Genomic DNA, 57,671 nt, shown 5'->3' with positions numbered 1-57,671 from the left:
CCAGATGGCTACAACACAGTTCACGACATTAAATTCAGCTGGGATCTGTAAGACCATTCGCACAAATTAAACACAGATAGAGTACAAAGAACGGTCTGATTTATCCAGACCGTTCTTTTGCCGGGTAAATCAGTATGTTAGAAAATTACAAAGTCTTGCAAGCGAGACATAGAGTTAGTGGAAATAAATGAACCGTTAAAAGGAGAGTAAGCAGGGTGAAAAAGCAATATACAAAAGTGGTGGCATTGCTTCTTGCATTAGTGTTAATGCTGCAAGTAGCAAGCATAGGTCCAATTGCTCAAGCGGCAGCTACAACGGTGCCAGATGGAGAGTATCCGATCAACTTTCGTTATTTGAAAGACAACACAAATGAAACCTCGATTTTAGAATCGATGGTCGTCGTACCTAATACAGGCAAACTGATAGTGAAAGATGGCAAGGCTCAATTTGAAAATGAATTTTTTAAATATACAGCATTTCAACATTTTTCTGCACGTATGGAAGGCCAAGCGAAGGCAACTATAAATGGTCAAACCGTCACAGGTATGGATGGCTACAAAACAGTAACGCCGACCTTGCTTGGTGATGGAACGAACCCGGATGCTGTTAAAGCGCGGATCGATATAGCTGACTTGAGCCAGCGTCAGGATATTCTGGTGCATATCGTTCTACCGGCTGCAAATTATGATAGTTGGTACAACCTGCAGCTCGATTTGGATACAACAACGCTTCCTACTGGTCCAGTAGATGGTGGTGTTGACAATGGCAGCGGTAGTGAAACAGTAACACTTGAAAAGTTGAATGAGCTTTTCACAGTTACCAGATCCGTCTATGAAAGCACTTATGAAGGCACAGGAGATGGGTTTTATCCTGTTGGCTCCAAAACAAAGCTTTATAATGCAATTCAAATGGCAGATGGTATCGCTGCATCAGCAGGCGGCAATATTGAACTGATTAAAGCGGCCTACGCCATTCTAAATGAGGCTAAAAAAGAGTATGAGGCTGGACGAATTAGCGTCAGCAAAATTGCTTTGTTCCAAGGCATTACAGAGGCTGGTACATTCGCTGCTACTGTGAAAAATACGGGAACAGCAGATAACGGCAGCGGGACGAATATTGTAAGCGATGGAGAATATCCTTATAATTCCGAGCTGAGTATGCAAAATGCTATTAATACGGCTAACAACATGGCTTATAATCGGGATGCTACCCAAAAACAAGTCGATGATGCCCTGCTTGCTTTGCAAAATGTAGAGAAAAACGTAAAAAACAGCCGCTACAATGCGCAGGTAATAGATCTCATTGTTTTGAACTCTCTTGGCAGCGATGCTGAAATTTCTGAATTCGCAGGAGATTTTGCTTCGCAAATTACATTGCTGCAAGGTAAATTAAAACATACAGTTGCTAATATTCCGTTTAAAACAGCGGTAGACGAGTCTGCTTTGAAAGCTTCTTTCCCATCGAGCGGAGGCGGATATTCTACTGCTATCTCTCCACCTTTTTATAAAGTAAACAGCCTTTCTGATGCAGACAAAACGATCTATCAGGTGGCTGTGAGAAACGATAATGCAACCGATAGTACATTCCAAGGGCTGTCATACTTGGTTTACAAAACAGATTCAGTTACAAAATCCGTATATTTGAGCTATAACTCGGAACAGTTTAAGACGCTAAGCGCTACTATTGAAGCAGCCCAATTGGTACATGATCAAGCGATTGTAGGCACAGAAGCTGGTCAATACGATAACAACACCATAGCAGCGCTTCAAACTGCTATTGAAACAGCTACAGCGAAAGCCGAGCAATTATCGGCTACAAGATTGCAATTAAACAGTGCCAACACAGTGCTGGAGCAAGCGGTGACAGCATTTAAAGCATCAGCAAACCGTCAAATTTATTTTGCGGCTTTACATGCAACTAATCAGGCATTTTCCAGCATGGACAGCTACTTCCTGAAACCAGCAAACGTAACTTCAGTTGACGGTTCCACATTTGTAAGCTTTACGATCAAAGACAGCAGCATCGTTACAGCATTCAAAGTGAAGGAAAACGGCATTCTAGTTGATTCTACCATTGTAAGTACGGATACAACGGCTAATACAAGAGTAGTTAAGTTCAAAGTAAGTGATTTGACGGCGCTGTTGGACGCTCAGGTCCATATTTCCATGCCTACGGTCATTGACCCGAGATCAGGACTGCCTTATGAAGCGGATCACAACATTCGTTTGAGCTTTGGTACGGCGGATGCTACAGCTTTGAAAGCTAGCATAGCTGCAGCTCAAAAATTACATGATGAAGCAGCTGAGGGAACAGAAATTGATAAGTATCCAGCGCAGGCAAAAGCTAAATTATTAGCTGTAATTACTGCGGCGAAAGCTATCACAACTAACCCGATGGCATCAGAAGCACAAGTAAAAGACGGTAGTTCTGCTCTGGAACAGGCGGTTATTGCGTTTAAAGCTGCAAAAGTTCTAGGCAATGGCACCTACAGCCTCGTGTTTAAATCTTCTGATGAAGGCATTTCTGATCATTTGGAAGCATCAGGAGTTTTGACGTATAGTAACGGAAGCAACATTATTAGCTTCACTCCTAAAGCGGGAGTAATTATTAAGAAGCTGAAAAATAATGCTACAGGCGCTGAAATTCTTCCAATAGGCTCAACAAGTGGCGCAAACAATGCCGCTTCGCTGGCAAACGCTGTATTCTTGGCAGCAGTTATAACAGGTACGCCTGTTAAATTCGCTGTTCCAAATCTTACAGATACGTATTCGCTTGTTGTTGAAGTTAGCGGGGCAGCAACGGATGTGCAATATGCTGTTCAATTTGCCGACATTACCAAAACAGCTGATGCTCCTGTTACTGAACTGCCAGGAACGACTGTTCCAGGACAACTGGCAGACGGCAACTACTTCTTGCAGTTTGAAATCAAAAAATACGGAACAGATAATAAGTCCGTTATGCAGGATTATGTCATTTCCCCAGGACTGCTGAAAGTTTCGGGCGGCACAAAAACATTTTATATGACGCTTAAGCAGGACAAGGAAATTACAGGACTCAAATTTAACAATAACAGTGTTAGTGTTGAAAGCAGAGACACGGTAAATAACACGCGGGTTGTCTACTTCAATGTCCCAAATATCAATAATCGCATCGATGGCTGGGTCAAAATTGATTGGGCTGCTATGAATTATTTCCATGAGTATGATATTCAAATCGAGTTCTATCCTAACACTCTAGTAGCGACCGCTGGTTCTGTAGCACCTGGTGTAGGCGATGTGGAAGTCGTTGAGGAGAAAGATCCGAATGCAGGCAAAGATGATTTGAACGAGCCTGTTGTAACGGACTTCAAGGATATTCAAGGCCACTGGGCACAAGCATCTATTGAAAAAGCGCTGGAGCTTGGTATCGTCAAAGGTTATTCCGATGGCAAATTCCGTCCGAATGGCGTCATTACTCGCGCTGAGTTCGCCGTTCTGATCAGCCGGGCTTTGAAGCTCACGGATGGATCGACAAGTGCGACATTCAATGACAGCAAGCAAATCCCTGCATGGGCGAAGCCGCACATTGACCGTGCTGCGAAAGCAGGCTTGATTTCTGGCTATGCGAACGGAACATTCCTTCCAAGCAGAGAAATTAACCGTTCGGAGCTGGCCTCCATTATCGTTCGAGCAGCTAAGCTCGACATTGATGAGACGAACGAGCTAAGCTTCGCAGATGCTGCCTCGATTCCCGATTGGGCGAAAAATGACATTGCTGCTGCTGCAAAAGCTGGCTATGTACAAGGCAAAGGCGGTAATAAATTTGAACCGCTTGCTAACGCAACAAGAGCGGAAGCTTTGACGCTGATCATGAAGCTTCTGGAAACGAAATAAGCAGGAAACATGAGCACGCAGGGAGATAAAGATAAAGGTACTTCCTGTATGTGAATCCTGCGGTTCATACACAAATGAAGCAAAGCTGACAAGGATGCCGGGAGACCGGTATCCTTGTCATGTTCTCATGAAGGGAGTTAGATAAACGGATGAATAACGCTTTTGGCAAAATGCTTGGAGTGCTCGGATTGATGGCGCTGCTTCTTCTAGCTGCCTGCGCGGCAACAGGTGCTGATCCCGCTGCCAAGGAGCAGCAGGGAGCGGGCCAGTCCGCACAGGCTGAGCAAGCCGAGCAAGCCGAGCAGGCCGAGCAGGAGAAGAATACGGCCGAGCCGGCTTCTTCTCCTGCAGCAGAGCAGCGGGTCGTATCAACAACCGTCGCGATTACGCAAATGCTGGATGCGCTTGAAGTGGAGCTTGTAGGCGTGCCGACCAGCTCCAAGACGCTGCCTGACCGCTATGACCAAGTGACAAGGGTAGGCAATCCGATGAGCCCAGATATGGAGCTCGTCAAATCGCTCAAGCCGACGGAAATATTGTCGGTGACGACGCTGGAGTATGACCTGAAGCCGGTTTTTGAAGCGGCGGGGATGCAGGCTGATTTTCTCAACCTTACGAGTGTGGAAAGCATGAATAATGCTCTTAAAAAGCTGGGCGAGACGTACAATAAGCAAGCACAAGCGCAAGCTATCGTCGATAAGTTCGAACAGAAGGTGGCGGAGATTCATACGGCTACGGCTGAGAAGAAAAAGCCAAGCGTATTGATTTTGCTAGGCGTGCCCGGCAGTTATCTTGTTGCGACTGAGCATTCGTACATTGGCGATCTGGTTCGGCTTGCTGGCGGCGTCAACATTGTACAGGGTGAAAGTGTAGAGTATTTAGCATCCAACACGGAATATTTGCAGCAGTCGAATCCGGATGTGATTTTGCGTGCCGCCCATGGCATGCCGGAGGAAGTTGTGAAGATGTTCGATAAGGAGTTCCAGAAAAACGATATTTGGAAGCACTTCAGCGCCGTACAAAACGGCCGAGTATATGATTTGGAAGAAGCTTTATTCGGAACGACGGGTAATTTATACGCTGTAGATGCTATCGATGCTTTGATGGGAATGCTCTACCCATAAGCGAATACGGCGTGATGTGGCCCGGCAAGGTTCGGCTCGGGAACTTTTCATAAAGGACGTTGGTCATGATTAAGAAGGTTGGCAGTTTTATTGTCGTTATCGCTTTGCTGGTAGCCGCTATCATTTATTCCGCTATGACCGGGAGTATTAAGGTAGGCATTTTGGATTTGGTGCAGGGTTTATTTTCAGGAACGAATGATCAGGTAGAGGTTATAAAAGATTTGCGGTTTCCGCGTATTATCGTCTCTCTGCTGACAGGAGCTTCGCTTGCGGTGTCCGGCGTATTGCTTCAGGCCGTAATGAAAAATCCGCTTGCGGATGCAGGCGTGATTGGCATTTCATCGGGGGCAGGGCTAGTATCGCTGACTGTTGTAACGGTTTTTCCAGGGCTGTTTTTCTGGATGCCGCTGTTTTCCTTTTTCGGCGGTGCGCTGGCCTGCTACCTCGTTTATGCGCTGTCGTGGAAGTCGGGACTTAGCCCGCTGCGGCTTATTCTCGTCGGGATTGCCATTAATGCGACATTTACGGGACTCGGCCAGTCGTTTAATTATCGCGGCAGCTACGCGGTTACGAGCGTCAATCAGGCAATTTCATCGATTTTCACCATGAAGACGTGGACGGATGTGCAAATTATCGGGCTGTATGGCCTGATTGGCCTGCTGCTGTCCTTGCTGCTCAGTTCATGGTGCAATATGCTCAGCTTACAGGACAAAACGGCGAAAAATCTCGGGCTGCGGGTAACGCGGGCACGGCTGCTGATCTCGGTCGTAGCGGTGCTGCTCGCATCCGTAGCAACGGCCATTGGCGGCTTGATTGCTTTCGTCGGCCTGCTCGTTCCGCATATTGCGCGTACCTTGGTTGGCTCCGATCATAAGGTGCTTATTCCGTTTTCTGCGCTGGGCGGCGCCTTGCTGATTTTAGCAGCGGATACGCTCGGACGGACGGTGCTCGCGCCGACGGAAATTCCGGCTTCGATCATAATGACGATTATCGGAGGGCCATTCCTCATCTTTATGCTTAGAAGGAGTGAGCGCGTTTATGGAAATTAAACAGGTGACGTTCTCCTATGACAAAAAGACAGACCAGCTTAAAAACATCAGCGATAAAATTGAAACGGGAAAAATAACGACGATTATCGGCCCAAATGGCTGCGGCAAATCGACGCTGCTCGGTATTTTATCGCAAAACTATGCGCCCGCTCACGGTGAGGTGCTGCTCGATGGCAAGTCGCTGGACCAAATCAAGCCAAAGGAGCTGGCTAAAAAGCTTGCGGTCGTGCATCAGCAAAATGAGGCGCCTTACGATTTAACGGTGGAGCGGCTCGTCTGCTATGGCCGGCTGCCGCATCGCAGCTTCCTCGGACAGCCGAATGAGGAGGACGAGCGGGCGATTGAAGAGGCGCTCGACTCGACCAACCTGCAGCAAAAGCGCAGCCAGCGGCTTAATCAGCTTTCGGGCGGCGAGAAGCAGCGGGTATGGATTGCGATGGCGCTGGCGCAAAAAACGCCGATCTTGTTTCTGGATGAGCCGACGACCTTCCTCGATATGTATTACCAGATCGAAATATTGGAGCTGGTAAAGGCATTAAATCGGGAGCATGGCATGACTATCGTCATGGTACTTCATGACATTAATCAAGCAATCCGTTACAGCGACCGCATTGTCGTGATGAAGGCGGGCGAAATTGTAGCGAGCGGTACGCCGGAGGCCGTTATTACGAAGGAGATTGTAAAAGAAACGTATCAGGTTGATGTGCTGCTAAAGCAAGAAAGCGATACGGGGCTGTATGTCGTACCGGTCGGCATTTGAGCTCGTGATGGATTAAAACTCAGAGCCGAGGTGCAGGCGGGATGCCACACGCTAGAAAGTCGACAGTTCGTGCAGATGGATGCGCGGGCAGTCGGCTTTTATTTTTTTTCGCCGGCTGTAGTGGTAGAATAAGAGGAACAAATCAAGATGAGATAGTGAGGAATAAGCTTATGATACGTTTTGGCCTAATTGGCACCAATAAAATTACAGATTCCTTTATTGAAGCGGCACGCGGGCTGGAGGATTTTGATTTAGCGGCCGTATATTCGCGAACGTCAGAGCGGGCGGCTGAATTTGCTAGCAAATATAAGGTCCCGCATACGTTCACAGATTTGGAGGAGATGGCAAAGAGCGATCAGGTGGACGCTGTATATATCGCAAGCCCTACCTCGCATCATGCTCAGCATGCCATCACCTGCATGAAGCATGGCAAGCATGTGCTTGTCGAGAAGCCCATTGCTTCAAACTCCCGGGAAATGCGGGAAATGATCGCAGCGGCCAAAGAAAATAATGTGCTGCTAATGGAGGCGATGAAATCGACGTTCGTGCCGAACTTCGCAGTTATTCGCGAGCACCTGCCTAAGCTGGGAGCCATTCGGGGTTATTTTGCAGCCTACTGTCAATATTCTTCGCGTTATGATGCGTACAAGGAAGGCAATGTCATGAACGCATTCAAGCCGGAGTTTTCGAATGGCTCGCTGATGGACATTGGCATTTACAGCGTTTACCCGCTGGTCTCATTGTTCGGCAAGCCGAATAAAGTAAAAGCAAGTGCCGTTATGCTGGAGTCCGGTGTGGACGGCAAGGGCAGTCTGCTGCTGCAATATGATGGAATGGATGCGGCCGTGCTGCACTCCAAAATTTCCAATTCCCAGCTTCCAGCGGAAATCCAAGGCGAAGCGGGCAATATGATCATTGAAAATATTAGCTACCCGACTCAGGTGCGCATCGAATACCGCGATGGCAAAGTGGAGGAGCTGACGGTGCCGCAAGCGGAAAATGTGATGGTGTATGAGGCTGAGGCATTTATTCGGCTCATTCAGAGCGGCCAGCATGAATCGGATATTAATTCGCTTGCGAACTCGCTTGCTGTACTTGAGGTGCTGGATGAGGCGCGCAGCCAGATCGGGCTTGTTTTCCCTGCAGATCGGCTATAATATGGATGTAAGGAAGTAACTGGAATGTGGATGGACCTATTTTATAGAGATAAAGGAGACTTGGAATGAGCGATGCATTTGTAGTTCAATTGGAGAAATATGCTGAGATTATTGTGAAAATAGGTGTAAATGTCCAGCAGGGACAGGCGGTATTCGTGACGGGAGCGATTGAGGCGGCGCCTCTAGTGCGTCTCGTCGCAGAGAAGGCTTATGCAGCTGGAGCAAGCAATGTACATATTGATTGGACGGATGACCAGTTATCCAGATTAAAATATGAAAAAGCGGGCGCTGAAATTTTCGAGCATTTCCCGCAATGGGAAACAGCGAAGCGCCAGGAGTTTGTTGATAAGGGCGCCGCATTTATTTCAATCGTTTCCTCTAGCCCGGATTTGCTGAAAGGGATCGACACGCAGCGTATTTCCAACTACCAGAAGGCGGCGGGAGCAGGGCTGAAGGAGTTCCGCAGAGCGATTCAAGCGGACAAGGTGAGCTGGACAGTGGTTGCGGCAGCGGCCAAGGACTGGGCGAAGAAGGTGTTCCCGCAGGCGGAGGGCGAGCAAGCTGTCGAGCTGCTGTGGGAAGCGATTTTCAAGGCGGTGCGTCTGCATGCAGATGATCCGGTTGCGGCTTGGCAGGAGCATAACAGAGCGCTTGGAAGCAAGGGCGAGGCGCTGAACAACTACCATTTTAAAAAGCTGCATTACACCGCTCCGGGCACGGATTTGACAATTGAGCTGCATGACAAGCATCTATGGGTTGCGGCTGGCAGCGAAAACGAGCAAAATGTTCCGTTTATGGCGAATATGCCGACGGAGGAAGTGTTCACCGTGCCGCTGAAAACCGGCGTTAATGGTTATGTATCGAGCACAAAACCGCTCAGCTATGGCGGCAACATCATTGACCGCTTTAAGCTGACCTTTGAGAACGGCCGCATTGTAAAGGCCGAGGCGGAGGAAGGCGAAGCGATTTTGCAAAAGCTCATTGATACGGATGAGGGTGCGCGTTATTTGGGCGAGGTTGCACTGGTGCCGCATCATTCCCCGATTTCGGAGTCGAATATTTTGTTCTACAATACGCTGTTTGATGAAAATGCTTCGAACCATTTGGCGATCGGCAGCGGTTATGCCTTCAATATTGAAGGCGGCAAAAAAATGTCGCCAGAAGAGCTGGAAGCAAACGGCGTTAATGCGAGCTTGACACATAATGATTTCATGATTGGCTCTGCCGACATGGATATTGATGGCATTCAAGCCGACGGTACAGTCGTTCCTGTATTCCGCAAAGGCAACTGGGCGTTTTAAGACGTGAAAAATAAGCATGAAACAAAGATAGGCTCGGAGCTGCATGTTGCAGCTTCGGGCCTGTTTTTTCGTTTTGTTACCTGATCCGTGCATGATAGCGGTTAGGTTACCTCAGCTAAGCCTAGTATAGCTTGCCTTGGCGGTACAGAACCGTCGACAGCTTCATCACCGAATGATTATAGCAATTTTGCCGCAGCGTGAAGTTGGCGCTAAAGAAAGAGGGCAATATGGAGCCGAGTGTGCTTTGCATTTTCTCAAACAGCATGCGATGCACCTGCTCTTCGGTCAAATATTGCGTTTCACGGCCTTGCAGCCATTCGAAATAAGAGACGATAACGCCGCCAGCATTGGCCAAAATGTCGGGAATAATAATAACGCCATTGTCGGACAGCTTCTGGTCAGCTTCGCCCGTTATCGGCGCATTTGCCCCTTCGACGATGACCTTGGCTTTCACTTTATCTACATTATCCTCGCGAACCTGCTCCTCCAGCGCGGCCAGCACGAGCACATCGACATCCAGATACAGCACTTCCTCACGTTCCAAAATGTCTGCTTTGAGCTCAAGCTCAGCAAGCTCTTCCTTCGTCTTAGGCAAATCGCCTTGATGGTGATTAGCGAAGTCAATAAGTGCCGGAATCGATAGGCCATCGGCATTGTAAAGCGTTACATTGCGGTCGCTGACTGCCACAACCTTGTTGTTGAGATAGGTGCATTTATGCGCTTCCAACGCGGCGATGGAGCCGACATTGCCGAAGCCTTGAACGGCGATGGAAAGCGATTTTTCCGCTTGGGCGAGTACATTGGCAGCAAACGGATTAGAGCTGTTGGTCAAATAGCCGCGGTGCACTTTAAGAAAATCATGCAGCATATAGCGGAACGTGAAATAAACGCCTTTGCCTGTCGCTTCCCGGCGTCCTAATGAGCCGCCGTTAATGACGCTTTTGCCAGTGAAGCTGCCGAGATACGGTTTGCCGGGATGGATATTTTTATATTCGGCCATCATCCAGTCCATCTCGCGTTCGCCGGTTCCCATATCGGGCGCGGGAATATCCTTTTCCGGGCCGAGAATATCGGTAAAATATTGGACGTATTTTTTGCATATAATGTATAGCTCTTTCGCTGAATAATGGCGCGGATTAATGCCAACGCCGCCTTTGCCGCCGCCGAACGGAACGTCGTGCAGCGCATTTTTGAGCGTCATCAAGGCTGCCAGATTGGTAACCTCTTCTTCATTTACGGACTCGTGGAAACGAATGCCGCCTTTGTATGGGCCAAGTGTATCGTTATGCTGGATGCGGTAGGCCGGTATGCGAACGACGTCGCCATCATCCATCGTAATGCGTAAAAAAGCTTTATTCACCTTATTTGGCGTGGATAAAATAGCAGCTAAAGACAGGAAAGCCTGATCCCGGTGCTTTCCTTGTAAATCGGACAAAAAGGAGGAGTCTCCCGATAATGCATGCAACGATTGCTGAACGATTGTGCCAGTTTGGTTTGCCATGTTTATTCGACCTCCAGTGTGGGTAACGAAGATTGTAGTACATGGAGCCGGGTGGGGCACCTACATCATTTTAACATAGCAAGGAGAGTAATCCAAAATGTAATATAGGTATTACGTAATAAAAATTATATTTTTTAGTGCTTAAAGCCTATTTCACAAATGGAAAATAATCCAAAAGTATGTTGAAATATGTCGCTTTCCTCGTTAACATGTACAGAGCAAGAGAAAATAACATTAGATAAATAGAGGGAGAAGTGAAAAGGTCATGGAACAACAATATCAAAATCAGAATGGCTATCAGCAGCAAAATCATTTGGCGGAGCCGGTAAGCTTTAAAGAGTGGATGATTACTATTCTGCTCTGCGCTATTCCGCTCGTGAACATTATTATGCTGTTCGTCTGGGCTTTTGGAGGCAATACAAAAATCAGCAAGTCGAACTATGCCAAGGCTTCATTGTTGTGGGCTGCAATCGGTATCGTTTTATACATTTTCTTTTTCTTAGTATTCGGTGCTGCTATTATAGCAGGCATTTCCGAAGGCAACTACTCTTAATAATATTTAAAGCAGCCTGCGTCAAGCAGGTAAACAAATGGCGCTCCAACCCGCTGCCATGCGGCGAGGGGCGTCTTTCATTTTGCCCAAATCATGCTATAATAAACGACAATGAAAGGCTATGAGACTGCATGGAAATAGAGGTGTTAACGATGGCGAAAAAAAATCGGCAGGCAGCTCCGCATGCGAGCAAGCCGAAAGCGGACGCGGCGGATAGCCAGCAGGCTACCTTGAAGGATTTGCTGAGTGCTGATGTCCTGAGCAAGCTCAAGGAGCAGTCGAATGCGCTGAAGGCAGCGGAGGAGCAGAAGAAGCAGGATGCCGCCCAGAAGGCGAATGAAGCGCGGAAGCAGGAGCAGAAGCGGCTGGAAAATGATATGGAATATTTGCTGAACAACAGCAAGCCGGGCGACTGGAAAAAATACAAATAAAGAAGTATCGCGCTGTTGCCTGTCAGGCGCAATAAATACAAAAGGAATCATCGCTTCTGCCTGCGTGATTCCTTTTGTGTTTCGTATGCAGTTTATTTACTCGCTCTTGCAGAGTAGGCGTTTTTCGTTCACCAGGCTTCACGCCATTCCAGCTTCCCCGCAGCTGTTCGGGATTCATTAGTCCTCTTTGGGCCAGCTTTTGTCTTGCTTTCTTCGCTTTGCTCATTGCCATCATCGTTTTCCTCCTGTTTTGCCTGCGTATGTGGTGCCCGATGCTTCAAAGCACCTGCTTCTATTATATGCTGAAAATGGTGCTTAGGAAAGGATCGGCTGCTTCCAATTGACAGACTTTGTGGCCTGCGTTACAGTCAATAGACGAGCCGAAAAAGTAAGCGTCATCATAACTGACTGGCTAGACGTCAAAAATCAGGTGAAAATGTTCAATTAACCGTTATATTAGGCTGTTTAGCGCCTGCACAGCGGTTAACTTCGTTATACTGAATAGAGGCGCAAGCACATCATCTTGTATCTTGCTGTTGCGAAAAAAGAAAGGGTGAAGGAAATGTCCGTAGGCGTATTGGCACATTTATTTGGGAGCTTGTCTTACCGGGAGCTGGCTGAGAAGGTGGGCGCTGCCGGATTTAGCCATATCCAGCTGGCAATGTGGAAGGCTATTAATGATGTTGATTTAAATAAACCGGGCAAGCTGACTCCGGGGCTCGCGATGTCGATAGCGGAGGAGCTTCGCAAAAATGGCGTATCGATCTCCGTGCTTGGCTGCTATTTGCATTTTTTTGAGCGCGATGAGCAGAAGCTTCGCGAAAATATAGAGCGCTTCAAGGAGCTGATCCGCTACGCACGTCTGCTCGGCGCGCCTATGGTTGCTTTTGAGACGGGAACCCATCCAGACGGCGTTTATACGGAGCAGGACTGGAAGACGCTTAAATCGACGGTTCAAGAGCTTATAGAGGAAGCGGAAAAATGGGGCGTATTCATTGGCATTGAGGCAGCCAGCAGCCATTTAATTGGCACGGCGGCAGAGCTGCACGCTTTTCTGCAACAGATCCCGTCCTCGCATGTTGGCGTCGTGATCGATCCGGGCAATTTGCTGACGACGGAAAACTTCGCCCGTCAGGACGAAGTGATTGAAGAAGCATTCGCCCTGCTTGGCGACCGGATTATTGGCGCTCATGCGAAGGACCGCAAACCCGATGCGAATGGAGAGCTGCAGACGGTTCCGGCGGGCTATGGCGAAATGAATTACAGCCTGTATATGCGCCTGCTTAATAAGTACAAGCCGGGCGTTCATATTATTATGGAGACGGCGAGCGAGGAGCAAATGGCGTTTTCTAAAAGCTATATTGAGCGCATTCGTTCAGAATACGCTTAGCTTTCAGGCATCCTTTTCATTCTCAATGGAAAATAGGTCTAATTAATTAAAAAGGTTGAATTGGACAAATGCCCAATTCAACCTTTTTTTTCGTGCGCTTATTAATTGCGATACTGTTACATCTTTAAACTTTTAACCTTTAGATCTCTAAAGCTTAACATCCTTAACGAATTGCAGCAGCTCTTCGGACATTTTAGCGAGCGCTTGGGATGAGGAGGTGATTTCCTCCATCGTCGCCAGCTGCTGCTCGGTTGCGGCCGATACGCTTATTGCGCCGGAGGACGTTTCTTCTGCTACCTCGGCTACGCCTTGCAGGGAAGCCGCCAGCTTATTCGTATCCTCGGACATTTGCTGCGAGGCTTCGGATACCGAGTGGATTTGCAAGGTCACGGAATTGACGGCTTGCTTAATGTTGTTAAAGGACTCACCTGCCGCAGATACCGCTGCAATTCCTGCTTGTACGACTTCCTTGCCGTCATGAACGGATTGGACGGTACGCTCTGTATCCGACTGAATGGAACGGACGAGCACCGCAATTTGCTGGCTGGACTCAGTCGATTGCTCAGCCAGCTTGCGAACCTCTGCGGAGACGACAGCGAAGCCGCGTCCTGCTTCTCCCGCGCGTGCAGCTTCAATCGCGGCGTTAAGCGCCAGCAGATTCGTTTGCTGGGCAATGCCCGCGATTACCTCGACGATTTTGCCGATTTCATCGGAGCGTGAGCCTAAAATGCTAACGTCCTCCGCAATATTTTGCACCGTAGACTGAATATGGCCCATTTGCTCGACAGCGGATTGTACCGCCACTGTTCCATCTACGGCAGTCTGAGCAGCTGCCCGCGATTTCTCCGATACCTGAAGGGCGCTCGCCGCAATGCCGCTCGCCTCCACTGACATATTGTTCACAAAAGCTACGCTTTCCTGAACAGCTTTAATTTGCTCCTCGGAGCCTCCTGCTACCTGCTCAATAATTTCAACGACCTGCTCGGTTGCTTTCGTCGTCTGTTCAGCCCCGGCAGTTAACTGCTCGGACGAAGCCGCGACTTGCAGTGCATTTTGTGACACTTGCTCAATCAAATGGCGTAAATTTTGCGACATCGAATTAAACGATGCGGCTAAAACGCCTAGTTCATCCCGATTTTTCACCTTAACGGCTTCGCTTGTCAAATCCCCATTCGCAATTCGCTCTGCGACGGCAGTAATTCGAACAATGGGCACCGTAATCATCCGGCTGATGAAATATGCAATAGCAAGGCCTACAACAATCGTGAGCAGCGAAATAATGAGAACCATCAGCTTCGTGCTTGCCACTTTGGACGAGGTGTCCTCCGAGCTTAGGCGAAGCACCTCTTCTTGTTCTAGAACGAAACGATCTGCCGTTTCCATAAATTTACTGATAATCGGTTCGTTTTTGGCGGCGAGGCGCATATAATCCTCTACTTTATTCTGTTTCTTGAATTCAATCATTTCCTCGGCATTGCTCGTATAGCTTTGCTGAAGCAAATCGAGTCCTTGCAGCAGCAGCCAGTCATTTGAATCGGTTGTCATGCCCTGCAGCTGCTGGCTGACTTCATTATAACGACGAACGGAATCACGGTAGGCATCGATTTCCGCTTCGTCATTCATCAGAAGATAGCCTGTAATGTTCAAGTTTTCATTTTTAATAGCGAGGCTTAAATCTTTGACGAGACTGACACTATGGGCGCGTTCCTGAAGCAGCTTCTGATAGGTGCTGTTAATCGAGCCAATCTCCACATAGTTGAGAGTAGCGATCACAATGAGCAGCAGCAGAATCGAGAAAAATCCGCCGTAAAGCTTTTTACTAATCGTTAGTTTCATCGGTTATTGTCCTTTCCCCTAAGAAGCGGCATCTGCGAAAATTTCATTCGCGCCGTCCCGGAATTGTTTTGCGGCTTCAACCGGCGTAATTTGCCCAAGCAGCGTTTGATTTCTAATTTTGGTGAACAATGTGTTGATGCTGCTGGATGTTAGGGGAACTGGCGGATCAAGCGGGCTTGAATTTTTCTCAACTTCACCCATGTACGTGTATTGCTCTTTATCGGTTTCCTTCATTGTGCTGAGCAGATGCTCGCGCACCTTGGCTGTGGCAGGAACACCGCGTTCGCCAAGCAAAATTTCATTCGCTTCAAAATTGTTGAAGAAAAAGTCAACGAATAAAGCTGCTTCATCCTGCAGCTTCGTATAGGCAGAGATCGAGAAATACATCGAAGGCTTGACATAGTTTCCTTCAGAGCCGCCTTTAAAGGCTGGAAGCGGCAGCAGCTTCAATGCTTTGCCTGACAAGTTAGTAAAGGAGACGACGTTGTTGCTCGTCAGCCTATGGAAAGCAGCGAGTTGATTTGCGATAAGCGCATCTTTATCCGCTGAGCGGTCTTTAAGTAGGGCTACGCTTGCCATCAGACCTTCATCGATAAGCATTTTCTCCATCGTGAAGAAGTCGGATAAATATTCATCCTTATCATAGCCGAGCGAGCTGCCGTCCTTGGAATAGTAGCTTGCTCCCCGCTGTCTGAGGTAATAAGCAAAGTCGAGCGAATCCGTTCCGATTGGGACAAAGTCCGGCTCATTTATTTTTTCTTTAAGATCACGGGCTGTTTGAATGAAATCTTCATACGTATAGCCTGCTTCCGGAACGGGAACGCCAGCCTTTTCGAATATTTCCGGGTTATACATCATGCTTAGTGCATTTATGCCCGTAACGACGCCGTAAAGCTTGTCGTCTATTGTGCCTGTCGTGCGCGAGCTTGCATCAAGATCAGAAAGATCAAGCTTGCCGTTTGCAGCCAAATCATCCAGGGGCAATATCAGCTTGCGCTTGGCAAACTCATCTATATATTTATAGTCCATTTGGATGACATCAGGGAAGTCTTGATCAGCTGCTTTCATGGCGAGCAGTGTCCAATAGTCGGCGTTAGTTGCATCTACTGGTTCAACTTTAATAGTTGGATATTGCTTTTCAAATAAATCAATAACTTTAAGCGTTCTTTCACGTCTTCCATCATTGCCCCACCAATAAACTTTAAGCGTTTTTTGCCCATTTTCTGTTGCTTCAGACTGTGTGGTAGCACCTTCATTCGTGCAGCCAGTAGCGATTAAAGCAACAATGACGACAGTAAGGATGATGAATCGGATTTTATGAGCTGTCTTCACTTATTTCCCCCTTGCGGCTTTTTTTGCCATTTATAAATTGTTTAATACTTACTATATCGGATTTACAATTTTTTTAATTAGAGCTGACATGTCCAACTTTATTGAACTGATGGCGAATACTATTTTGCTGCACTGTTCGCATAGGTATTAGAAGAAGACCTGGCATCGAAGCCGGGGGACGGCAACGAAGTGGAGCGCCTGCCAGCGGACGGCTTCGGCCGTTTCACCTTGTCACAAGGGGAGGAATTTTCGATCGTGTCCATAGCAGGAAGCAATCAGCAGCTGATTATACCAGAGGGATTATCGTTCCAAAATGTGACCGAAACCCGCTTAACCTTTCAGGATGTCAGTGAGCGGATTTGCAGCTTTATTTCTAGCGATGTGCGGGCATCGTATCATTTTGTAGTGGGGACGGACAGCCAAGTATTTCGCGGGTATACGAAGTTTGTTACGGGGGTTGTCATTCACAGAATTGGAAATGGGGCCTGGGCCTGCTACCGCCAAACGGTTGTTCCCCGGGAAATGATGAAGCTTAGAGAGAAGCTGACGCTGGAGACGGTTTTGTCGCAGGAGGTTGGCTATTATTTCAAGGATGGCGTGCTGAAGCGAATGGAGGATTTGCTGCTGCCTTATGTGTATCAAGGGGCCTCACTGGCGCATTTCATTGATATTGATGCTGGAACGGTGCCTTCTATTAATGAAACCTCGCTGTATGTACAGGAAATGGTAGAGCGGGTGCAGGGAATGGGAACCTATGCCCCGCGGGTCAAGCCGGACTCTTATGCGGCTTCTTCCTACGCCAACCGTTTTACGAAAAAAGCGGTGCCCCGCTATAAGCGCAGGAGCCTGCTCTGAAGCAGCTATATTTCAGGCAAGTTTTCTTGCATATACTGTGGCACTTAGCTGCCCAGCATGGTATATTTCTGTTAGATCATAGGAATAGAAAGCAGGGATTATCGTGCGTATTGGGGCAATTGAGGCAGGCGGTACAAAATTTGTATGTGGTGTAGGCAATGAGCATGGCGTTATTGAGGATCGGGTAAGCTTCCCGACGGAAAAACCAGAAATAACGATGGCGAATGTAATCGACTATTTCAAGGACAAGCAGGTTGAGGCGATTGGCGTCGGCACATTCGGTCCGATTAATATTGATAAATCCAGCCCGCAATACGGGTTTGTTACAACGACACCTAAACCGGGCTGGGGGAACTTTGATTTTCTTGGCGCGCTGAAAGCGCATTATAACGTGCCTTATGGCTGGGATACAGATGTGAATGCGGCGGCTTACGGGGAAGCGGTGTGGGGTGCTGCTAAAGGTTTGGACAGCTGCATTTATTATACGATTGGCACTGGCGTAGGTGTAGGCGTTTATTCGGAGGGCAAGCTGGTCCATGGGCTTGTGCACCCGGAGGGCGGTCATATATTGACTCGCCGTCATCCTGAGGATACCTATGATGGTTTTTGCCCTTATCATGGCGACTGTCTGGAAGGCGTAGCGGCAGGTCCTGCTATTGAGAAGCGCTGGGGCGTAAAGGCAGTAGAGCTTCCGCCAGAGCATAAGGCGTGGGAGATGGAAGCTTTTTATATCGCACAGGCTGTAGCGGGCAGCATTTTGCTGCTGTCGCCTCGTAAAATTATTTTGGGCGGCGGTGTTATGCACCAATCGCAGCTGTTCCCGCTTATTCACGCCGAAGTGAAACGCGCCTTGAACGGTTATGTGCAGGCGTCGGAAATTTTGAACAACATTGAAAATTATATCGTATCGCCAGGACTAGGCGACAATGCCGGACTATGCGGCTCGCTTGCGCTTGGGCTTGACGCTTTGAAGAATAGCGGGAAATAAGCAGTCCATTAAAAGGAGACGGTCATGCAGAAACCATATGAATTACCTCGTGCAACACCGGAAAGTCAGGGAATAAGCTCGCAAGCTATTCGTTCTTTTTTGGCAGGCATTGCAGATAATAAGTTGGAGCTGCATGGCCTGATGCTTGTCCGGCATGGGCATGTAGTAGCCGAAGGGTGGTGGACGCCCTATCAAGCAGACAGGCAGCATATTGCTTACTCGCTCACTAAAAGCCTGAGTTCAATGGCGATTGGCTTTGCGGTGGAAGAAGGGCTGCTTTCCGTGGAGGATGCGGTGCTGGACTATTTTCCCGAGGAAGCGACCGAGGAGGTCAAAGCCAATATGGGCGGGCTTAAAATTCGCCATTTGCTTACGATGTCCACCGGACATACAAACGACACGGCACGCTTTGATATGTTCCAATCCTGGTTGTCGGATCACGTCACTCCCAAAGTAGGAGACCGGGCCGACCGCAATTGGATAAAAGGATTTTTCGAGCAGCCGATCGATCGTGAGCCAGGCACTTTTTTCCTCTACAACAGCGGGGCCAGCCATATGCTGTCAGCGCTTGTACAGCGGGTGAGCGGTCTTGATCTGCCGGACTATTTAATGCCGCGGCTGTTTGAGCCGCTCGGTATTGAGCGTCCAGCATGGGATGCGGCGCCTGATGGCGAAGCTACTGGGGGCTGGGGAGCCAGGCTGAAAACGGGGGATTGGGCGCGTTTTGGCCAAATGCTGCTGGATAAAGGGATGTTTAACGGCAAGCGGATTATTTCCGCCGAATGGATTGAACAGGCGACTGCCAAGCAGGTGGACAACATCAATCACGGGGACGTCGTAACAGGCTCCGGCACGGATTGGCAGCAGGGCTATGGCTATCAATTTTGGCAATGCAGACATGGCGCCTATAGAGGCGATGGGGCTTTCGGCCAATATTGCGTCGTCCTGCCGGAGCAGGATGCGGTAATTGCCATCAACAGCTTTGTGCAGGATATGCAGCTAGTGATGGACATGATGTGGGAGCATTTGCTGCCGGCCATGCTGCCGCATGCGCTGCCAGAAAATAAAGCTGAGCTGGCGGACTTGCGGGAGAAGCTGGGCAGCCTTGTTCTTGTGGAGCGCGCTGCGCAGCCACGCCCTCTATTTGCCGAAGGCACGATTCGTTATGAGGTAGAGCCAAACGTGGATGGGGTCACAGAGCTTAGCCTGACATTTGGCGGAGAAGTGACAACTTTAATGTGGAGCGATGCGGCAGGTGCGCATCGTCTGGACTCTGGTCATCAAGAATGGTATTATGGCAATGAGCTGGCCTATGAAGCCACAGCATCCCGTGCGACATGGCTGAGCAGCGACATGCTGGTTTTCGATATTTGCCGCGTCTTTACGCCTTATCATGACGAGGTAATATGTACATTCAGCGGCAGTCGTATTACGATCGCCTACAAGCATTTTGATTTTATAACCCGGCATGGCGAGCTTGCTGGCGAGCGGCTTTCAATCTAGCATTTGACGACTATTCTATTAAACTTGAAGCTGCGGAGAAAGGAGGCCTTTGGTCATGAAGCGTTTGTGTCATAGCCGTATAATGTCCATGGGCCTCTACGGGCCGTTTTAAGCATAAGCATGAAGAGGAAGTGGCTTATTTATTATAGGCTTCTGCCGCAGGCAGCTTCTCTTCATATGCAGGAAGACCGTAGGCTGATGGCTTGCGGTCTTTTTTTGTCCAAATATAGGAAAGTATATGATTTCGCCATACTTTCTCTATATTTCTCGGACTGAAACGCGCCAAGCCGCCAGAGGACGGCGACAGCCGTTTCACCTTGTGCCTGACGGGAGGGGCGGACAAGCCCAATCGTAATTCCTATTTTAAAGGAGATAATGCCCCATTTATGATTACCAAAACGTATAAACCTTATATTTTCAAAGCAGAAGCAGGCCAGTCCACCGATGATTATTTCAATTATGCAACGGCCGTCCAAACGATTAAGAACATGCTGGAGGAAGCATTCGACTCATCTATGCAGCTGTACATGCAGGATGATGGGGACGATGTGTGGGACTGGGTGTCGGATGATCTCGCGAGCGGATACGAAGGGGTAAAGCGGGAGGCCGCTATATACGACTTGGTGGAGGATCGCTCATTCCGCTTTGAGGATTCGAAGTCTGAAGCCAATTACCGGATCAATCCTTCGCTGCGCAATAATGTCATTACTTATCCCGAATTTGAGGTAGCTTTCGCGCGCATCCCGTTTTTGCGCCAGTATGGCCTGAATACGGAAGATATTATTTTTGCGAAAAATGATGAGACGATGCGTGCTTTTCTCGAAGCGATGCAGGCGCGGCAGCTTAGCGAGCGGCGCGTGACGATTTTCACCGATACGAAGGAAGGGTTTGAGCGCAGCAAGGAGCAAATTACGCGTATGGTAGAACGCGACGAGGTGATGATGAGCGATTCCTTGAAGCAGCAAATTTATCGTTCCATTGATGAGTTTTTCTCTAGGGATCGCGAGTTTTTCCAAACCTATAACGTGCCGTACAAAAGAGGTATTTTACTGTATGGCAAGCCGGGGAACGGCAAGACGACGCTCGTAAAATCAATCGCGGGCAGCGTAGAGGCTCCAGTTGCCTACTGGCAAATTACCGAGTATACGACGAGTGATTCGATTCAACAGGTGTTTTCCGCCGCGATGAAAATGGCGCCCATGATTCTCGTCATTGAGGATATTGATTCGATGCCGGATTCGGCACGCTCCTTCTTCCTGAATACGCTTGACGGGGCAACGTCCCGTGAAGGGCTGTTCCTGATCGGAACGACGAATTATCCGGAAAAAATCGATCCGGCGCTCATGAACCGCGCGGGCCGTTTCGACCGGGCCTATGAGATGAAGCTGCCGGATAAAGAGCTGCGGCTCGCCTATTTGCAGCGCAAAGGGTTCGGGAGGCTGGCAGAGGAAGCAGATGGACTTATGGAGGACGCAGCGAAATTTACCGAGGGATTCTCGTTTGCCCAGCTCAATGAGCTGTATGTGTCCGCGGCGCTGCAGAAGCACTACGAGCAAAGTGTAGATTTGAAGCGGGTCATTGAAGAGCTGAAAACAGACTTTGACAAGGATCGCCGTGGAGTATGGATGGCTGACAAGGGACAGAAGCCGGTTGGCTTTCAACCGCTTTAAGGTTGACTGGCAGCTAATAAACGTAATCGGATGGCGGCAAAGGATGCTGCCATCCGATTACGTCTGAAATGAAAGGAGAGTCGAAACGGAAATGGATTATGGTTCAAATGCAATCTCGGTATCCCGGCATTCGCGTGGACGCCGTCGTTCGCCTTGGAAGCGAGTGCTGTTGTGGGCAGCCATCGTCGTCATTGTTCTCATCCTGGGAATTATTTTGTTTTTGCAGGCGAAGACGTATAGTCCGCTGGAAGAAGCGCTGGCCGCGCTGGATAGCGACAGCTCGGTTCAGGTAAGCGAGCTGAAGCATGGCTACCGTTTTGAGCCGGGGGAAGGCAAAGAGCTGCTCTCGCCTAATATTATTTTTTATCCAGGAGGGCTGGTGAAGCCGGAAAGTTATGCGCCGCTTGCAAGGCGCCTCGCAGAAGCTGGACATCGCGTTTATATTGCTTCCATGCCATTTAACTTGGCGCTCACTGCGCAGGACCGCGCAGATGAATACATAGCGGAGCATCCAGAAGAAAGCTACGTGATCGGCGGGCATTCGCTTGGCGGAGCCTTTGCTGCGAGATATGCAGCAGAGAATCCGAATAAGCTGGCCGGCATCTTTTTCATGGGCGCATATGCCGATGACGGCGCTGATTTGAGCGGCAGCAAGCTTGCAGCGTTGCAAATTACGGGAACGCTGGATGCTGTGCTGAACAAGGAAACGTGGGAGCAGTCCAAGAAAAACTTGCCTGCCGATCAGACCGAATATGTATCAATTGAGGGCGGAAATCACGGCGGCTTCGGTACCTATGGCAAGCAGTCCGGCGACAACGATGCAACGATAACGGCATCCGAGCAGGCGGACGAGGTAGCAGCGGCAATCGATGCTTGGCTTTCGAAGCTGCAAAAATAAAACGGTTGCAAAAGGATATTTTAGCCATTATAATGACGTTGAAAAGGTTTTCAAAAAAAGAAAATAAAGGATGGTTTGGCGATGAAGCCTACGATCCGCGACGTTGCTAGAATGGCTAACGTATCCATCAGCACCGTTTCCCGTGTGATGAATGCCCCGGAATCGGTCACGAAGGATAAGCGACAGCGTGTGCTAGAAGCGATTGAAAGCTTGAATTATCACCCGAATGCGCTGGCCCGAGGTCTTATTTTCAAAAAGTCGCAAATGCTTGGTGTTCTCATTCCCGACATCCGCAATGCTTATTTTGGCGAAATTATTCGCGGCATGGAGGATGCGGCTAAGCAGCTCGGCTACAATTTGATGATTTGCAATACGGACCGAGTGCCGGAGCGAACTATTTCTTATCTGGATACGTTGAACAAGCAGCAGGCCGACGGTTTATTGTTCGTCAGCGATTATGTCCAGAAGCAGTATTACGAGACGATGCAAGCTTGCGGTTATCCTGTCGTGCTTGTGTCTACCGTGTCTTTCGAATACGAGCTTCCATCCGTCAAGGTTGACGAGGAGGCAGCCGCTTTCGAAGCGGTCAGTTATTTAATTGAACAAGGGCATCAGCATATTGGCCTCATCTGCTTCACGCTGCCCGACCCCATCTCAGGTCAGACCCGCCATGACGGCTTCGTCCGGGCTCTCGAACGAAACAACCTCCATCATTGTGCAGACTACGTAGAGTTTGCAACACACTGGTTTGAAGAAGCATATGCAGCCACCTCCCGCTTATTCGACCGACACCCACACTTAACTGCTGTATTTGCTTGCTCCGATGAATTTGCAATGGGCGTCATTTCCTGCTTGCATGACCGCGGAATCCGTGTTCCCGATCAAGTATCCGTTGTAGGCTTTGACAACCTGCGCATGTCCTGGATGACGATACCGAAGCTGACGACGATTGCCCAGCCCATGTATGCGATCGGCTGGAGAGCTGTAGAAAAAATGCATGAGCAGCTTGAAGGAAGAGAAGCTGCTGTCCTAAGAGAATGGCTTCCTCACGAGTTAATCGTCAGAGAGTCTACTTTGCCTATGTCCCATACATTGTCTCATACGTCGCATCACAGCATTGGGAATAAAAAAGCATAGGCCGATGCCTATTCGCTGTTCTTGTCACCCGCGGTTCATTTGCTGAATACGTTTAATGTAAGCGTGTTCATTTTGGGCGGAGCATGGGGTTTCGTCTGCCCTCTCATTTCGTTTGAATCGTGAAGGGAGTGATGCAACGTTACACTTTGATGATAGTCTCCATATGAAGACAGCTTCCATGAACGACGTACAACTGGCATACGTACATCATGCGGCGAACGTTCATCAACGAGAATGACTTGCGATTCACTTGACTATGAACGATAAGGGGATGGTTCTTTTGAAAAAGCCATTTAAGTTTGGTTATACGCTCATGCTGAGCATGGTTCTCATTTTGGCGCTGCTTGTTTCTGCTTGCAGCAGTGGAAATGGCGGAAGCAATAGCGCTGCAAGCGAGGAACCAGCAGCGACAGCTACGCCTGAGGCTAGTGCGGAAGCTACGCAGGAGCCGGCAGGAAACGCAGATGGTTCGCCGCTAGAGCAGGCGCTTGCCGGCAGCTACAAAGGTACCAAAGTCACGATGTTTGGCCCATTCGTAGATGTGGACCAGGCGAAATTTGAGGAGAGCATCAAGGCGTTTGAGGAACAAACGGGTATCGATATTCAATATGAAGGCTCCAAGGAGTTTGAAGCAACCGTTGCTATTCGGATCGATGGCGGCAATGCCCCGGATATTTCCGACTTCCCGCAGCCGGGACTGCTGGCGAATTTCGTGAAATCGGGCAAGGTTATCGATGTGTCGCAATTTTTGGACGCCGATAAGCTGAAGGGCAACTACAATCAGAGCTGGCTGGATATGGCGACGATGGAAGGGCCAAGTGGACCGATGATGGCCGGAGTATGGAATCACAGCAGCGTGAAAAGCCTCGTCTGGTATCCGAAGAAAGAGTTTGATGATGCGGGCTATACCGTACCAAAAACATGGGATGAGCTGCTGGCGCTAACCGAGCAAATCGCCGCAGACGGCGATCCGGCATGGGCAATTGGCATCGAGAGCGGAGCAGCAACCGGCTGGCCTGCGACTGACTGGATCGAAGATATTATGCTGCGCACCACAACAGCTGAAAACTATGACAAATGGGTCAAAGGCGAGCTGCCATTTACAGATCCTGCTGTAAAAAATGCATTCGAGAAGCTGTCGCAAATTTGGCTGAACGACGATTATGTATACGGCGGACGCAAGTCGATTGTAACGACCTCATTCGGCGATTCGGTGACGCCAATGTTCGATCATCCGCCTAAAGCCTGGCTGCATCGCCAAGCCAGCTTTATTACAAGCTTCTTCCCTGAAGGCTTGAAATCCGGCGAGGATTATGACTGGTTCTATTTGCCGTCGATTGATGAGGCCTATGGCAATCCTGTACTCGTTGCCGGCGATTTGTATGCGATGCATAACGACCGTCCAGAAGTGCGTGCGGTTATGGAATTTTTCACGACAGGCGAATCGATTAAGACTTGGGTGCAGTCCGGCGGCGTGGTCGCGCCAATGAATGATGCAAGCCTTGATTGGTATCCAACAGATGTGGAGCGCAGAATGGGCGAGCTGGTGAAAAATGCTTCGACGCTTCGCTTCGATGGCTCTGACCTTATGCCTGGCTCGGTAGGAGCAGGCACGTTCTGGAAAGGCATGACGGACTATATTAGTGGCACCGTTGATTTGGATGGCGCGCTTAAAGAAATTCAGTCAGGCTTCAATAATTAAATTTTAATTGAAGGAGGGGCTGGGCCATGCTAGCTTCCACGCCAAAAACGAGCAAATCGCGAAACGTTGCCGTTACTCTGGCTGTCGTGCTCGTCAATGCGATTTTGCATTCAAGCATTTACCTGTTTCTGCGCGATACGAATTTGCCATCTGTATTATATGCTTTGCTTGCTATCATTTGGGGAGTGCTGGGCGTTTATTCGATTTATTGGTCGTTTAACTGGGCAGTGGAGCAATATCCAGACATCTGGAAGCGGCGCATCCAGCCCTTTATTTTCGTAGGACCGGCAGCTTTGCTGCTCGGATGGCTGCTGCTCATTCCGACGCTGCGCACCTTCTATATGAGCCTTATGGATGCGGGCACGGAGAAGTTTGTCGGCCTCTCCAATTATGCCGCAGTTTTTACGAATCGCTTGCTGTTAACGGCGCTGCGCAACAATTTGATGTGGGTCGTTTTTGGCGCTACCGCCTGTATCTGCTTAGGGCTGCTGATTGCCGTGCTTGCTGACCGCAGCAGCTTCGAGAAGCTGGCGAAAGGCATCATCTTTATGCCAATGGCGATTTCGTTCGTCGCTGCCGGCGTCATTTGGAAATTTATTTATTTCTACAAGCCGGGTGATGAGCAGATCGGTTTGCTCAATGCGATTGTGGTCGCCTTCGGAGGGGAAGCGCAGGCTTTCACCAGCATGCTTCAGCCCTGGAACAATCTTTTCCTCGTCGCCATTCTGATTTGGATGCAGACGGGGTTTGCGATGGTGCTGTTCTCGGCGGCGCTCAAGGGCGTGCCAGAGGATATGCTAGAGGCGGCGCGGATTGACGGCGCGGGGGAAATTCGTATTTTTCGCAGCATCATTATTCCGGCCATTTCAGGAACGATTTTGTCGGTATCGACGACGATTATTGTATTTACGCTGAAAATTTTCGATGTCGTCATGGTCATGACTGGCGGGCAATACGATACGGAAGTGGTGGCGACGCAGTTTTACCGCCAGTTTTTCATGTATCGCAATGCAGGCTACGGCTCAACGCTGGCGATTGTGCTGCTCATCGCGGTTATCCCCGTCATCATCATTAATTTGCGGCAGTTTCGGAAACAGGGGGGATTCTGATGAAGCGGACAAGGAAAAAGACGATGTCGAAAACGATCGTCAACGTCATACTCGCTTTTATTTGCTTCATCTGGCTTATTCCGACGGTAGGCCTCTTGGTCTCCTCGTTCCGGCCTGCGGTTGATATTTTGCAAACCGGCTGGTGGACGGTATTCCCGCACCGTGATTATGTCACGCAATCGACGATTACGCTGCCGAAGGAAACGGATTTGCGCCAGCCGATTGAGGTGAATGGCGAGCTGTTTAACGATGATCAGCTGCGCAGCGGCGTCACGGCGCAGGATGGCAGCAGACTGATCTGGGAAAACCGCCGGGCGCGGACGATCCAGGTGCAGCAGCCGGACTGGAAGGTGAATACGAACTTCACGCTGGAAAACTACAATGGCGTGCTGACGGGCAAAAACTTTGAAATTATGCAGGCAGATGGCACGCTTAGATCGCAAAAGGGAGAAGGGCTCTCCAAAGCCTTTCTCAATACGATGGTTGTGACGATTCCATCGACAATTATTCCGATCCTAATCGCGACATTTGCTGCTTATGCTTTTGCATGGCTGCGGTTTCCACTACGGCGATCGATGTTTGTCGCCGTTATTATGATGCTCGTTGTGCCGCTGCAGGTTGCGCTCATCCCGATTTTGAAGGATTACACGGCACTTGGCCTCAATGGCAGCTACCTGGGCATATGGATTGCGCATACGGGCTTCGGCTTGCCGCTGACGATATATTTTATGTATACATTCATTAGCCAGCTGCCCAAAGATCTGTTCGAATCGGCGTTTATGGACGGAGCTTCGAACTTCACGATTTTTACACGGCTCATTCTGCCATTGTCGGTTCCAGCGATTGCGTCCATTGGCATTTTCCAGTTTCTCTGGGTTTGGAACGATTATTTAGTGTCCTTGGTGTTCATCGGCAGTCAGCCGGATGTGCAGGTCATGTCTATGCGAATTGCCGCAATGGTAGGGTCAAAAGGAAGCGACTGGCATCTGCTGACGGCAGCTGCATTCGTCTCGATGCTAATGCCGCTAACCGTATTTTTCGCCCTGCAAAAATATTTCGTCCGCGGCTTATTGGGCGGCTCGGTGAAAGGTTAGGCAGCGAGTGGCGCCTCTCCTTCAAGAAACCCGTGCGTATGCCCGAAAGATTGGGTACAATAGCTGGGTAGGAGGAGATTGAGGATGTCAGATATTACATTTTTGCGCAACTTCCCCTTTTTTGAACATATGAATGATTTGGAGCTGGCGGCAATCGCTCCGCTGTTCGTGACGAGAACCTTTGCCAAAGGCGCCCAGCTGTTCTGGGAGCAGGATGAAGGCGATGAATTGTATATGATTAAAGCCGGAGCCGTACAAATTTACCGTCATGAGGAGGATCGCGAGGTTATCCTCGCCATTTTCCATGAGGGGGACTATTTTGGCGAGATGGCGCTGATCGACAGCACAAAGCTGCGTTCTGCCTCAGCGAAAGTATTGGAGAAAAGCACGCTTTATGTGCTGAAGCGCGAGCAGTTTTTTGGGCTGCTGAAGGAAAATCCGGGCATTGCGATTCATATTTTGAGCATTACGCTGGAGCGTCTGCGCAAAGCAAATGAGCTTATTACCGATTTGACGATTTCGAATGCGCGTACGCGCATATCGCGGCTGCTGCTGCGGCTGTCGGATAAATACGGAACGACGATTGGGCTGAAGCTGACGCATCAGCAAATTGCTGATATGACGGGGACGGTGCGGGAGACGGTAACGAAGGTGCTGCTTGAAATGCAAAATGAAGGTTATATTCGCATTGTGAGCAAAAAAATCAGCATTTTGGACAAAGAGCAGCTGCAAGTCATCGGCGCCATCCAGCAGGATGGCCGGCTGAACGATGAGGGCCCTATCGCTCAGGAAGGCTGAATGCAACTATTTTTTCGAAAATGTAATTTGGATTACATTTTTTTGCGGGAGAAGTTGTTATGATCTAAAAGAAGAAGATAATAATAATGACGTGATGTCATCCTCTCGTTTATTCATTACCTATTCATTATGCGCTTCTGAGCGAAGCGCCCTCTCTATTAAGCAAGCATGATGCCTTGCTAGAGGCCGCCCTGAAAGTAGTGTTTCACTACTGGGAGGGTGGCCTTCTTTTTTATTCCTGCTTAACGGATAGATGCTGGCTGCCATTGTTTACGGTAGGCAAGCGGCGTCACACCTTCCCTCGCCTTAAACAGGTTGATAAAATGGCTGACGTTGTCGATCCCTACGAGCGGGGCAATATCGGCTACAGGCTGATCCGAATACTTCAATAGCTCCTTTGCTTGTGAAATACGAATGCCAATGACGTATTCGTGGGGAGAGAAGCCTGTATAGCGCTTGAATTGCTTGGCAAGATGGTATTTGCTCACCGCATGCTGGCGTGCCAGCTGGTCGAGCGTCATTTTCTGGGCATAATGCTGTTCGAATTTTTCAATGATTGCCGCAATATAGGGCGGAGGCTCTGTGCTCAGCAGCTCCGGTTCATGCGCGGCAAGCAGTATCTCGGTTAGAAGCTCAGCAAGCAATAGCGAGCTGGCCAGCTCTGTGCGTATGCTTTTTTGCCGATTCATTTGCAGCAATTGCGTAAGGCAAGCCTGAATCCGGCACTCTGGCCGAAGCGTAACAACTGGAGAGCCGCTTGCAGCAAATTGCTCATAGTAGCCGCATGTGGTGCTGCCGTTGAGGTGTACCCATAAAAGCTCCCAATTGCCGCCCGCAGCGGAATCTGCGGCATAATGCTGGTAGCTCATGCAATCGATGAAAAACAACTGATGAGGCCGCAGCTCATAAGTAATGTCACGGTACGTCAGGCGGCCTGCACCCGCTAAAGTATAGACGAGCAGAAACGATTCAAGCTGCTCCCGCTCGGTATAGTAAGGGGCGAAGGCCTGAAAGTGTCCGATTTCCTGAATGTAAAAAAGAGCGGATTTCGCGAATGAGGATGGTGTAGCGGCTAAGCGGACGGATTCAGGCGTCCAGGCATGAATGGCTTTTTCACTATAAGCAGACATGGACGAAGGCCTCCCCAAGATTCTATTATTTTTGCACAACTTTGTTTGATGTTTATTATATTGTAAGCCTTTACAATAGTCATATAAAACATGATTGCAGCTGAGAGGATGATCCGTCATGTCACTGCTGACACCGATTAAGCCTGCCCGCAAACCGAGAATTGGCATGTATTCTGTTGGCCTGCGCGCGTATTGGGAACAGTTCCCCGGCCTGCGCGAGCGTCTTGAGCAATATGGGGCATTTATTGAGCAGAAAATCGCCCAGTGGGCCGATGTATTTAATTATGGTCTGGTGGATACGGAAAGCGAGGGGCGCAGCGCGGGAGAATGGCTCAATACGCAAAATGTAGATTTAGTGTTTTGTCATGCCGCTACGTATTCAACCAGCTCGACGGTATTGCCTATCCATCAAATCAATAAAGCGCCAGTCGTGTTTCTTAATTTGCAGCCGACCGAGCGAATGAATTATGAAGGTTCAACGACAGGAGAATGGCTGGCGCACTGCGGCGCTTGTCCGGTTCCGGAGTTTGCTAACGCGTTTAATCGTGCCGGTATACCATTTAAAGTTGTAAATGGCTTGCTGGGACTAGATTATACACCGGATATTTCACTGACGAATGAGGTAACGAGCGGGCGTAAGGAAGCTGTTCGCGCCTGGCGTGAGATTGAGGAATGGGTAAGGGCGGCGGGTGTTCCGCGCACGCTGCGCCATAGCCGCTTCGGTTTTCTTGGCAATACGTATAGCGGCATGCTGGACATGTATAGCGATTTTACGATGCTTCAGGCTCAGACCGGCCTTCATATAGAGGTGCTGGAAATATGCGATTTGGATCGCATGCTAAGGTCGGTTACGCCGCAGGAAACGAAGCGCAAGCGGGATGAAGTGCTGGCGATGTTCCAGCTCAGCGGCGATTCTCCTTCTGATCCGATTGCCAGAAAACCGACGGAGGAGCAGCTTGAATGGTCGTGCAAGGTGGCGGCAGCGCAGGAAAAACTCGTACGCGAATATGATTTGGATGCGCTAACCTATTATTATCATGGTGCGCCGGGCGGTGAATACGAGCAGCTGCAAGGCGGCTTTATTGTGGGGCATTCTTTGCTGACAGCCAGAGGTATTCCTTGCTCGGGAGAAGGAGATTTGAAGACGGCCGTCGCTATGAAAATATGCGATATTCTCGGCACAGGCGGCAGCTTCTCGGAAATTGTGGTCGTCGATTACGTTGATGAAACGATTTTGCTTGGGCATGATGGACCGTTTCATATTGCCATATCTGAGGGAAGACCTGTATTGCGCGGCATGGGGCTCTATCATGGCAAACAGGGAACAGGTGTATCCGTTGAAGCGAAGGTACGTACGGGACCGATTACGACGCTGAACTTGACCCAGACAGGAGATGGCAGGCTTAAGCTGATCAGCAGCGAGGCGGAGTCAACCAATGGACCGATTATGCGTATTGGCAATACGCAGACGCCAGTAAAATTCAAGCAGCATCCAGACGATTATATGACGGCATGGTTTGCCGAAGCTCCGACCCATCACTGCGCCATGTCGATTGGACATAATGCCTCGCTGTTCAGCAAGGTTGGGGAGCTGATGCAGATCAAGCATGTGGCGCTGGGTTAGACGTTAGCTAAAAAATATTCAGCTGCTATGACAGTTGCGCTGTTTCTTAGCAACAGCAGCTTTCTTGCTTATCCTTGCTTTTAAAGGCGTACAAAATAAAGGAGCCATCCCTGAGGAGGCTCCTTTATTTTGTACGCCTAATATTCGAACACCAAATTATTATATGCCTATGAATGAAGGAGCGTTAAGGTTAAGCAGCAGTGCGATTAAACTTTCGGCGCCTCTAGCTGCGCCTTAATGCCTTCCTTCGCCTCTTCAGCCTTCTCTGATACTGAACCAATGATATGCTCGGCGCTTTGCTTTGCATGGTCGGCTACGTCGGAGGCCTCATCGCGAACCGTAGTGGCGAGGCTTTGCGTTTTGTTGCCTATCGTAGAAACGAGATCGCTAGTTTTCTCGCTAATGTTGGAAGCTAAGCGGCCCGTTTTTTGGGTTAAATCTGAGCAGGTATTGGAAAGAGATTTTCGCAGCTCGGAGCCTGTTTTTGGAGCAAGCAGCAGGGCCGACAAAGCACCGAGCGCACCTCCAATAAGAATTCCCGCTAGCAGTCCGTTTGATTTTGCTTCATTTACAGGGTTTGACATATTAATCCTCTCCTCTTATCTGGTTATCGTCTCTCATGTCACTAAGTAACCTCCCTAGCCATTTTTGAAACAAGCTTTAATATGTGAAGTGGCGATCGAACAATGCGGAGGGATCATTTTATATAGGAATGGAATGGCATTATCGTTTATGATATAACTACTAGAGCGTTTCACTTTGAAAAAAAAGGTTGATTAAATTGTAGCAACGAAAGGAGCGCGAACATATGCGAATTGCAATTGTGGACGACAACGCTACGAATTTGCTCATAATAGAGAAAATACTGCAAAAAGCCGGATACACGAAATTAGCAACAGCCTCCTCAGCGATGGAGCTGTTTGATATTTTGGAGCTAGATGAGCCGAATGCGACGGAACCGCCGGTTTCTCTCATTCTAATGGATTTAATGATGCCGGGCATCGATGGCATTGAAGCGTGCAGGCGCATTCAGGAAAGTGAGCGCTACCGCGATATTCCGGTTATTTTTGTTACGGCGCTCGGGGATTCCAACAAGCTGGCGGAAGCGCTGGACGCGGGAGCGATCGATTATGTCATGAAGCCGATTAATAAGGTCGAGCTTCTGGCTCGCATTCGCTCGGCACTTCGTCTTAAATATGAAAAGGATTGGCATAAGGAGCGCGATCAGCGGATTTCCTTCGAGCTGAATTTGGCGAAGCAGGTGCAGCGCAGCATATTAAGCGATCCGATAGACAATGATCGGGTGAAAATCGATGCGATTTATCGGCCGTCCTCTGAGCTGGCAGGCGACTTTTATGCCTGGTATTGCTTAGGCGGCGGAAAATATGGCGTGATTTTGCTTGATATGATGGGCCATGGCATTTCTTCCTCGCTCGTGTGCATGTATATTTATTCGGCGCTGCAGGATACGATCAAAAGCATTTCCGATCCCGAGCTCGTCGTGCTTGAGCTGAACCGGAGAATGATGCAGCTGCAAGGCTCGAATCAACTGATGAACTATTATTTTACCGCTATCTATTATGTGCTGGACACGAAGGAGCAGACGATTGAATATGTCAATGCCGGGCATCCCGCTGGCATCGCCTTTGTTGATCAAAAACCGCAGCTGCTGACGGAAGGCTGCTGCGCCTTAGGATTTTTTGATAACATTGAAGTGAAGAAAGGCAGCATTTCTTATCGCAACCAAGTGAAAATCGTGCTTTATACCGATGGTCTGCTGGATCAGCTCGCCAAAGGACAAGAGGATGACGTTCAGCAGCTGCAAGCAAGGCTGGGTGAAGATGGGGAACAGCTTGAGGATCATGTGCTGAATTTGTTCGAAGGTTTAGGACAGGTGAGCCAGCAGGACGATATATGCCTCGTTACGGTCGAAACAAAAGTGAAGGCGTAATAGATAATACGAGCGAGATACTAATAGAAAGAAATGATAGGCCCAAAGCTGGCAGCACGCTTTTACGGAAAAATAATTTTGAAATCGTTGCTCGCCAGCTGTTTCAATCAATCCCAAACGGTTTAATATAAGGATATCTGACTATTTCAGCAGATGCTGGTTTTGTTATGAACAGCATGATCGGCTGCATATCCCTTCATTGTAAACGTAGGCATGATAAACGTAATAGTCGCTTTCATCCCGCAAGTGGCAAGCAGGCAGCTGATCTTCCAGGCCCTCAGTTCTCCGCTTGTGCAGTGACGGTGTTATTGATATGATCTACTTAAAATTTGCCTTGGGAGTGTGTTCAATGACGTTAAACAAATTTCAGGCAGTTATTCATGAAACGGATAGCGCGATAATTGTACAAGTAGGCGGTGAGCTTGATTTGGCCGCAGCGCCTGAGCTGCGCTCCCTGCTCGAAACGGTTGTCAATCGTACAGAGAAAACGCTGGTTCTTGATACGGAACGCCTTGCTTATATCGATAGTACAGGTATCGGCATCGTGGTGTCGGTCATTAAAGCGCGTGATGAGAAGAAAGCCGAATTTATCGTTAAAAATATTCCAAGAAGCATTAAGCGGCTATTTGATATTACAGGCATTTCAGGTTATATCAACGAAGGGACCGTAAGCTAAGCATGAAGCGTATTGTGATGCAAATACCGGCGGACGCACAATATTTGGATATCGTGAGGCTTGGCCTGTACGGTATTGCTTCTAAAATGGGTTTTTCGTACGAGGATATCGAAGATATGAAGGTTGCTGTGGGAGAAGCTTGCAATAACGCTGTTTTACACTATACGCCACAACAAGCGGGCGAGCGGGAGGCGGTCGATGCTGTTCAAGCAGCTGAGGACGAGCTCCAAATTATAGTTGAATTTGAAGTGCTGCCAGACAGCTTGACGATTAAAATTACGAATAGCGGAGCAGGCTTTGAAGCTGGCGCCTATATGGAAAAGGCAGGGCCGCTCGAAGGTGAAGATACGAGCGGTTTGGAGGTTGGCGGACTGGGCTTGTATTTAATGCAAGCGCTAATGGATGAGGTTAATATACATTCCGCCGAATGTACGCAGGTTGTCATGACCAAGCGCCTTCTGCCGCTGCAATAACACATAACCACGACTAAGGCATGGGACGCCCCGGCAAGTCGTGGTTTTCTTTTTTTATATCGCTGGCCAGCTGCTGTTTCATTCCTTGTGGAGCAGGGTAACTTAAACGTAACAAGAAGCACAAGGAAAGTAAGGGAGGCTATGATTATGCTATGGGAAATAGGGGTTTTGATAGCAGCAATTGCTTTTGCAATACTCGTTTATTATGTGATAGAGGCGCTTAGATCGCTCAAGTATTCTCTAGATGAGATGAGGGTAACTTTAGTCGAAGTGAAGCATGAGATATCGGCAATCGGTACAGAGGTGAAGGGCGTCGTTCAAACGACAAACTCTGTTGCAGATGATGTAAATATGAAGCTCAAATCGCTTGATTCGCTGTTTGGCTCGCTGGATGATGTGGGCCATGTCGTTCAGGAAGCGACCTCGGCGGTTAAGGAATCGGCTGTCGCACTCATTTCCTCTGTTAAAACAGGGCAGAAGCTGCGGAAAGAAAGAGCCGTCGTACAAGCCAAAGCGGAAGCAGCAAGGCCGAAAGTGGCAGTGAATAGCACGAAGACGGAATTAATTGCCCAAGGAGCAACGCTTGCGGCGAAGGTGCTGCAGATGCTTGTAGAGCGTAAAGCCAATACGGCAGCAGCAGATAACGTATCCAGGCCAGCTGCTATGCATAATACAGCTTCTAGCAGACAGTAAACAGATCTTTTGCAGCATGACGTACAGAACTTAACATTTCACTGTAGAAAGGAAAGAATGGCTGATATGAAAACATCGGTGCAGTTGACAATTCCAGCGGAGGCAGATTATCTCGATATCGTAAGATTGACCTTATATGGTCTTGCCGTTAAATTAGGTTTTGAATATGAGCAAATTGAAGATATGAAGGTAGCTGTGGGCGAGGCGTGCAATAACGCGATTATACATGGTTATGAGCATCGCGGCTCGGGCGAGCTTCATGTGAGTTTTGAACAGCAGCTTGACGGCTTGAAAATTTGCGTTCGTGACAATGGAACCAGCTTTAATTATGAACAGGCTGTTAACCGTACAGCGGGGGCGCTTCATGCGACGAGGCTTAGCGAGGCTCCAATTGGAGGACTTGGTTTGTATATGATGCAAGCGCTCATGGATCATGTGGAAGTGAATACGACTAGCGGTACGGAGGTCATTCTTACAAAACTGCTTGGCAGAAAAGAGGAGATGGCATGAGTACAAAACCCTCCTCCAAAGCTCCAAGCGAAATAGCCGCATTCATGCAAACCTACCGAAATGAAGGTTGTAATGAAGCGGCTACGGCGCTTCTGGTGCATTATGAGGATATCGTTCGGATGGCTGCTGGCAAAATGTCTCGCAGCCGCCCGGATTTATATGAGGACTTATATCAGGTAGGCCAAATGTCGCTGCTGCGGCTCTTTAAACAATACGACCCTTCAATCGGTATCCCGTTTGAAGGTTATGCGATGAAAAGCGTCATTGGCAACTTGAAGAATTATTTGCGTGACCGCTCTTGGTATATTCAAGTGCCTAGACGTGTAAAGGAAAAGGGCAGCATGCTTCAGCATGCGATTGATGAGCTGACGGTAAAGCTGGAACGCTCGCCGAAAGTGGAGGAAATCGCCGCCCATCTGGAGCTTACGCAGGAAGAGACGATTGAAATTTTGGCAGGACGTGATTATTATCATTACACATCGCTTGATACGCCGTTGACGAGCGAAGGGGATGGCGCTTCTATTGGCGATCTCATTGCGAATCCGTCCGATGAATTTAAAGCGCTTGATATGAAGCTGGATATAGGAGAAGCAATGAAAAGTCTCAAGGAAGAAGAACAGACCGTCATCCATTTAATCTATCAGGAAGGCCAGTCGCAGCGAATGATAGCCGATAAGCTGGGCGTTTCGCAAATGAGCGTTTCCCGTATTCAGAAGCGTGCGATTGAGAAGCTGCGGGCATGGCTGTAGGTTTCTCCGCGTGCCTCGTTTCCTTGCCATACTCTTAGCAATGATGATAGAGTTGTAGGGATGGTGGGAATGGAGGAATGACTTATTTGGCGTTCGATGCGCTTTACGATAAGAGCGAAAATCTTATTAGGCTACCTTAGCATTCTATTATGCTTAGCTGTTGCGATTGTCATTATTGTAACCCGGATAAACGCTTTGCAGAGCGAAATCAATTTTGTCGCTGATCATGATATTGCCGTTCATGAAATGGTCGATCAGCTTGAAATCAATATGCTGGATATGCAAAATGGGCAGCGCGGCTACGTCATTAGTGGTGACGAGAAGTATTTGGTTCCTTATAACGATGCCAATTTAGTATGGGGGAGCAATTATAATACGCTGCATGAGCTATTGAGTGATAATCCTGCCCAACAGGCCAATTTGGAGGAAATTAAAGGGAATATTGAGCAATGGGGCAAGTTTGCAGGTCAGCCCGTTGTTCAACTGCGTAAAGAAAACAAGATGGATGCGATCAGGACCTATTACGCGAGCGATTTGGGCAAGGAAATTGTGGAAAAGGTTCGTACCCAGCTGGATCAGCTTCGTACTTCGGAGAAGGAGCTTACGAAGCAAAGGGTGGAGACGCTCTCACAAAATAATGTCAATTTGCAATACGTATTATTTATTGCATTTGCGTTAGTGACGATAAGCGCGATCGCTGCTGCTATGTTCGTCTCAGGCGCCATCGTTCGTACGATTAGGGATGTCAAACATACGATTCGCAGCATCATTGCTTCAGAAGGCGATATTAATGAGCGTATTCGCGTGAATACGAAGGATGAAATTCGCGAGCTGGCCGAGGCGACCAATGAATTGCTGGACAACGTCAATGAAGAAAGCTGGGTACAGAAGCGTACCGTGGAGGTAGCGGATATGTATCAGGGCTTTAAGCATATTGCTGATCTGTCCGAAGCGTTTGTCTATCAAGTAACACCGATGCTGGATGCTACTTATAGCGCCATTTATTTGCGCCATGTCCAAAATGGTGTGACTACCTATGTGAAAACGGCTTCCTTTGCCGGACATGACCATGCAATAGAAGCAGCTGTAAGCTTCAAGCCTGGAGAAGGTATTGCAGGCCAATGTGTCGTTGACAAACGGCTGTATCATTTGACAGATTTGCCGATGGGATATGTTAAAGTCCGCTCTTCCTTAGGCGAGGCTTCTCCTCGCAGCTTGCTTGTGGCTCCTGTTTTCTTCGAGGGTAAAGTATTGGCGGTTGTAGAGTTTGCCTCTTTAGGAAGCTTCGAAGATAAGCATCTTACGCTTATTAAAGCGCTGCAGGAAAGCCTTGGCGTAGCTATAAACAGCGTCGTAGGTCGTATGGAAATCGAGCGTCTGCTCAATGAATCACAAATGCTGACCGAGGAGCTGCAGGCGCAGTCCGAGGAATTGCAGGCACAGTCTGAGGAAATGCAAATGCAGCAGGAGCAGCTGCGCCTGACGAATGACTATTTGCAGGAGCAGCGGGACTTGGCCGAGCAGCGCAATACCCAGCTGGAGCAGACGAAGCATGAGCTTGAGGATTATTCCGAGAAGCTTGTGCAGAGCTCGCAGTATAAGACGGATTTTCTGGCCAATATGTCGCATGAGCTGCGTACGCCGCTTAACAGCATTTTGATTTTGTCGCAGATGCTTTATGAGAATGAAAATAAGACGATGACGGAGGAAGAGCAGCATTATTCCCACGTTATCCATTCGGCGGGCAAAGATTTGCTTAGCCTGATCGACGATATTTTGGACTTATCGAAAATCGAAGCCGGCAAGCTGGAAGTGACGATCGATGATGTCAATATGACAGAAATTCCAATGCTGATGCGCCAGTTATTCGATCCCGTAGCGGAGAAAAAACAGCTTTCCTTCGTTACTGTCTTCGATGAGCAAGCACCGCCTATTATCTCGACGGACGGTCACCGCTTGCAGCATATTTTGAAAAATCTGCTGTCCAATGCGTTTAAGTTTACAGATAGCGGTTCCGTGCGCCTCAGTATTTCTTCTGTGGAACAAGCACGAATGCTGGAGCTGTATAATGGCGAGGCGCCATCCGATACGATGATTGCCATTTCGGTAACCGACAGCGGTATTGGCATTTCGCCAGACAAGCAAGCCATTATTTTCGAAGCGTTCCAGCAAGCCGATGGGACGACGAATCGCCAATATGGCGGTACGGGCCTAGGCTTATCCATCTGCCGTGAATTTACCCGCCTGCTTGGAGGCAGGCTGCAGCTTGAGAGCGTGGAGGGCGAGGGAAGTACGTTTACATTGTATTTGCCAAGCTTAAGTGAAGAATTTGCAGCATTCAGTCAGGAAATGCTGAATAGCCGTGATCAGTCGGCAGCTGGTGCCAATACCGTAATATGGCTTACATCTGATGATGCTGGAGGCGACTCTAAGAAACTGGAGGATGAAGTGCTTAGCGAGGAAGAGGCGGCGCAGCTAAAAGCTCATATAGAGGATACGCGGCTGTTTGAGGGGAAAAGGGTGCTGCTCGTTGATGACGACGACCGCAATGTATTTGCACTCAAGACGGCGCTTGCCAGTAAAGGGGTTATTGTAGAATCGGCCAGCAACGGCAAGCTCGGCCTGGAGCTTTTGAATAAACAACCTGATTTTGATATTATTCTTATGGATATTATGATGCCGGTTATGGATGGATTGGAAGCTATACGCAGCATTCGCAGCAATCCGGTGCTGAAAGAGCTGCCGATTATTGCGCTCACAGCGAAAGCAATGAGAAATGATCGGGAGCGCTGCATGCAGGCGGGCGCTTCGGATTATATTAGCAAGCCGCTCCAAATAGAACAGCTCTACTCGCTGCTGCGCGTATGGATGACGAAGCAGGAGGGCCGATGAATCAAGAAGTGGAGAACGTAGAGCTAGAATTATTTTTAGAAGGCATCTACCGTTATTATGGATTTGACTTTCGGCATTACATTCGTTCGTCTCTCTTGCGCCGGATTCAAAATCGGTTGCGGATTGAAGGCATTCCTACGATTACAAGATTGCTTGATCAGGTGCTTCGGGATAAAGATATGCTGGATAAGGTGCTGCATGATTTCTCCATTAGAGTAACCGAGATGTTTCGGGACCCTGGGTTTTTCCGCGCCTTGCGCCAAGAGGTGATTCCTTATTTGCGAGGGCTTCCGGAAATAAGAATATGGCATGCTGGCTGTGCGACAGGCGAAGAGGTTTATTCTATGGCGATTTTGCTCAAGGAGGAAGGCCTCACGCAGCGCAGCAAAATTTATGCGACCGATATGAGCGAGAGCGCGATTGAGAAGTGCCAGCGCGGCGCATATCCGCTAAAGCAAATGCAAATTTATACGAAAAACTATATGGAAGCGGGCGGAATGATCGCCTTTTCCGAATATTATCAAACGGATCATCAATTTGCTTATTTTTTGCCGGAGCTGCGGGATAATATTATGTTCGCCCAGCATAATTTGGTGACGGACGGCTCGTTCAATGAATTTCATCTAATCATTTGCCGCAATGTGATGATTTATTTCGACACAACCTTGCAGCAGCAGGTCCATAAGCTGTTTTACAGCAGTTTGGCGGCGGAGGGATTTCTTGGATTGGGAAATAAAGAGTCCATTGTCCAGCTCGATAAGCATTTGCAATATGTCGAATTTAATCCGAATGAGCGGATCTATCGCAAAGCAACATTAGGCGGAGAGGCCGCAAAATAGGCTTTATAATGAAAAGAGCGGCTTGTCTGCTCTTTTTTTGTGTTATATAATTTTTTTGCCAATAGGTAAAAAAGGCAGGGATGCTATCAAAGATTGTCGAATACTTTAGGAGAAATGGGCTAGTGATGAATTTTCGAAGCTTTGAGGTGCAGGAATGAGAGAAGTATTGAGATACGCAAGGTTCATCGTATTATTCTTCGTTTTATCCATCTGTTTAATGGTCCCTCGAGCTTTTGCGAGCCCTCCTCCTCCACCAATAACATATATTGATCAGTGGTATATTCAATGGCTAGATGAGGCAAGTCAGGAGCCGGTGCTCGCAGATGTGATGGATCAGGAGCACAATGATAGATGGATCTTGGCAACAGGCAATGATCGGCTAACCGCTAAGCCGGAAGGCTTTAACTCCGCCTGGATCAAGATTGAGGTTCCTGAGTTGAATTGGGAAAACCCAGGTATTATGCTGGACGTGAACTTTGCGCAGCAAATTCGTATATTTAATGATGGTTATCTTATTTATGAGGATGAGCGAAACTACGGTTATGAGACGAACAATATTTTGCTGAAGCTTTCTCCTCATTATTATAATAAGCCGATATACATCTATTTAAAAGGTAATGCAGATGCAAGCTCGCTCGGAATCGATGGGAGCGTGAAGCTTGGCGATTTCCAAAGCATGAATTCTAAATATTTGCAGAAAAATATTTTGGATATTATTTTGGGCGGCACGCTTGTATTTGTATCGATTTCATTGCTAATATGCATGCTGTTTGTGAACAAAATATATTGGCCAGGCTGGAATTCGTTATGTCTCCTCATGCTGTCGATTGGGGTAATGACATTGACGATTTCCCCGTATTTGTATGCATTTTTCGGCAAATCCAGCCGGGTGTATTATTATTTGTTTGATATATCCTCGACGTTTATTATGACCTGGATCTTTTTATTTTTTGAGCAAATTATTAGTAAAGGTACAAGCCGGATCTTAAAATATTGCTTGCGTGTCCAATTAGTCATCTCTATTGGAAGCTTCGCATGGCTGCTGCTGAGCGTCCTGCTGGGCGGAAGGATCTTGCATTATTATGAGAGCATCGTTCCACTCATCTTTGCTTCGTCCGTCATTATTGGCAATATCATTTTGATCTCGGTGCTTGCATTTTATTGTGTGAAGCGAAACCGGGAAAGCATTATTATTTCCGCAGGCTTTGCGCTGTTTGCGCTAACCGTGGTGTCCGAGCTGGTCATTTATTTTACGCAAAAAGATTATGAAATGTTTTATTGGAAATGGGGAACGCTGTTTTTCCTCTTTTCTTTAATTGTGGTGTTGATCCGGCGGATCATTAATAATTATGAGCAAATGCTGCTGTACTCCCGAAAGCTGGAAGTCTTCAATAATGAGCTGCAGCGTTCGGAGAAAATGGAAATTATTAGCCAGCTCGCCGCATCGGTTGCACATGAAGTGCGCAATCCGCTTCAGGTGACACGCGGCTTTCTCCAGCTAATTGGCCACCGTTCCGCTGATCAGAAGGATAAAAACTATATGCTGCTCGCTATCGACGAGTTGGATCGGGCTTCCAGCATCATTACGGATTTCTTGACCTTTGCCAAGCCTCAGGTTGAAATGACGACGATATTGAATATAGCCGAGGAATTGGGACAAATTGAAGCGATTTTATCTCCGCTAGCTACAATCCAAGGTGGAGAATTGCGGGTAGAGTCGAATTTTGAACTGTATGTGCGGGGGAATTCCTCTAAATTCAAGCAAGCGATTATTAATATTGTGAAAAATAGCATCGAAGCGCTGCCGACAAAGGGAAGCATCGACATTATTGCCTATCAGGAAGATTCTACCGTCATTATTCGCATTAGCGATAATGGAGTCGGGATGGAAGAGAGCGAGCTGGAAAGATTGGGCGAGCCGTATTTCTCCAATAAGTCCAAAGGTACGGGGCTTGGGCTGATGGTGACCTTCCGCATTATCGAAGTGATGAACGGCCGGATCTATTTTAACAGTATTAAAGGAGTAGGCACGGAAGCGTTCGTAAGTTTGCCTATAGCAGAAATTCAATAAAAGCGCCTTGCCGTCCCGGCAGGGCGCTTGATTTATGACTGTACGTAGAGGTTTACTTCCAAGGTGGTGATGCGACAGCCGCTTGGGAGCTATCAGCAGGGCTGACAGGAATAACGAGATAGTAGCTGTTAGTTTGTTCTTCTACTGCTTTTACTTCAACGCCTTCTGGAATTTCAACTTGAAACGCCTCTTTAATAGCGGCACGTGGATCAGCAAGGAGCTGCTTCTTGAAAGCCTCATCTTCCCATGCTTTCTGAATAATTTGCTGTCGTAAATTGTTTTCGCTGCTCATACTTTTCCACCTTTCTAGTATTATGTATAAGTTCCATTTACATATTGTAACATGAAATTTCGACAAAAACTACTATATATTTTCAGAAAATACTGTTGAAAATAAGCATATTTTGGCGAATTTCGTCATGCTAGTGTTTGAAAAAGTCCGCCTTCCATTTGTTTTTGTCGAGCTAGCTCTATATTATGGGCATCCTTTGCGAGGGAAGCGGTGATGGAGGCATGAAATGCCAGCAAATGACCAGCCTTAAGGCCTAATTGTTGATGGGCTTGCTCAAATTGGCAAGCGAGCTCCGCATAGTCCGTTAGTAGCCCCTGTACATATATTGCTTTCCTTAATTTACTGACTGTAATAGGCGACTGCTCCGGCCATTTATCCATGAAAAACGCTAGTAATCCGTTATAGCTTCCATCTGCCAGATCAGCTTCCCAATCCGTCCAATCATCGGCCATCTGAAGCGCTACGAGTACATAATCAACAGCTCGTTCCACTGCTGGTATGAAGGCTTGCTGGCCCGAGAGGAGCAGGGCTCCGGTGCTGGCTATTTTCACGAGGGACGACTTTAAAGCGGTGCGAAGCGGATCGGTATTAAAATAATCTTCAGCGGACTCCTGGGCCACGCCAATCGACCAATCGGCCATGTAGCGGCCGTAATACTCCCAAAACCTAGAGTCAGAGGTGTGAAGACAGTGCAGAACACCGTACATCTGCGTATAAAATAAATGGCTCAAAGCCAGCTTCTGTCTGCTCTCCGCACTCCCCGAATCCATCACTTCATCCACAATGAAAAAATGCAGCATGCCGAATACATTGGCAAGCGCAAGCTGCTCGCATTGCTCCTCGGTCACAGAGGCCATTTCCGTCATCCAATAGGGCAGCAAATAGCCGATATAGTTCTGGTTGCCGCTGCGATGCAGAGGATTAATATGCGTGATATATGCTTGTCCCGTTTGATTTAGCGGTTCGGGAAATTTTGCCGTTATTTGCTGTGCTTTGGTGAAAACAGCTTGCAGACTGGATTCAAAAGGAGTGATAAATGGCATGGGATCATAGTCCTCTTATCTTGATATAATAGGCTTAAAGGCTTATAAAATAATATGTTTTCCAGTATTATACTTTGTTTTGACGGTTGAAGATAGAGGGGAAGTTAAGTAAAATGTAGAAACTTGGAACTTTTTTATGGAAAAACGATAAAAAGAGCGCGGCGATTGCCGAAGGGAGGCGCGAATGGGACAAAACGGGCTTTTAATGAAACCAGTCGTTCCGATTTTGCGAATTTTTGATGAAGCACATGCTAAAGCGTTTTATATGGATTTTCTCGGCTTTCGGCTGGATTGGGAGCATCGTTACGAGGCGAATTTTCCATTGTATATGCAAGTATCTAATGGCTGCTGTGTGCTGCACTTATCCGAGCATCATGGCGACAGCTGCCCCGGCGCAGCTATTCGTATTGAAACGAGCCAAATTGAAGCCTATCATACCCGTCTGCTGGAAAAAGAGTATCGTTACGCCAAGCCTGGACTGGAACGAACGCCATGGCACACACTCGAATGCGTCGTGACGGATCCGTTCGGCAATCGGCTGCTTTTTTATGAAAACCAAATGAAATAAGCCATACAAGCGGGCCTGAATCATTCCGCCGTATGGCTTTTTCTATTTAGAATATAACGGCGACAGCCAGTCAGCGATAATGTTCATCCAGCTTTTGCCGCTGCAGCAGCACGCGTGCCTCATCAGCTGGAATCGGGCGCGAGAACAAGTAGCCTTGCAGACGCTCGCATTTGAGCTCGGCCAGCATTTCCAGTTGGGACACGACCTCGACCCCTTCGGCCAAAACATCAAGCTGGAGGCTGTGGGCAAGCCTGATGATGGAATGGACAATCGATATATCAGGCGTGACGTTGATCATATCGCGAATAAAGGACTTGTCGATTTTCAGTGTATCAATCGGGAGCTTTTGCAAATAATGCAGCGAGCTGTAGCCTGTTCCAAAATCATCAATGGCGATGCTCACGCCGAGCGTCTTGAGCCGGTTCAGCTTGTTGATGACCTGGTCGGCACCTTGCAGGCCGATGCTCTCGGTAATTTCCAGCTCCAGCAAATGAGGAGGCAGCTTCGTTTCGAATAAAATATGCCGGATCGTCTCAAATAGGCTGTCATCCTCAAATTGCTTCATCGATATATTAACCGCAATTGTTACCGGCATCAGTCCTTCATCTATCCAGCGCTTCTGCTGCTCACAGGCTCGGCGCAGCACCCATTCGCCGAGCTGGATAATCATGCCTGTTTCCTCAGCCAGCGGAATAAACTCCAACGGGGAAATGAGTCCCCGCTCCGGCATGTTCCAGCGGACAAGCGCCTCAAAGCCAGAGATTTTCCCTGTGCTCGCTTCAACCTGCGGCTGATAAAACAGCGTCAGCTGCTCCTGCTCCAAAGCGATCGCGAGCTGCTTCTCCATCGTAGTGCGGCGAACGATAGATTCATTCATTTCCGAGGTGAAGAAGAGATAATTGTTTTTCCCCTGCTCCTTCACTCGGTACATGGCGATATCAGCAAACTGAATCAGCTGCTCGGACGATGTGCCATGGTCGGGATATAGGCTGATGCCGATACTTGCTGTGGATAGCAGTCGATTGTTGTCGTAGATGATGGGTACGGCGATTTCGTCAAGTATTCTTCCTGCCAGCTGCTCGGCCTCTTGGGCCCCTGCATGATTCAGCAAAATAATAAACTCATCTCCACTGAGCCGGGCAATCGTGCCGCTGTCTCCCACGCACTTGCCCATACGCAGCGCGGTTTGCTCCAGCAAAAAATCGCCAGCCCGGTGGCCAAGCGTATCATTAATGAGCTTAAAGCGATCCAAATCGACGAAAAGCACGGCGAATTGCCTGTCGATGCATGTGCTGCATTGCGCCAAAGTTGCGGTCAGCGTCTCGAAAAACGAATGGCGGTTCGGCAAGCCCGTCAAGGAATCGAAATAAGCGATGCGGGAAATCGTCTCCATCGATTGTTTTTGCGCGGTCACATTTTGGGCCACGATGTAGAACCCGGCGAGCTGCTCCTCGACAATAATGGGAATGACTGTTGCATGCAAATAAACAAGCTCGCCCGTTTTATTTGTAATCGACGTTTCCTGATGAATAGTCCGTCCTTCATGGACTTTCTCGAGCAGCTGCTGAAGCTGCCAAGCCTCCACATCGTTGATCAATTCGCCAACCGAATGTCCGATAAGCTCAGATGCGCAGTGGCCAGTGACCGTCTCAAAGGCCGAATTGACGCTCAGCAGCGTCCCTTTCAAATCAAACCACAGAACGATATCCGGATTATGCTCAAAAAGCGATTTAAAGCGCTGCTCGCTTACTTCCAGGCGCTTCTCATGCCATTTGCTGAGCGTAATATCGTGGACGACGAGCATAAAGCCGAGCGGCATACCTCGAAAGGAGCGAAGCGCCTTGCCGACGATTCGCACGATGCTTCCGGCTTTTCCTTCGCCTGGCTTCAGCCACAGCTCTTGGACAATATCCTGCTCCCCTTGCAGCAAGCGGTTCAGGGGCTGCTGATCGGAAGGGAGCGGTATAGCCCCGTTTATTTTAAAATAAAGCGGGTAAATGCTGTCCTTAGCTGCCGCTGTAGCGAGAAAACCGTATTTTTCCGCTACGTGGTTGCTCATAACGAGTTGTCCATCTGTATGATAAATGACGATGCCTTCATTCATATGATTAAATAGCAGCCTGCTAATCGGTCGTATAAGCTTGCCGATGCCAGGCCGATAAATGGTTTTTGCAATATGTTGGGTGATAGACAAGGGCTGCTGACACTTCCTCATGAGGTTAATTTAAGTTTATGTTATGTTTGTTGAGAATAATTGTCAACGGCTTCCCGCCTGCTGGTTGCTTGTTAAGAAAAGCGGAAGAGGTATGTGCCATCATTGCCATAAAAATATAATTGACAATGATTCTCAATAGGAATATACTTCGCAATAGAATAAATTCACACGACGTGGATCATTAAAAGGGGATATTTCGAATGAACTGGAAGTTACTCGCAATTTCATTATCTTGTGCAAGTTTATTAATTCTTTCGGCTTGCGGATCTGATACTGCTACCAATACAAAAACAGACAATGGGGCAGCAGCAACGAATACAGCTGCAGAATCGCCGGCAGCGTCGGAATCTCCAGCTGCTACAGTAGCGCCTGCCACGGAAGAGGAATGGCAGCCTGTTCTTGATGAATATCGCGCCTTTACGATTAAAGAGGCGGATTCGCTCGTTATTGAAACTGAAAAATTCGTCAATGCCGTTAAAGCGGGCGATATCAGGGCGGCGAAGCAGCTGTATGCGCCATCGAGAATGTATTATGAAAGAATCGAGCCAATTGCTGAAGCTCTGGGCGATTTTGACCCGCATATTGATGCCCGTGAAAATGATGTCGATGAGAAGGAATGGAGAGGCTTCCACCGTATCGAGAAAATTTTATGGGAAGAAAATACGACAAAAGGCGCTGAAGGTTATGCCGACACGCTGCTTGAGGATATCAAGCTGCTTCGCGCTTTGATGGAGACGGTTGAAATCGAGCCAAGCCTGCTCGTTACGGGAGCTGTTGAGCTGCTGAACGAAGTATCCTCCTCTAAAGTAACCGGCGAGGAAGAGCGTTATTCGCATACGGACTTGTATGATTTTGTTGCGAACGTGGAAGGGGCAGAGAAAATTTATGAGCTGCTTCAGCCGCAGCTGAACAAGCATGACGCCGCGCTGGAAACGTTGATTGGCACAAGCTTCAAAAATCTTGATGATGCGCTTGCTGTTTATAAAGATGGCGATGGCTATAAATCTTATCTGGATTTGAAAGAAGAAGATACGAAGAAGCTGAGCCAGCTGCTCGACGCTTTGGCAGAACCGCTTTCACAAATGGGCAAAATTTTGGGGGCTTAATGTTATGAGTTCTACTACTAACAACGATGACCAACAGAAGCATAATCAGAAGCAGGCTGGCGACAGCGTGCTGGAAAAACCGATGAGCCGCAGGGATTTACTGCGGCTCATGGGCGTTGGTGGGGCTGGTTTGCTGGTCGGTGCGACTGGCGTAGGCGGCATCATGCAGGCAGCGAGCAAAAGCCTGTCCGTCGCAACGACGACAGGGGCCGAAGCGGGAGCAAGTGGAGATGTGCTGCCGTTTTATGGCGCTCATCAGGCAGGCATTGCGACGCCGTCACAGGATTTTATATTATTTGCCGCTTTTGATCTGACGGCAGCTTCAATAGATGAGGTGCGTACATTGTTTCAAGCATGGACAGCCGCATCGGCTGCGATGACGCAAGGAACGATGATTGGCACGGACAATAACAATCTGAATCTGCCGCCATCTGATACGGGCGAAGCCGCAGGCCTGTCGCCTTCCAAAACAACGATTACGTTCGGTGTTGGGCCGAGCTTTTTTGATGGACGCTTCGGGCTGTCAGGCAAGAAGCCATCGTCGCTTGAGGACCTTCCGGCATTTGGCGGCGATGAGCTGCAGCCTGAATGGTGCGGTGGCGATATTGGCGTGCAGGTATGCGCGAACGATATGCAGGTCGCTTTCCATGCCATTCGCAATTTGACGCGTATTGCACGTGGCAAAGCGGTGCTGCGCTGGACGACAGAAGGGTTTCAACGCACCTCTGGCGCCGATAAGCAGGGCGCGACACCACGCAATTTAATGGGCTTCAAGGATGGTACCGCGAACCCGGATACGAGCGATGAGGCACAGATGAAGCAAGTCGTCTGGGCTTCGGCTGATGACGGCGTGCCGTGGATGGCGGGCGGAAGCTATATGGTCGTCAGAAGAATCCGCATGCGAGTAGAGGTGTGGGATCGCTCAACGCTGTCTGACCAAGAGGCAACCTTCGGACGACACCGGGAGAGCGGTGCTCCAATTGGCAGCCTGAAGGAGTTTGACACCGTTGATGTTAACAAAAAGGATGAGAGCGGCAAGCCGGTCATTCCAGCTAACTCGCATCTGGCACTTGCTAGAGGGGACGGCTCTTTGAAAATATTGCGCCGCTCCTACTCCTACTCCAGCGGTCTGGACAATCGGACCGGTCAGCTGGATGCGGGGCTGCTGTTCATTTGCTATAACCGCGATACGAGCAAGCAGTTTATCCCGATGCAGACGAAGCTCAGCCGCATGGACAAGCTGAATGAATATATCGTGCATACGGGCAGCGCCGTGTTTGCTTGTTTCCCTGGCGTTAGCGAGGGCGGCTATATTGGAGAGACGTTATTGTAGCGGGAGAGAGGGGAAGCGGCATATGGTTTTAGGTAGAAGCCGTTACAGCATAGGCTGGAAGTGGCTGGGCATTATCGTCATTTTGGCGGCGATAGCTTTAGGAGCGATCGGCGTAAGGCCAGCTTTTGCAGAAACGTCCAGCGATTTGGATAAGCTGCTTCCGCTCGTTGGCGGAGCGCTTGCGGCGGCAAGCCAGAGCGACTGGGAGCAGGCATCCGGTCATATAAAAGAAGCAAATGAACGTTGGAAGCAGCTAAACGTGAAAAAATCAGATTTATCAGCCGATGTCGATTCCGCGCTGGCTCATGCGATCGTGCTGTTGGATGAGGCAGACAACAAGCCGGATGAAGCCAAAGCTTCCTTATCCGAGCTGGCGAAAGCGATTAATAAATATGTGAAAAGCGTCCAGAAGGACGATCAAGCTAAGCTGACCGGCAAGGAAGCCGCGAAGCAGCTTCTGCCTATGGCAACGAAGCTGCTGATCGAAATTCAAGGGGAGCAATGGGTGAAGGCGAGCGCGAATTATAAGACGATTAACGATAATTGGCTGACGATTGAACCTGCGATTCGCTCGGAAAACTTCACCGTTTACGGCAAGCTGGAGACGGCCATGAGCATGATCCGAATTGCGCTTCAGGCCGAGCCGCCGCGTGCGGAGCAAGCCGAGACGGAAACGAATGCGATGATTCAACTGATTAATGACTACATTGCTGGCAAAATCGATGCAGCCTCTGCACCTGCGGAAAAGCTGGGTATTGCTGACCTGATTGCGATCGTTGATAAAGCGGCAAAAGACATAGCCGCAGGCAATTTGAATGAGGCCGATGGCCAAATGCAAGCCTTCATTTCAAAATGGCCTTCGGTCGAGGGGCAGGTGCAAATTCGCTCTGCTGATGCTTATACGAAAATCGAAATTAAAATGACGGCGGTATCGGGCTATTTGCTCTCCAATCCGCCAGTACCAGATAAAGCCCAAGCGGTAATTGCCGAAATCAGAGAAATACTCGCTCCGATGGTGGAGGAAACGCGTTATACCGCTTGGGACGCTGGAATGATTTTGCTCCGCGAGGGGCTTGAGGCGATTCTCGTGCTTGCGGCCCTACTGGCTTATTTGAAAAAATCGGGCAATGAGTCGAAGCGCGTCTGGGTATGGTCCGGCGTCTGGGTCGGCCTGCTGCTGAGCGCTGTTATGGCTGTGCTGCTCACCTATGCGATTGCTCAGGCGGCGGCTGGCAGCGCGCGAGAAGCGATTGAGGGCATCGCCGGTCTTGTTTCCGTTATCTTGATGATCACGGTCGGTAATTGGCTGCACAGCAAAGCGAATTTGCGCAGCTGGAACAGCTATATTGACAACAAGATGGGCAGTGCCATTGCGCGCGGCAGTCTGTGGTCCCTGTTCGCTGTATCGGCGCTTGCCATTATGCGGGAAGGGGCGGAGACGACGATTTTTTATGTCGGCATGGCACCTTCCATTGATCCATTACAAATGATTTTAGGGATCGGCGTAACGTTTCTGCTGCTCGTGGCGATTGCTTTCGTCATTATTCGCTTCAGCACGAAGCTGCCCATTCGCCCGTTTTTCATTGTGGCATCGGTGCTCATTTATTATTTGGTGTTCCGTTTTATGGGAGAAAGCATTCACTCGCTGCAGGTCGCTGCCTGGCTGCCTACACATGCGGTAAGCGAGCTGCCTGCTATAGGTTTCCTTGGTTTTTATCCGACGCTGGAGACGGCGCTTACGCAGCTTGCGGTATTGCTGGTCATTATCGTGATGTTCGTGTGGCAGCAGGTGAGAAGAAAAGCTTAGTTAGCCATTATAACTATTTTGCGAACAATCTAAAGCGGATGCTTGCCTTTGTGGCGGGCATCCGCTTGCTGTTTGGCGTCATGACTATTGGTTTAATAGGGAATATGATAAACTAATAACAACCCAGATAAAGGTGGAGAAAACGATGAAGGCTCAAACGATGCTTATATCCGCACTGCTGTTTGCATTCGTTATTGCGTTGTTTGCCGTAATAAATGTCAATTCGGTGCAAGTTAATTTTATGTTTGCGCAGACTCAAATTCCGCTCATCCTCGTCATTCTCGCTTCGACGCTCCTTGGCGGATTAGTGATTGGATTATTTGGAATGGTGCGTGTATTCCGTTTGCAGCGCCAGGTTAAGCTGCTGAATAAACAGGTGAATGAATTAACAGCTGAGGTGGAAAAAAAGGCAAAGCCGGAGCTCAAGCCATTCAGCATCGATGAGATTGCTGCTCCTCAGGCGCGGACGTCCGTAGATCATTAATGGCTCGTTATTTATACAGCTACAGCTGTCATGAAGAGGAATTGGAGCTATGCCGTCTGGAGCTTAGCCGCTTGCTGGATGCTCCGCTAAGCGATGGCTTTGTCGTGAGCGAGCATCGCGTTCATCCAAGCCGCAGTCCGTTTCTGAAGCGACGCGTTGAGCTTGCCCTTTCAGGAGCAAGTTTGCCGGAGCTTCTAGAGCAGCTGCCGCTTGTCGATTTGAATGGAGCGACATTCAAGGTGCTTTGCACAGTGGCGGATGCTCCATACAGCTATGAAGAGCAGCGCGGACTAGAGCGTTCCGTCGGTGCATCACTAATTGGCGTCGCGGACATGCGGCGGCCAGAGCGTCTGCTGGGCATTACCTTTTGGCAGCAGCGTTATTGGTTTGGCGACTGTGAGGAAGCGAGCGCAGTCTGGCTCGCCCATCGGCAGAAGCCGCAAAATTATTCAACAGCACTTGGCACAAGAGTGGCTCGGGCGGTAGTTAACATTGCCGCAGGGCCGAATGGCGAGGTGTTGAGTATGATCGATCCATGCTGCGGCATGGGCACCGTGCTGATTGAAGCGCTGTCGATGGGCATTGCGATTCGTGGCGTGGATCGCAATCCCCTTGCGGTGCGGGGGGCCCGGGTCAATCTTGCTCATTTTGGCTATAGTAAGGAGCTTGTTTCACTGGGCGATATGCGTGAGCTGGAGGGGCATTATGATGCGGCAATCGTAGATCTGCCATATAATTTATGTTCGGTCTTGCCGATTGGCGAGCAGCTTGATATGCTGGAAAGTGTAAGACGGCTTGCTGACCTTGCAGTCATTGTGACGACGGAGCCGATTGAAACGCAGCTTTCAGCCTCCGGCTTTAGCTCGGTAGATCGCTGCGAACTGCATAAGGGCGCTTTTACAAGATTTATTACGCTGGTTAAATAATAAAGCGAGGTGATAATATGTCGGACGTGGAGAACAAGGAAGTACAGGAGCAGCCTAAGAAGCTGACTCAAGCGGAGAAAGCCAAGCAATTGCTGGCTCAGAAGAAGCAAGGCAAAGCGGATGGCTTCGCACAAGGCGGCTTTTCAACAAACACGCAGCAAATGAAGAGCCAGAACACGAAGAAGGTCAACAATCAACGCAAAAAGATGGGCGTGTAGTCAGCTTTCAGCTGGGTGATGCCTCATCGTCTGAATAGCCTTTTGCTATGCTGGGAATGCAGCGTAGCGGGAGGCTTATTTTTAAATATAGGAAAGTATATGATTTTCCCATCCTTTCTCTATATTTCTACGCGAAACAGTAGCTTTGCCGCCAGAGGGCGGCTTCAGCCGTTTACGCTTGAAATACATCCATTTTAAGTGGCCCGTGCAGGAATGAATCGCAGCTTCTTCCCGCATAATGTACCTATACCATATTTCTTTGCGATGGAGGGAGAAGCATGCTGGCAGCAGGTGGAGGAGTCGTTAACATATTTTTGCTGGCGGGTGTGGCTACGACGAAAAGTGCCTTTAACGCTTGCCGGGACAAGCTTGATCAATTATTTCGCGAATCGGGCGTTGAGCCGCGCATTCATATTTTGCATCCTTATGGCGACAATAGCCGCAGTCTATTTCGTCAGGTGCTTGAGGTGGGCAGCGATTTGACCAGCTTTATTGCAGCTGGACGCATCGGTGGGCAAATTGCCTACCGTCAAGTGAAGGAGAAGCTGCTGAGCGCTGATGAGCCGTCCTTGTTCATCGGGCATAGCGGCGGTGGAGCGGCAGCTTATCAGGCGGCGAAAATGCTGATGGAGCGCAATCTCATGAGCAATTTCCGCGTCGTACAGGTCGGCTCGCCGCGCAATCATATTGCGCCGCAGCTGAAAGATAAAGTGTGTTATTTGTATGCCGTAAACGAGGCGGGCAAGCTTAATGATCCCGTAAGCCGCATCGGCAGTTGGGGCGGCTGGGAGCGAAGCGCTTCAGGAGTGCCGCAATGGCAGCGAATGAAGCATGCGCCTGGCAAGGTTGAGCCGATACACGTCATCGGCGGGCATGCTCATTATTTCCGCCATCAGGAGGCGTTCCGGGATCAAGATGCGATCTGCAACCTCGATAAAACGATCGACCGCTTGCGGCTATGGTTGAAAGACTGGCACTGATGTTCTACACTGTAAGTAGTAGGGCTTGCGATTTTCAGTGGTTGAAACGGAGGTGCCATAGCAATGGCAAACACGCATACGTATTCCAGACGCGAGGAAATAGCCAATGCCATCACACATGGCATTGGAGCTGCACTTAGCGTTGCTGCACTCGTTATTTTAATCGTATTTGCAGTGGAGAAGGGGACAGCTTCTCATGTAGTCAGCTTTACGATTTATGGAACAGCGATGCTGCTGCTTTATGCCGCATCGACCTTGGTGCACAGTTTTCCAGAGGGCAAGGCGAAGCGTGTTTTTGAATCGCTGGACCATTCCTTTATTTATGTATTTATTGCCGGGACGTATACGCCCATTTTGCTGCATATTGTCCAAGGGACGTTAGGATGGGTTCTATTCGGCATCGTTTGGGGCTTCGCCCTTGTTGGTGTCGTATTTAAAGCTTTTTTTGCCTCAAAGTTTTTATTTACCTCGACGATCGTGTATTTGGCCATGGGCTGGCTGATCGTTTTCGCCTGGAAGCCGCTTACGAGCCATTTGGCGCCTGGCGGCCTGCAGCTGCTCATTACAGGCGGGCTGCTCTATACGGTGGGAACCGTATTTTATATGTGGCGGGCGTTTCCTTATCATCATGCGGTATGGCATATGTTCGTGCTTGGTGGGTCCGTGCTGCATTTCTTTGCCATTCTGCTTTATATGCTGCCGTCCTAAACGTTCAAAGAAGCTTGGCAATAGACGGATGCGTTTGCATCTGCCTGCTGCCAAGCTTCTTTGTGCTTGATCTACTGCGTAAGCAGCGGGCACCAGCCGGGCGGCTCTGAACAGATGGCCAGTGCGAAAATAGGTTCCTCTACATACAGATCGTTAAAATAGCTCGGAAGCACATGGTTGGCGGCAACCGAGCCGAGCCTGAACGAGCGCTTGACCTCGCCCTTTACATGCAAGTAATAATACGTTTTTTTCGTTTGTGGCGATTGATACACAAGGGTTGGGAGATGGGGAACGATATCATATTCGTTTTGAAAACGCCAATGAGTGCCGACAAGATTGTTATAATTGCGCACAAATTTAGGATCGCCGACCCGCGGTGCCCCAAACGTATAAACGATCGGCGATTTTATTTCAGTATTCGCGGCTATATCGGCAGCTGCAAGCGTTGCCAAAGCGCCGCCTAAACTATGCCCCGTTATAAACAGAGGCTTATCTGCGGGCAACTGCTCGATAAGCGCCAATATTTGATCGCGCGCAGACATATAAATATCGGTGAAGCCTTTATGCGTATAACCGCCATTTTTCACTGGACGATAGGGCGTTTGCTGGGCGATAAAATCCGATACCCAATCGACGGCGGAGCCTGAGCCGCGGAATGCGAGCACGGAGGACTGCTCCGACATCAGCAGGAAGCCGAACGCTTCCTCCGTCTGGTCGTAGGCTCGGGCATTGAACGTCCCGACCAGCGTATAATTGCGCGGCACGAGAAACAGCCCGCTTGGATTCGTAAATTGCAAATACGTTTGACCGCATACCGCAGCCAAAAATAAAGCCGTCCGAGTGTCCAGCTGCTGCGACTCCCGGTTGTTGTTTTTTTTCAAAGTTGCCATTGCCCGACCTCCGCTCCATATTGCGTCTCAGCGCAAGAAGTTTCTGCCTAAATGCCGCCTGCAAGTGGGCAGCTGATGTTGTAGCATATGATAGGCTGGGCGACTCCGCAACCGCTTGGTCCAAGCACTGGCAAATAAATTTGGCAAAGTAACAATGGACGTAGGCGAGCTTGCACCGTTATAATAACAGGAAAAAGTTTTACGAGGGGAGCTTGCACATGACTTTGCAGATTGGTGTTATCGGTACAGGTTGGTTTGGAAAGATGCATGCTGAAAAACTGGCGCGTATGGAAGGGGTCAACGTAGCAGCATTAGTGGCTACAAGCAAGCAGAAGGCAGACGATGCGGCTAAGCCGTTTACAGATGCACGCGGTTATGAAAACGTTTCCGATATGCTCGATGACCGGAAGCTGGATGCGGTCTATATTTGTGTTCCGCCGTTTGCCCATGGCGAGATTGAAAACGAACTGGTAAAGCGCGAAATTCCGTTTCTTGTCGAAAAACCGCTTGGTGTTGATATCGAGACTCCGGCAGCTATCGGACAAGCTGTTCAGGCTAGCGGCCTGATTACATCAGTCGGCTATCATTTCCGCTATATGGATGGCACGGATAAAGCGAAAGAGCTGCTGGCGGACAGGCTGGCTGCTATGGCGATTGGGAACTGGATGGGCGGTATGCCGGGTGTCGGCTGGTGGAGAAAAATGGAAGGCTCTGGCGGACAGTTTGTCGAGCAGACGACGCATATTGTCGATTTGCTGCGTTATTTGCTCGGGGATGTGACGGAGGTTTATGCCGCATATGGCGACCGGATTATGGCAGGCAAGGAAGAAGGCGTTGAGGTTCCCGATATTGGAACGGCTACCTTCAAGCTGGCGAGCGGCGCAGTAGCTTCCATCAGCAATACCTGTGCCCTTAGCGCAGGGGATCGTGCCGGACTGCACATTTATACGGATAAAGGGGTATTGGAGCTTGGGCATCATGGGCTCATTGACATCGAAGCCAGCCGCAAAACGGAGTACGTTAACAAGCGCGATCCTTATCAGCTTGAAAATGAGGCTTTTCTGCATGCCGTTCGCACCGGCGACACTTCGCTCATTCGTTCGACCTATGCGGATGCGTTGCGGACGCAGGAAATTACAGTTGCGGCTAACCAATCGGCGAAATCGGGCCTTCCGGTTCGTTTGCCTTCGTACTTATAAGCCGCTTAGCTGAAGGAATGAAGTTATGCTCTAAAATATAATAAAGCCCCTCCATATTCGCTGAAATAGCGAGCAATGGAGGGGCTTGTTTCATAATAAATCATGTTCAGCTATAGTCGGCGTGAACGTGTCAATGGCTTCGCTGCTGACGGAGCCTGCTCCTGTGAGGCCGTCTTGGCAGACGATGGGCGCTGCCCGCTGTCTTCATCCGCAAGCGTTTCCTTGTACTTCTTGCGGCTGTGGCGGTCAGAACGAGTGGCAGCCAGCTTGCCAGAGCCGCCGCGGCCAATCAGCATATCGCCTGTCCAGCCTTTCTTCCACAGCCAGACGTAAATGAGTACGGTAATGCCGATTATGAAGGCGCAAAGAATCGTAAAGCCCCACCAGGTTTTGTCCCAAGGCAGCGGCTCCAAATTCACACCCCAAAGGGCAGAAATGACCGTTGCTGGAGTGAAAATCACGGTGAAAATCGTCAGCGTCTTCATAATATCATTGCCACGGAAGTTGGAGATCGCATCGTCCATTGAAATGAGTGTATCAATCTCCAGCGAATAATGCTTGAGCAGCGTATCAATTCGTTCCAGCTTATGAGTAATGCGCTTGTAGGCTTCGCTTTCCATAATTCCGTCGAGAAAAGCTTCCTTCACCGAGCCGTGAAGCTCGCGAACAGGCGTAAAGAGATGGCTCCAATGCAGCAAGTCATATCGCCTTTCAATGATGGTGTCCATCAGGCCGGTACGATTGGCGCTGCGCATATTATTTTCAAGATCGCCAAGCCGGTTCTCAAAGCCGTCCAGTCCTTCGTGGAAGGGGCCTAATATAACGCCGAGCATAACCAACAAGGCTTCCGGAGCGGTGTCACATGTTTCAAGCCTGCTCGTTACATCATCTGCCTGAAAGCGTATAGCTAGACGCATATCCTCATGCATCGTCACAAGCCGCTTGCCTGATACCCAGAAGTGGAACGGCTGTATATCCGTATGCACATCCGAAATCTGGATCATCAGTGTGCCATGCACAAGCGGGCCGCGCTCTGTTGCTGGGGCAACCGTAATTTGATTCGTCGTCCGTCCGTCGCATTCCTCAAGCCAGGAGGCGCATTCAGGAAGCAGCAGCTTCGCCTCCAGCTTTTGCGAATCGGCACCGCTGCCCGCCTGAACAGGGTATGGCCGCGCAGCAAGGAAGCTTTCATTATTTTTTCTGTTGTCCTTGCGTTTGGGCAGTTTCTGCCCGATCTCCGCATGCTGCCTTTCGAGCTGCAGCATTTGCCAATCCCACTGCGCGGGATAGCGAAGCACTCGATGAATCATCGCCTTGCCCCCTGCTTGTCCGATTTCCATTTCACTTCCCTCCATCATACCTTGAAAGTGTTTGTTGTACAACAACCGGGCGGCGAATCTGCAACATTGCGATTGATTCATTGCCGCTGAGGGTATAACTATTCTAAGAGCGCTCGGATGAAGCCAGCTGAAAAATGGCGTACACATCATTTGCCGAAATCAGCAGGCTTTTGTAATCACAATCAGGTTTAGGAGGAGATTCTAATGGCTAAGAAGCTGGGGATTTTCAAGACGGAGCAAGAAGTGATTGATACGGTTGCCGCATTGGAGCAAGCCGGATTCGTGCCGGGAGAGCTTCAAATTATTGCTAAGGATAGCGAGCATTCCCGCCGAATTGAAGCGGAAACCGATATTCATGCCGATGAGGTCATGGAACTGGCGCGCACGAATGGAAGCCGAGGGATGAATGAGGGGACGACGATTGCTGCTGCCGCTGTGATGCCTACGACTGGCATGACCGGAGCTGGCGGTTGGAGTGCGGTGCCAATGACAACGGATGGTTTGCTGGCGACTAATTTTATTTCAGATGACGATGGCATTAATCACGCGCTCAGAGCGCTCGGACTGGATAAAGCCGAGGATGAAAGCCGGGAAGCGATTCGTGCCGGGAGCATCATCGTCGTCGTGGAGACGGATGAGAGCCATACGATGATGGACAAAGAGGGCGGACCGAAGCTGGCGCGGCTTTCAATAGCGGAATCTGTATTTCGCAGCCAAGGCGCTGTGCATATAGCTGATATTTAGTGGATATATCAAATAAAGTTTATGTCATATAGAAAAGAAGGGCTCCGCCGATCTAAAATGTACCCCTTGTAAAGGACAATTAAAAAAAGGTTAGGCCACTTCAAGCTGCTGTCTGTATCGTGCAGGCGGCAGCTTATTTAAGTTCCATTG

52 protein-coding genes (1 of these 52 running past the window's edge) are annotated in these 57,671 nt (G+C 49.0%); 41 read left to right on the top strand and 11 right to left on the bottom strand.

Annotated elements, in window-relative coordinates; all coding sequences use genetic code 11:
• The 7 genes from ASF12_RS17565 to ASF12_RS17535 form a co-directional block, all read left to right on the top strand.
• Window positions 1-51: the final stretch of an NEAT domain-containing protein gene (locus ASF12_RS17565; RefSeq protein WP_056037253.1), read on the top strand. 381 nt of this gene lie to the left of the window's left edge; the window shows 51 of its 432 coding nt (coding positions 382-432); its start codon lies beyond the left edge, outside the window; the stop codon is at window positions 49-51.
• A 164-nt stretch (window positions 52-215) separates the two neighbouring features.
• A complete protein-coding gene (locus tag ASF12_RS17560) occupies window positions 216-3,872 on the top strand; it encodes an NEAT domain-containing protein (protein WP_056037251.1) in 3,657 nt (1,218 codons plus the stop codon).
• Between the two features lie 149 nt (window positions 3,873-4,021).
• Window positions 4,022-4,996, top strand: coding sequence for a heme ABC transporter substrate-binding protein IsdE (isdE, locus tag ASF12_RS17555; RefSeq protein WP_056037248.1), 975 nt, complete (start codon window positions 4,022-4,024; stop codon window positions 4,994-4,996).
• A 65-nt stretch (window positions 4,997-5,061) separates the two neighbouring features.
• Window positions 5,062-6,045 carry a FecCD family ABC transporter permease gene (locus tag ASF12_RS17550; protein ID WP_056037247.1) on the top strand — a complete coding sequence of 328 codons (984 nt, stop codon included), beginning with the start codon at window positions 5,062-5,064 and terminating at the stop codon, window positions 6,043-6,045.
• The gene (locus tag ASF12_RS17545; protein WP_056037243.1) at window positions 6,035-6,805 is read left to right on the top strand and encodes an ABC transporter ATP-binding protein; all 771 of its coding nucleotides are present in this window, start codon (window positions 6,035-6,037) and stop codon (window positions 6,803-6,805) included. The genes ASF12_RS17550 and ASF12_RS17545 overlap by 11 nt, the downstream gene beginning before the upstream one ends.
• A gap of 170 nt (window positions 6,806-6,975) precedes the next feature.
• A complete protein-coding gene (locus ASF12_RS17540; protein ID WP_056037239.1) occupies window positions 6,976-7,962 on the top strand; it encodes a Gfo/Idh/MocA family protein in 987 nt (328 codons plus the stop codon).
• A gap of 65 nt (window positions 7,963-8,027) precedes the next feature.
• Window positions 8,028-9,263 carry an aminopeptidase gene (locus tag ASF12_RS17535; RefSeq protein WP_056037236.1) on the top strand — a complete coding sequence of 412 codons (1,236 nt, stop codon included), beginning with the start codon at window positions 8,028-8,030 and terminating at the stop codon, window positions 9,261-9,263.
• Between the two features lie 121 nt (window positions 9,264-9,384).
• Here ASF12_RS17535 and ASF12_RS17530 read toward each other — a convergent pair whose 3' ends face one another.
• On the bottom strand, window positions 9,385-10,764 hold the full coding sequence (locus tag ASF12_RS17530; RefSeq protein ID WP_056037232.1) for a Glu/Leu/Phe/Val family dehydrogenase: 1,380 nt from the start codon (window positions 10,762-10,764) through the stop codon (window positions 9,385-9,387).
• A gap of 265 nt (window positions 10,765-11,029) precedes the next feature.
• On the opposite strand from ASF12_RS17530, the gene ASF12_RS17525 reads away from it, so the two are divergent.
• Window positions 11,030-11,317 (top strand): hypothetical protein, encoded by a 288-nt coding sequence (locus tag ASF12_RS17525; RefSeq protein ID WP_056037229.1) that lies wholly within the window; start codon window positions 11,030-11,032, stop codon window positions 11,315-11,317.
• A gap of 152 nt (window positions 11,318-11,469) precedes the next feature.
• A complete protein-coding gene (locus ASF12_RS17520) occupies window positions 11,470-11,748 on the top strand; it encodes a YqkE family protein (RefSeq protein WP_056037226.1) in 279 nt (92 codons plus the stop codon).
• Window positions 11,749-11,770: 22 nt separating this feature from the next.
• Here the strand turns inward: ASF12_RS17520 and ASF12_RS17515 are convergent, their stop codons facing one another.
• A complete protein-coding gene (locus ASF12_RS17515) occupies window positions 11,771-11,983 on the bottom strand; it encodes a hypothetical protein (RefSeq protein ID WP_155973236.1) in 213 nt (70 codons plus the stop codon).
• A 327-nt stretch (window positions 11,984-12,310) separates the two neighbouring features.
• Here ASF12_RS17515 and ASF12_RS17510 point away from each other — a divergent pair, with 327 nt between their 5' ends.
• On the top strand, window positions 12,311-13,138 hold the full coding sequence (locus ASF12_RS17510; RefSeq protein WP_056037278.1) for a sugar phosphate isomerase/epimerase family protein: 828 nt from the start codon (window positions 12,311-12,313) through the stop codon (window positions 13,136-13,138).
• Between the two features lie 147 nt (window positions 13,139-13,285).
• Here ASF12_RS17510 and ASF12_RS17505 read toward each other — a convergent pair whose 3' ends face one another.
• Window positions 13,286-14,974, bottom strand: a complete 1,689-nt coding sequence (locus ASF12_RS17505; protein WP_056037220.1) for a methyl-accepting chemotaxis protein — start codon at window positions 14,972-14,974, stop codon at window positions 13,286-13,288.
• Between the two features lie 18 nt (window positions 14,975-14,992).
• The gene (locus ASF12_RS17500) at window positions 14,993-16,306 is read right to left on the bottom strand and encodes an ABC transporter substrate-binding protein (RefSeq protein WP_056037217.1); all 1,314 of its coding nucleotides are present in this window, start codon (window positions 16,304-16,306) and stop codon (window positions 14,993-14,995) included.
• A gap of 285 nt (window positions 16,307-16,591) precedes the next feature.
• Between ASF12_RS17500 and ASF12_RS17495 the strand changes: the two genes are divergently transcribed.
• From ASF12_RS17495 to ASF12_RS17450, 10 genes are all read left to right on the top strand, one after another.
• Window positions 16,592-17,161 carry a ribonuclease H-like YkuK family protein gene (locus ASF12_RS17495; RefSeq protein WP_056037275.1) on the top strand — a complete coding sequence of 190 codons (570 nt, stop codon included), beginning with the start codon at window positions 16,592-16,594 and terminating at the stop codon, window positions 17,159-17,161.
• A 103-nt stretch (window positions 17,162-17,264) separates the two neighbouring features.
• Window positions 17,265-18,149: an ROK family protein gene (locus ASF12_RS17490; RefSeq protein ID WP_056037214.1), complete on the top strand. Its 885-nt coding sequence runs from the start codon at window positions 17,265-17,267 to the stop codon at window positions 18,147-18,149.
• A 24-nt stretch (window positions 18,150-18,173) separates the two neighbouring features.
• Entirely contained in the window at window positions 18,174-19,652 is a 1,479-nt protein-coding gene (locus ASF12_RS17485) for a serine hydrolase domain-containing protein (RefSeq protein ID WP_056037210.1), read from the top strand.
• A gap of 386 nt (window positions 19,653-20,038) precedes the next feature.
• The gene (locus ASF12_RS17480) at window positions 20,039-21,322 is read left to right on the top strand and encodes an AAA family ATPase (protein WP_056037207.1); all 1,284 of its coding nucleotides are present in this window, start codon (window positions 20,039-20,041) and stop codon (window positions 21,320-21,322) included.
• A gap of 91 nt (window positions 21,323-21,413) precedes the next feature.
• Window positions 21,414-22,220, top strand: a complete 807-nt coding sequence (locus ASF12_RS17475) for an alpha/beta fold hydrolase (RefSeq protein ID WP_056037205.1) — start codon at window positions 21,414-21,416, stop codon at window positions 22,218-22,220.
• Window positions 22,221-22,301: 81 nt separating this feature from the next.
• Window positions 22,302-23,357 carry a LacI family DNA-binding transcriptional regulator gene (locus ASF12_RS17470; protein WP_056037200.1) on the top strand — a complete coding sequence of 352 codons (1,056 nt, stop codon included), beginning with the start codon at window positions 22,302-22,304 and terminating at the stop codon, window positions 23,355-23,357.
• Between the two features lie 280 nt (window positions 23,358-23,637).
• Window positions 23,638-25,059 (top strand): ABC transporter substrate-binding protein, encoded by a 1,422-nt coding sequence (locus ASF12_RS17465; protein WP_442952537.1) that lies wholly within the window; start codon window positions 23,638-23,640, stop codon window positions 25,057-25,059.
• 26 nt (window positions 25,060-25,085) lie between these two features.
• Window positions 25,086-26,168 carry a carbohydrate ABC transporter permease gene (locus ASF12_RS17460; RefSeq protein ID WP_056037197.1) on the top strand — a complete coding sequence of 361 codons (1,083 nt, stop codon included), beginning with the start codon at window positions 25,086-25,088 and terminating at the stop codon, window positions 26,166-26,168.
• Window positions 26,168-27,262: a carbohydrate ABC transporter permease gene (locus ASF12_RS17455; RefSeq protein ID WP_056037194.1), complete on the top strand. Its 1,095-nt coding sequence runs from the start codon at window positions 26,168-26,170 to the stop codon at window positions 27,260-27,262. The genes ASF12_RS17460 and ASF12_RS17455 overlap by 1 nt, the downstream gene beginning before the upstream one ends.
• Before the next feature lie 84 nt (window positions 27,263-27,346).
• Window positions 27,347-28,060, top strand: a complete 714-nt coding sequence (locus ASF12_RS17450; protein WP_056037193.1) for a Crp/Fnr family transcriptional regulator — start codon at window positions 27,347-27,349, stop codon at window positions 28,058-28,060.
• A 242-nt stretch (window positions 28,061-28,302) separates the two neighbouring features.
• On the opposite strand, the gene ASF12_RS34545 is transcribed toward ASF12_RS17450, so the two are convergent.
• Window positions 28,303-29,190, bottom strand: a complete 888-nt coding sequence (locus ASF12_RS34545) for an AraC family transcriptional regulator (RefSeq protein WP_056037190.1) — start codon at window positions 29,188-29,190, stop codon at window positions 28,303-28,305.
• 118 nt (window positions 29,191-29,308) lie between these two features.
• Here ASF12_RS34545 and ASF12_RS17440 point away from each other — a divergent pair, with 118 nt between their 5' ends.
• Complete coding sequence (locus ASF12_RS17440) at window positions 29,309-30,814, top strand: L-fucose/L-arabinose isomerase family protein (RefSeq protein WP_056037185.1); 1,506 nt, start codon at window positions 29,309-29,311, stop codon at window positions 30,812-30,814.
• Between the two features lie 206 nt (window positions 30,815-31,020).
• Here ASF12_RS17440 and ASF12_RS17435 read toward each other — a convergent pair whose 3' ends face one another.
• Entirely contained in the window at window positions 31,021-31,398 is a 378-nt protein-coding gene (locus ASF12_RS17435; RefSeq protein WP_056037182.1) for a YtxH domain-containing protein, read from the bottom strand.
• Window positions 31,399-31,622: 224 nt separating this feature from the next.
• Here ASF12_RS17435 and ASF12_RS17430 point away from each other — a divergent pair, with 224 nt between their 5' ends.
• The 9 genes from ASF12_RS17430 (at window position 31,623) to ASF12_RS17390 (ending at window position 41,668) form a co-directional block, all read left to right on the top strand.
• Window positions 31,623-32,765, top strand: a complete 1,143-nt coding sequence (locus ASF12_RS17430) for a PP2C family protein-serine/threonine phosphatase (protein ID WP_056037179.1) — start codon at window positions 31,623-31,625, stop codon at window positions 32,763-32,765.
• A 349-nt stretch (window positions 32,766-33,114) separates the two neighbouring features.
• Window positions 33,115-33,441 carry an STAS domain-containing protein gene (locus ASF12_RS17425; RefSeq protein WP_056037176.1) on the top strand — a complete coding sequence of 109 codons (327 nt, stop codon included), beginning with the start codon at window positions 33,115-33,117 and terminating at the stop codon, window positions 33,439-33,441.
• Between the two features lie 2 nt (window positions 33,442-33,443).
• A complete protein-coding gene (locus ASF12_RS17420; RefSeq protein ID WP_056037173.1) occupies window positions 33,444-33,914 on the top strand; it encodes an ATP-binding protein in 471 nt (156 codons plus the stop codon).
• Between the two features lie 147 nt (window positions 33,915-34,061).
• Window positions 34,062-34,607: a DUF948 domain-containing protein gene (locus ASF12_RS17415; protein WP_056037170.1), complete on the top strand. Its 546-nt coding sequence runs from the start codon at window positions 34,062-34,064 to the stop codon at window positions 34,605-34,607.
• Between the two features lie 57 nt (window positions 34,608-34,664).
• Window positions 34,665-35,117, top strand: a complete 453-nt coding sequence (gene rsbW, locus ASF12_RS17410; RefSeq protein ID WP_056037167.1) for an anti-sigma B factor RsbW — start codon at window positions 34,665-34,667, stop codon at window positions 35,115-35,117.
• 44 nt (window positions 35,118-35,161) lie between these two features.
• A complete protein-coding gene (locus ASF12_RS17405; RefSeq protein WP_235533193.1) occupies window positions 35,162-35,866 on the top strand; it encodes a sigma-70 family RNA polymerase sigma factor in 705 nt (234 codons plus the stop codon).
• 195 nt (window positions 35,867-36,061) lie between these two features.
• A complete protein-coding gene (locus ASF12_RS17400; protein ID WP_162241906.1) occupies window positions 36,062-38,758 on the top strand; it encodes a CHASE3 domain-containing protein in 2,697 nt (898 codons plus the stop codon).
• Window positions 38,731-39,597 (top strand): CheR family methyltransferase, encoded by an 867-nt coding sequence (locus ASF12_RS17395; RefSeq protein WP_056037160.1) that lies wholly within the window; start codon window positions 38,731-38,733, stop codon window positions 39,595-39,597. The genes ASF12_RS17400 and ASF12_RS17395 overlap by 28 nt, the downstream gene beginning before the upstream one ends.
• A gap of 313 nt (window positions 39,598-39,910) precedes the next feature.
• The gene (locus ASF12_RS17390; RefSeq protein WP_162241905.1) at window positions 39,911-41,668 is read left to right on the top strand and encodes a sensor histidine kinase; all 1,758 of its coding nucleotides are present in this window, start codon (window positions 39,911-39,913) and stop codon (window positions 41,666-41,668) included.
• A 52-nt stretch (window positions 41,669-41,720) separates the two neighbouring features.
• On the opposite strand, the gene ASF12_RS17385 is transcribed toward ASF12_RS17390, so the two are convergent.
• Window positions 41,721-41,960 carry an NHLP leader peptide family RiPP precursor gene (locus ASF12_RS17385; protein ID WP_056037153.1) on the bottom strand — a complete coding sequence of 80 codons (240 nt, stop codon included), beginning with the start codon at window positions 41,958-41,960 and terminating at the stop codon, window positions 41,721-41,723.
• Window positions 41,961-42,085: 125 nt separating this feature from the next.
• Entirely contained in the window at window positions 42,086-43,003 is a 918-nt protein-coding gene (locus tag ASF12_RS17380) for a class 1 isoprenoid biosynthesis enzyme (protein ID WP_056037150.1), read from the bottom strand.
• Between the two features lie 184 nt (window positions 43,004-43,187).
• Between ASF12_RS17380 and ASF12_RS17375 the strand changes: the two genes are divergently transcribed.
• On the top strand, window positions 43,188-43,571 hold the full coding sequence (locus ASF12_RS17375; RefSeq protein ID WP_056037147.1) for a glyoxalase superfamily protein: 384 nt from the start codon (window positions 43,188-43,190) through the stop codon (window positions 43,569-43,571).
• A 70-nt stretch (window positions 43,572-43,641) separates the two neighbouring features.
• Here ASF12_RS17375 and ASF12_RS17370 read toward each other — a convergent pair whose 3' ends face one another.
• Window positions 43,642-45,765, bottom strand: a complete 2,124-nt coding sequence (locus ASF12_RS17370) for a putative bifunctional diguanylate cyclase/phosphodiesterase (protein ID WP_056037145.1) — start codon at window positions 45,763-45,765, stop codon at window positions 43,642-43,644.
• Window positions 45,766-45,986: 221 nt separating this feature from the next.
• Here ASF12_RS17370 and efeO point away from each other — a divergent pair, with 221 nt between their 5' ends.
• The 8 genes from efeO (at window position 45,987) to trhA (ending at window position 53,348) form a co-directional block, all read left to right on the top strand.
• The gene (gene efeO / locus ASF12_RS17365; RefSeq protein ID WP_056037142.1) at window positions 45,987-46,892 is read left to right on the top strand and encodes an iron uptake system protein EfeO; all 906 of its coding nucleotides are present in this window, start codon (window positions 45,987-45,989) and stop codon (window positions 46,890-46,892) included.
• A gap of 4 nt (window positions 46,893-46,896) precedes the next feature.
• The gene (efeB, locus tag ASF12_RS17360; protein ID WP_081418878.1) at window positions 46,897-48,225 is read left to right on the top strand and encodes an iron uptake transporter deferrochelatase/peroxidase subunit; all 1,329 of its coding nucleotides are present in this window, start codon (window positions 46,897-46,899) and stop codon (window positions 48,223-48,225) included.
• Between the two features lie 22 nt (window positions 48,226-48,247).
• Window positions 48,248-50,032 (top strand): FTR1 family iron permease, encoded by a 1,785-nt coding sequence (locus tag ASF12_RS17355; protein ID WP_056037139.1) that lies wholly within the window; start codon window positions 48,248-48,250, stop codon window positions 50,030-50,032.
• 145 nt (window positions 50,033-50,177) lie between these two features.
• Window positions 50,178-50,516, top strand: a complete 339-nt coding sequence (locus ASF12_RS17350) for a LapA family protein (protein ID WP_063892588.1) — start codon at window positions 50,178-50,180, stop codon at window positions 50,514-50,516.
• A complete protein-coding gene (locus ASF12_RS17345) occupies window positions 50,516-51,442 on the top strand; it encodes a TRM11 family SAM-dependent methyltransferase (protein ID WP_056037137.1) in 927 nt (308 codons plus the stop codon). Before ASF12_RS17350 ends, ASF12_RS17345 begins: the two co-directional genes overlap by 1 nt.
• Window positions 51,443-51,459: 17 nt before the next feature.
• Window positions 51,460-51,660, top strand: a complete 201-nt coding sequence (locus tag ASF12_RS17340) for a hypothetical protein (protein ID WP_046229059.1) — start codon at window positions 51,460-51,462, stop codon at window positions 51,658-51,660.
• A gap of 278 nt (window positions 51,661-51,938) precedes the next feature.
• The gene (locus ASF12_RS17335) at window positions 51,939-52,640 is read left to right on the top strand and encodes a hypothetical protein (protein WP_056037135.1); all 702 of its coding nucleotides are present in this window, start codon (window positions 51,939-51,941) and stop codon (window positions 52,638-52,640) included.
• A gap of 63 nt (window positions 52,641-52,703) precedes the next feature.
• Window positions 52,704-53,348 (top strand): PAQR family membrane homeostasis protein TrhA, encoded by a 645-nt coding sequence (trhA, locus tag ASF12_RS17330; protein WP_056037132.1) that lies wholly within the window; start codon window positions 52,704-52,706, stop codon window positions 53,346-53,348.
• A gap of 71 nt (window positions 53,349-53,419) precedes the next feature.
• Here trhA and ASF12_RS17325 read toward each other — a convergent pair whose 3' ends face one another.
• Complete coding sequence (locus ASF12_RS17325) at window positions 53,420-54,238, bottom strand: lipase family protein (protein WP_056037129.1); 819 nt, start codon at window positions 54,236-54,238, stop codon at window positions 53,420-53,422.
• Window positions 54,239-54,456: 218 nt separating this feature from the next.
• On the opposite strand from ASF12_RS17325, the gene ASF12_RS17320 reads away from it, so the two are divergent.
• Window positions 54,457-55,437: a Gfo/Idh/MocA family protein gene (locus tag ASF12_RS17320; RefSeq protein ID WP_056037126.1), complete on the top strand. Its 981-nt coding sequence runs from the start codon at window positions 54,457-54,459 to the stop codon at window positions 55,435-55,437.
• A gap of 110 nt (window positions 55,438-55,547) precedes the next feature.
• Here the strand turns inward: ASF12_RS17320 and ASF12_RS17315 are convergent, their stop codons facing one another.
• Entirely contained in the window at window positions 55,548-56,777 is a 1,230-nt protein-coding gene (locus ASF12_RS17315) for a magnesium transporter CorA family protein (protein WP_056037123.1), read from the bottom strand.
• A 204-nt stretch (window positions 56,778-56,981) separates the two neighbouring features.
• Here ASF12_RS17315 and ASF12_RS17310 point away from each other — a divergent pair, with 204 nt between their 5' ends.
• Window positions 56,982-57,521, top strand: a complete 540-nt coding sequence (locus ASF12_RS17310; protein ID WP_056037122.1) for a general stress protein — start codon at window positions 56,982-56,984, stop codon at window positions 57,519-57,521.
• Window positions 57,522-57,671: the final 150 nt, after the last annotated feature.

This window comes from Paenibacillus sp. Leaf72, from assembly GCF_001422685.1.
Taxonomy (GTDB): Bacteria; Bacillota; Bacilli; order Paenibacillales; family Paenibacillaceae; genus Pristimantibacillus.
Note: the sequence above shows the minus strand (reverse complement) of the source record. Positions and strands in the feature narration are given on the sequence as shown.

Bases quoted from the DNA above. Each gene is read 5' to 3' on its own strand.
- isdE (WP_056037248.1), top strand. From the start codon at position 4,022: ATGAATAACGCTTTTGGCAAAATGCTTGGAGTGCTCGGATTGATGGCG.
- ASF12_RS17550 (WP_056037247.1), top strand. From the start codon at position 5,062: ATGATTAAGAAGGTTGGCAGTTTTATTGTCGTTATCGCTTTGCTGGTA.
- ASF12_RS17545 (WP_056037243.1), top strand. From the start codon at position 6,035: ATGGAAATTAAACAGGTGACGTTCTCCTATGACAAAAAGACAGACCAG.
- ASF12_RS17540 (WP_056037239.1), top strand. From the start codon at position 6,976: ATGATACGTTTTGGCCTAATTGGCACCAATAAAATTACAGATTCCTTT.
- ASF12_RS17535 (WP_056037236.1), top strand. From the start codon at position 8,028: ATGAGCGATGCATTTGTAGTTCAATTGGAGAAATATGCTGAGATTATT.
- ASF12_RS17530 (WP_056037232.1), bottom strand. From the start codon at position 10,764: ATGGCAAACCAAACTGGCACAATCGTTCAGCAATCGTTGCATGCATTA.
- ASF12_RS17525 (WP_056037229.1), top strand. From the start codon at position 11,030: ATGGAACAACAATATCAAAATCAGAATGGCTATCAGCAGCAAAATCAT.
- ASF12_RS17520 (WP_056037226.1), top strand. From the start codon at position 11,470: ATGGCGAAAAAAAATCGGCAGGCAGCTCCGCATGCGAGCAAGCCGAAA.
- ASF12_RS17515 (WP_155973236.1), bottom strand. From the start codon at position 11,983: ATGATGGCAATGAGCAAAGCGAAGAAAGCAAGACAAAAGCTGGCCCAA.
- ASF12_RS17510 (WP_056037278.1), top strand. From the start codon at position 12,311: ATGTCCGTAGGCGTATTGGCACATTTATTTGGGAGCTTGTCTTACCGG.
- ASF12_RS17505 (WP_056037220.1), bottom strand. From the start codon at position 14,974: ATGAAACTAACGATTAGTAAAAAGCTTTACGGCGGATTTTTCTCGATT.
- ASF12_RS17485 (WP_056037210.1), top strand. From the start codon at position 18,174: ATGCAGAAACCATATGAATTACCTCGTGCAACACCGGAAAGTCAGGGA.
- ASF12_RS17480 (WP_056037207.1), top strand. From the start codon at position 20,039: ATGATTACCAAAACGTATAAACCTTATATTTTCAAAGCAGAAGCAGGC.
- ASF12_RS17475 (WP_056037205.1), top strand. From the start codon at position 21,414: ATGGATTATGGTTCAAATGCAATCTCGGTATCCCGGCATTCGCGTGGA.
- ASF12_RS17470 (WP_056037200.1), top strand. From the start codon at position 22,302: ATGAAGCCTACGATCCGCGACGTTGCTAGAATGGCTAACGTATCCATC.
- ASF12_RS17460 (WP_056037197.1), top strand. From the start codon at position 25,086: ATGCTAGCTTCCACGCCAAAAACGAGCAAATCGCGAAACGTTGCCGTT.
- ASF12_RS17455 (WP_056037194.1), top strand. From the start codon at position 26,168: ATGAAGCGGACAAGGAAAAAGACGATGTCGAAAACGATCGTCAACGTC.
- ASF12_RS17450 (WP_056037193.1), top strand. From the start codon at position 27,347: ATGTCAGATATTACATTTTTGCGCAACTTCCCCTTTTTTGAACATATG.
- ASF12_RS34545 (WP_056037190.1), bottom strand. From the start codon at position 29,190: ATGTCTGCTTATAGTGAAAAAGCCATTCATGCCTGGACGCCTGAATCC.
- ASF12_RS17440 (WP_056037185.1), top strand. From the start codon at position 29,309: ATGTCACTGCTGACACCGATTAAGCCTGCCCGCAAACCGAGAATTGGC.
- ASF12_RS17435 (WP_056037182.1), bottom strand. From the start codon at position 31,398: ATGTCAAACCCTGTAAATGAAGCAAAATCAAACGGACTGCTAGCGGGA.
- ASF12_RS17430 (WP_056037179.1), top strand. From the start codon at position 31,623: ATGCGAATTGCAATTGTGGACGACAACGCTACGAATTTGCTCATAATA.
- ASF12_RS17425 (WP_056037176.1), top strand. From the start codon at position 33,115: ATGACGTTAAACAAATTTCAGGCAGTTATTCATGAAACGGATAGCGCG.
- ASF12_RS17420 (WP_056037173.1), top strand. From the start codon at position 33,444: ATGAAGCGTATTGTGATGCAAATACCGGCGGACGCACAATATTTGGAT.
- ASF12_RS17415 (WP_056037170.1), top strand. From the start codon at position 34,062: ATGCTATGGGAAATAGGGGTTTTGATAGCAGCAATTGCTTTTGCAATA.
- rsbW (WP_056037167.1), top strand. From the start codon at position 34,665: ATGGCTGATATGAAAACATCGGTGCAGTTGACAATTCCAGCGGAGGCA.
- ASF12_RS17405 (WP_235533193.1), top strand. From the start codon at position 35,162: ATGCAAACCTACCGAAATGAAGGTTGTAATGAAGCGGCTACGGCGCTT.
- ASF12_RS17395 (WP_056037160.1), top strand. From the start codon at position 38,731: ATGGATGACGAAGCAGGAGGGCCGATGAATCAAGAAGTGGAGAACGTA.
- ASF12_RS17385 (WP_056037153.1), bottom strand. From the start codon at position 41,960: ATGAGCAGCGAAAACAATTTACGACAGCAAATTATTCAGAAAGCATGG.
- ASF12_RS17380 (WP_056037150.1), bottom strand. From the start codon at position 43,003: ATGCCATTTATCACTCCTTTTGAATCCAGTCTGCAAGCTGTTTTCACC.
- ASF12_RS17375 (WP_056037147.1), top strand. From the start codon at position 43,188: ATGGGACAAAACGGGCTTTTAATGAAACCAGTCGTTCCGATTTTGCGA.
- efeO (WP_056037142.1), top strand. From the start codon at position 45,987: ATGAACTGGAAGTTACTCGCAATTTCATTATCTTGTGCAAGTTTATTA.
- efeB (WP_081418878.1), top strand. From the start codon at position 46,897: ATGAGTTCTACTACTAACAACGATGACCAACAGAAGCATAATCAGAAG.
- ASF12_RS17355 (WP_056037139.1), top strand. From the start codon at position 48,248: ATGGTTTTAGGTAGAAGCCGTTACAGCATAGGCTGGAAGTGGCTGGGC.
- ASF12_RS17350 (WP_063892588.1), top strand. From the start codon at position 50,178: ATGAAGGCTCAAACGATGCTTATATCCGCACTGCTGTTTGCATTCGTT.
- ASF12_RS17345 (WP_056037137.1), top strand. From the start codon at position 50,516: ATGGCTCGTTATTTATACAGCTACAGCTGTCATGAAGAGGAATTGGAG.
- ASF12_RS17340 (WP_046229059.1), top strand. From the start codon at position 51,460: ATGTCGGACGTGGAGAACAAGGAAGTACAGGAGCAGCCTAAGAAGCTG.
- ASF12_RS17335 (WP_056037135.1), top strand. From the start codon at position 51,939: ATGCTGGCAGCAGGTGGAGGAGTCGTTAACATATTTTTGCTGGCGGGT.
- trhA (WP_056037132.1), top strand. From the start codon at position 52,704: ATGGCAAACACGCATACGTATTCCAGACGCGAGGAAATAGCCAATGCC.
- ASF12_RS17325 (WP_056037129.1), bottom strand. From the start codon at position 54,238: ATGGCAACTTTGAAAAAAAACAACAACCGGGAGTCGCAGCAGCTGGAC.
- ASF12_RS17320 (WP_056037126.1), top strand. From the start codon at position 54,457: ATGACTTTGCAGATTGGTGTTATCGGTACAGGTTGGTTTGGAAAGATG.
- ASF12_RS17315 (WP_056037123.1), bottom strand. From the start codon at position 56,777: ATGGAAATCGGACAAGCAGGGGGCAAGGCGATGATTCATCGAGTGCTT.
- ASF12_RS17310 (WP_056037122.1), top strand. From the start codon at position 56,982: ATGGCTAAGAAGCTGGGGATTTTCAAGACGGAGCAAGAAGTGATTGAT.